This window comes from Burkholderia lata, from assembly GCF_902499025.1.
GTDB classification, from domain to species: Bacteria; Pseudomonadota; Gammaproteobacteria; order Burkholderiales; family Burkholderiaceae; genus Burkholderia; species Burkholderia lata_C.
This window is the reverse complement of the sequence record NZ_CABVPW010000013.1, coordinates 1-55795: the sequence shown is the minus strand read 5'-3', so window position 1 is coordinate 55795 and position 55795 is coordinate 1. Positions and strand designations below refer to the sequence as shown.

The following is a 55795-nucleotide window of genomic DNA, read 5'->3' as shown; positions in this document are numbered from 1 at the left end:
GAGCGGGTACACGTAGTCGTCGCCGATCGGGAACGGGCGCAGCGTGCCGTTGCCGAAGCCGGGCGCGAGCGTGTCGAGGATCTGCGCGACCGCGGCGCCGCCGAGCTGCAGCGAATCGACGCCCACGAACGTGTGCTGGCCGCGATAGAACGCGAAGATGTCGAACGGCACGCTGCGGTCGATCGTCGAGATGAAGATCTGCCGCGCACCGATCGCCATCGACGCGTTCGCCGCTTCGAAGTACGGGCTGCCGACCGTGTTGTAGACGATGTCCGCGCCGCGGCCGCCGGTCGCCGCGCGCACCGCGTCGGCCACCGGTTCTTTCGACGCATCGATCATGTGCACGTCGCCCGATGCATGGCCGCGATAGCCGCCGGCGCTGCGCTCGACGCCGATCACGGTCGCGCCGTGCGCGGTCGCGAGCTGGATCGCGGCCTGGCCGACCTTGCCGTTCGCGCCGAACACGAGCACGACGTCGCCGGCCGTCGGCATGCCGGCGCGGCGCAAGCCCTCGTAGGCGGTGACGAACGGCACGCCGACGCCGGCCGCTTCGTCGAGCGTCAGCACGGCGGGCTTGCGGCGCACCAGCGGCGCGTCGAGCACGAGCCACTCCGCATGCGAGCCGTCGCGATGCACGCCGAGATCGCCACCCGAGCCCCACACCGGCGCGCCGATCCAGCCGTCCGGACCGCTGCGCACGATCCCGGCCCAGTCGCGCCCGGGCGTGCGCGGCCACACCGCGTGCGGCATGCGGCCGAGCGCGGCCTTCACGTCGCTCGGGTTCACGCCGGCCGCGCGCACCTCGATCAGCATCTGGCCGTCGGCCGGTACGGGCGTGTCGATTTCCCTGACGCGCGCGTCGAGCGACTCGATGTCGGCGGCGGGGGCGTCGAAGCGGATGCTGCGCATGATGATCTCCGTGGCGGTTGGCTGCCATGCGGCCGCGTGGGGCGGGGCGTGCAGCGGGTGAAAAGGATGAATGCAGTCTAGTCGGCCCGGTTTGACGCGGAAACGTGCAAAGGCGGATGATTGTTTTGCGATGGGCGCATAGCCAAATCCAAAGGCCCCCGAATGGACGACTTCCTTTCCCCGCATCTGGCGCTGTTCGTCGACGTGGTCGACCAGCAGAGCTTCTCGGCGGCCGCGCGCCGGCTGGGTGTCGCCGCGTCGTCGGTCACGCGGCGCATCGACCGGCTCGAGACGCAGCTCGGCATTCGTCTCCTGCATCGCACCACGCATGCGCTGCGGCCGACCGAGGCCGGGCAGCTGCTGTACGGGCGCGCGACGCGGATGCTGGCCGAGCTGCGCGGCCTGCAGGAAGACCTGCACAGCCAGCACGACGAGCCGAGCGGGCTGCTGCGGGTCGACTGTCCGGCACCGTTCGGCCGGCGGCACCTGATGGGCGCGCTGGCCGCGTTCATGCAGCGTCATCCGGCGCTGCAGGTCGACCTGGTGCTGACCGACAGCATGGTCGACCTGCAAGGCGCGCGGCTCGGTTCCGACGTCGATCTCGCGGTGCGCATCGGCCCGCTCGAGGACACGCGCTTCGTCGCGACCGTGCTGGCGCCACAGCGGCGCGTGCTGTGTGCGAGCGCGGCGTATCTCGCGCGGCGCGGCGAGCCCGAATCGCCCGACGCGCTCGCCGGACACGACTGCCTTGCCTGGCACGGTGCGCCGCCGCCGGGCGCGTGGCGCTTCGGCGAGCGCCGCCACGTGCCCGCGCAGCCGCGGTTTCGCAGCAATCATTCGGAAGCGTTGCTCGAGGCCGCGATCGACGGGCTCGGCCTCGCGCACCTGCCGACCTGGCTCGCGGGGGACGCGCTGCGCGACGGACGCTTGCGGGCGGTGCTGCCGCAGTTCGCGGCGGCGCCCGAGCAGGCGACGATCCACGTGTTGCGCCAGCAGGCGCGCGGCACCGCACGCGCGTCGCGGCTCGTCGCGTTCCTCGCGACCTGGTTCGCGCAGCCGGCGTGGGATGCCGCGTGGGCGTGACGGCGCTCAGGTGCCGTGCCGAAAGAAAAAACGGGCCTCGCATGCGAGGCCCGTCAAAGGTCGGAGAAGCCGGTACGCCGGCCGGCCGCCGCAGGCTGCGCGGCACCGGCCGGGTGCGCACCGTTACTGCGTGACTACCTTGCGCGGCTTGAAGATGCCCTGGTATTGCAGCGCCGGGCGTTCCTTCGTCACCGGCTCGATGCCGCCGAAGGTCGGCGTCTGGCGCAGCTTCATGGCAGCCGGCGAAGCGACCGAGCCGATCGACGTCGAGCGTGACGCCGGCGCGAGGTTGTTCGCGACGAGCAATGCGGCTTCGCTCTTCAGGTTCGCCAGCAGCACCGGATCGGTCGAGCCGTTGACCTGCGTGAGCAGCCCGCTCCAGGCCGCGTCGCTGTAGTTCACGACGTAGTAGTCGAGCCCGCTCGGGTCCGCGACCACGCCCGTGCAGCCGTCGATCCGCGTTTGCGTCTGCGTATCCTTCAGCGCGAGCGTCGTGCGTTTCGCGAGACCCTGGCCGTACGCGAGCGTGATCGGCACCGTCCACTGCAGGCCCGGATACGCGTTCTTGTTCGGGAACGGCTGCTGCTTCAGCGTGATGACCGTCTGGTTCTTCGTCAGGTCGCACTGCGTGTCGAGCGAGATCAGCGGCACGCCGGTCTGGCGGACGTAGCTGTCGCCGATCGCGCCGATCGCCTGGCCGCTTTCCTTCGACAGCGCATCCCACAGGCGCTTCGGCGTGCCGTTGCCGAACGAGTAGTCGACCAGGTACTGCTGAAGACCCTTGCGCAGCGTCTGTTCGCCGAGATAGTTCTCGAGCGTCTTCAGCACGTGGCCGCCCTTGTCGTACGTGAACGCGCTGGCGCTCAGCACGAAGTCGTTCGACGCCCAGCCGTTGAAGTTCGGCGCGACCGGGAACGCGTTCGGGCCGATGTCACGGTTGATCACGCGGTACTTGTTCTTCACCTGGTCGAGCCAGCTGAACTCGTTGGGGAAGAACTGGATCGTGGTCTTCGTCTCGAAGAACGTCGCGAACGACTCGTTGAGCCACACGTTGTCCCACCAGTCGGTCGTGACGAGATCGCCGAACCACTGGTGCGCGACTTCGTGCGTCAGCACCTCGTTACCGTAGTGCGACATCGGCTGGCCCGGCTGGGGCAGGATGTCGTCGGCGAACTCGAGGATCGACCCCCAGTTCTCCATCCCGCCGAAGTTCAGGTCTTTCTGCGCCTTGAACGCGTCGTTCGCGGCCACCGTATCGAACTTCGTGAGCGGCAGCGGGATGCCCGTGTAGCGGTAGTAGAAGTCGAGCGCCTGCTTGGTGCGGTCCATTGCCGGCTTCGCCCAGTCGCTCATGCCCGGCGGCGTGAACACGCGCAGGTGCAGGCCGCCCTTGCCGCCCGGCAGCGGGCTGGTGAAGTCGTCCTCGAAGGTGTCGAACAGGCCGCCGCCGAAGAACAGCAGGTACGACGGCATCGGCGGGGTCTTGTCGAACTGCACGAGCTTGTAGCCGCCGCCGACGTTGGTCGACGGCTTCTCGGCCGCATTCGACACGACACGCCAGCTCTGCGGCACTTCGGCCGTCACTTCATAGGTCGGGCGGAACGCCGGCTCGTCCCAGCCGGGGAACCATTGACGCGACAGGTTGGTTTCGCCTTGCGTGAGGATCGCGCCGCTCGTCTTGCCGTCGGTGTCCTTCAGGTCGACGCGGAAGATGCCTTCCGCGGCCGAGCAGCCCGGATACGGATCGTCGCCGCAGCTGCCGCCCGTCTTCGCGACCGGATCGTCATACGACTTGAAGTTGATGATGCCCGTCCACTCCATGTGCAACGAGTAGTTGCCCGGCGAGATCGAGCCGCTCACGGGGCGCAGCTGGTAGTAGTCGCCCTTGTCCTGCGGCGTCGCGATCAGCTGGATATTGCCCGGCTGCAGCGTGATGCGGCCGTTCGTGAACTTGATCCGGTGGCCGGCGATCACGATGTTGTTGACCGGCTTCAGCACCTTGATCTCGACGTCGGCGCGGCCGTCGAACGCGTTCAGCGCGTCGTTCGGGCGGAACCACAGCCGGTAGTTCACGGGCACCACGGTGTCCGGCAGCTCGACAGGCGATACGCTCTTGTCGACGTTGGATGCGCTTGGCGGCGCGGTGACGGTGGGCGACGAGCCCGAGTGCGGCGCGCCGGCGGAGCTGAGCGCGGAAGCCGAGCCCGCACCGCCGTCGTCGCCGCCGCACCCGGCGAGCGCGAGTGCGGCGACGAGCGGCAGATAACGCATCTTGCGAATATTGATCGACATGACTGAAACCTCGATTGTTGAAAGAATCGTTCAGTGCTGCGAAAGCGCCGGCAAAAACATTCCCCTCGCCGTTAATCAACAGCGATGAAAATGCCAATGACGGATTATTCGAAAAGACGGCGGCCGACTACGTGAAGGTAATCATGGTTTACTGCCCCCTCTGGATTTCCGGATGTCGGTTAACTTGCCGGTTCAAAATGGCCGGCGCGTGTTGTACTGAATTGATTTCGCGCGCACGACACGGAGCCGCACGCCCAGTGCGGGCGCGCTTTTCCCTTGAACAGACGACCTACGTGGCTGGCCGGGCCTGGTCGCAGGATGGCAGGAAGGCGTGTCGCCATTCCGTAAAATCACCGTCATGCGGCTTCAAGGTTTGTCGGCTTGCTCGAAGGATGCGTAAATATACTTGATGGTTTTGGGTAAAGGAAACGAAAAATTTAGAAATTGCATCTATTGAATTCACGGTGCTTGATTGAATGCTGGAAAGCATTAATGCGCTTTCCGTTTGACTGGTATTTTCGTAGTTTTAATCTATTAACGATCTCGCGTGGCTGCGAAAACTACGAAACCCGGCGCATGGGGCGCTCGGTACAATGCAGTGACGATCCGCTTACCGATTGCCGCGAGGAGGCCCTCCCATGCCACGAGCCCTGTTCCGTAGCGCGCCGCTGCGCACCGTGCTGATGCTGTTCGCCGCCGTGCTCCTGCTCGGCGGTTGCGCGGGGCTGACGCGCGACCCGGTGCGCGTGACGGTCGCCGGGCTCGACCCGCTCGTCGGGCAAGGCCTCGAAATGCGTTTCAGCCTGAAGCTGCGCGTGCAGAACCCGAACGACGCACCGATCGAATACGACGGCATCTCGGTCGCGCTCGACCTGAACGGCACGCCGTTCGCGAGCGGCGTCAGCGATCGCTCGGGCACCGTGCCGCGCTTCGGCGAGGCCGTGCTCGACGTGCCGGTTTCCGTGTCGGCCTTCGCCGCCGCGCGGCAGGCGTGGAACCTGCCCGGCGCGGCCGCGAACGGCGAGCTGCCGTATGCGCTGCGCGGCCGGCTCGCGGGCGGCGTGATCGGTACCGTGCACTTCAACGACGCGGGCACGCTGCGTCTGCCTGCGATGCCGGGGTGGGGCGGCTGAACCCGGCGAGCGCGACGGCGCGCGGCGCGAGCCGGCCCCCGCGCTTTGCCGCGCGGGCAAAGCGCGGTATGGTGTGAGTCGCGCGGCGCCCGCAATACAGTCGCGCCGCCCGTTGAAGCCAACCGTAACCGAGTACGCGTGACCGATTTCCCTGTTTTCCACTGGACCGACGCCGACGGCGCCGATCATGCCGTGCGCTGGCGCTCCGAAGCCGGCGTGCAACCGCCGAAGCGCGCGGTGCCCGCCGACGACCGCCTCACTGCCGACGCGGCGTACCGCCTTGCATGCGAGGGCACCGCGCTCGTCTGGCAGGGCGACTTCCAGAATGCGCGCCAGCTCGTGCAGGCGATGGCGCGCCGTGTCGAGCGCAAGCCGAAGAAGGCGAAAGCCGCGGCCGGCGTCGACGCCTTCAACCTGCATCGTCTCGCGCAGTCGCAGCGTGCCCGCACGCTCGGCATGCTGCTGATCCCGCTCGATGCCGACTACACGATCCCGCTGCGCCGCGCGCCCGACGTGCGTGCCGCATGCGAAGAGGCGTACGGGCCCGGCGGCGCACCGTCGGTCGTGTCGTTGCGGGAACTGCTCGGTCTCGTCGGCGCGCACGAATGGCGCAAGAAGGGCGTGCCGATCCCGGCACTCGGCGGCGCGCCGATCCATCCGTACTACGGTGTGTTCTCGCCGGTGCGCGGCGAATACGTCGAACTCGTCGCGCGCGCGCCGCTGCCGGCGACGTCGCTCGCGTTCGACATCGGCACCGGCACCGGCGTGCTGGCGGCCGTGCTTGCGTCGCGCGGCGTCGAGCGTGTCGTCGCGACCGACCAGGATCCGCGGGCGCTTGCCTGTGCGCGCGAGAACGTCGAGCGGCTGGGCCACGCGGATCGCGTCGAAGTCGTCGAAGCGGATCTGTTCCCGGCCGGCCGTGCGCCGCTCGTGGTCTGCAACCCGCCGTGGGTGCCGGCCCGGCCGAGCGCGCCGATCGAATACGCGGTCTACGATCCGGACAGCCGCATGCTGCGCGGTTTCCTCGCGGGGCTCGCCGCGCACCTCGAGCCGGGCGGCGAGGGCTGGCTGATCCTGTCCGATTTCGCCGAGCATCTCGGCCTGCGGCCGCGCGACACGCTGCTGCAATGGATCGACGAAGCGGGTCTCGTCGTGCTCGGTCGCGACGACATCCGCCCCGCGCACCCGAAGGCGATGGACGCCGACGATCCGCTGCACGCGGCACGCCAGGCCGAGGTCACGTCGCTCTGGCGGCTCGGCGCACGCGCCTGACCGCGCATTTTCGGTAAACTGTCGCCATTCCTCACGAATTCCCGTCGCCGGGCCGTGGTCGACCGACCGTGGCCCGGCGCCGTTTCACGATGTCGAACAAGACCCACGAAATCCGCCCGGAGCAGTCCGTCGAGCTGCTGAAGGAACTGCACATCCTCACCCGCGACGGGAAGCTGAACCAGGACAGCCGCCGCAAGCTGAAGCAGGTCTATCACCTGTTCCAGTTCATCGAGCCGCTGCTCGCCGTCGTGCAGGCCGACCGTGGCAGCGTGACGCTCGTCGATCACGGCGCCGGCAAGTCGTATCTCGGCTTCATCCTGTACGACCTGTTCTTCAAGCAGCAGCCGGGGCACGGCACGCCGGCGTTCGCGTCGCACGTGTACGGAATCGAGACCCGCGAGGAGCTGGTCACGCGTTCGGCCGAGCTCGCCGCGCGGCTCGGGTTCGGCGGCATGTCGTTCCTGAACCTGTCGGTTGCCGATTCGATCACGTCGCCGAAATTGCCTGAAACGGTCGACGTCGTCACCGCGCTGCACGCGTGCGACACGGCGACCGACGACGCGATCCGCTTCGCGCTCGCGAAGCGCGCACAGCACATCGTGCTGGTGCCGTGCTGCCAGGCCGAAGTCGCGGGCGTGCTGCGCAGGAACAAGGGCAAGTCGCTCGCGAATGCGCTGACGGAAGTGTGGCGGCATCCGCTGCATACGCGCGAATTCGGCAGCCAGATCACCAACGTGCTGCGCTGCCTGCAGCTCGAAGCGCACGGCTACCAGGTCAGCGTGACCGAGCTGGTCGGCTGGGAGCATTCGATGAAGAACGAGCTGATCATCGCGCAATACAAGAACCTGCCGCGCCGGCGGCCCGGCGAGCGGTTGAACGAGATCCTCGGGATGTTCGGGCTTGCCGAGCTGAACGCGCGATTCTTCGTGCCGGAAGCCGCGGCGGCGGGCGGCGAGGTCGCGGAGTCTACCGAAGGCTGACTGGCTGACGGCACGCCGCACGTTACACGCCGCACGTTGCACGCCGCGTCAGACGTCGTCGCCCGGCCGGCGCATCCATTCGCGCCAGCCTTCGTGGCCGAGGCGGCGCAGCGTTTCCTGATTCCTTTCGTAGATCGCGGATGCGTCCGGGAACGCGTCGACCGCGCGCGCGATGCTGTCCTCGCGCAGCAGGTGCAGGATCGGATACGGCGCGCGGTTCGTGTAGTTCTCGATGTCGTCGGGCTCGCTGCCTTCGAACCGGTACTGCGGATGGAAGCTCGCGATCTGCAGCACGCCGTCGAGCCGCAGTTGCCGCACCAGCCGGTCGGCAAAGAACAGCGCATCGTTGTAGTCGATGAAATCGGCGAACGCATGCGGGAAGATCACGAGCGTCGTGTCGACCTGCTGCGGGTCTGCCGCCTCGAGCGCGCGCAGCTCGGTTTCGAGCTCGGCGAGCGCGTCTTCCAGCGTCGTCGCTTCGCTGATCGCGTAGCGCACCTGCTCCTTCACATAGACGCTTTTCGCGAACGGGCACAGATTGAGCCCGATCACCGCGCGCGCGAGCCAGTGCCGCGTGGCGGCGAGGATGTCGTCGTGCGATTCGGGGCGGGTGTCGGTCATCGTGAAACCAGTCGAGCGGAAGGGCGGCGAGGGCCGCATTGTAGCGGGCGCGCCGTCACGCGCATGCGGCTTCGATCAACTGCGTGACGAGTGCGGGCGCGACGCCGATCGGCGTTTCGCCGTGCCGATAGGTCTGGCTTGCTGCGTAGATGCCTTCGATCACCAGCGCGAGCGAGTGGGCGAGCGCCTGCGGCTGCCGCGCGCCGGCGTCTTCGCACAGTGCGACGAGCCGCTTCATCAGCTGTTCCTTGTTCTGCGCGACGCGCTCGCGCGCCGGGTGCGACGCATCCGGGAATTCGGCCGCGACGTTGACGAACGGGCAGCCGCGGTAGTCCTTCTGCGTCGCGCGCTCGGCGAGATCGACGAAATACTGGATCAGTTGCGCTTTCGGCTGGCCCGGGTGCTTCGCGACGCTCGTGTTGAAGCGGTCGAAGAAACACGCATCCATCCGCTCCAGGTACGCGAGGATCAGCTCGTCCTTCGACGAGAACTGGCGATACAGGCTCATCTTGTTGACGCCCGCCCGCTCCACGACCGCCTCGACCCCAACCGTCCGAACGCCTTCCTTGTAAAACAGCTCCTCGGCGGCGCGTAGCAGGTGCTCCTGCGCGGTGGCGCCGTCGATCGGCCGGCGCGTGCGGCGCGCCAGCGGTTTGGCGATCTCGATGCCCGACATGATGACCCTCGACTGCATATTGAATTGCTTGACATGTTACCGATTGGTCACTACGATCGCAACACACTTGTGACCGGTCGGTAACAATGCCGATCGGATCGACAGACAAATGCCAAGCGTCGGCCCGGGTCAGCCGATGCAACGTGCGGCGGAGGTGGCCTGGCAGGGCGGGCGGAGCGGGTGCGGAGGCACCGGAGCCGCCAACTGGAGAACGCGAAGATGAACTGGGCGGTGACACGAATCGGCGGGCGCTTCCACTACGGATGGCTCGCGGCGGCGGTGGTATTCCTGATCCTGCTGGCGGCGGCCGGCACGCGCGCGACGCCGAGCGTGCTGATGGTGCCGCTCGAGCACGAACTCGGCTGGAGCCGCGCGACGATTTCGCTGGCGATTTCGGTGAACATCGCGCTGTACGGGTTGACGGGCCCGTTCGCGGCCGCCGCGATGCAGCGCTTCGGGCTGCGCCCGACCATCCTGACCGCGCTGACGGTGATGAGCGCGGGCGTCGCGCTGTCGTCGATGATGTCGCACAGCTGGCAGATGGTGCTGATCTGGGGCGTGATGGTCGGCTGTTCGTCGGGCGTCGTCGCGTTGACGCTGTCCGCGACCTTCGTCACGCGCTGGTTCCATGCGCGGCGCGGCCTCGTGATGGGCGTGCTGACCGCGAGCACGGCCACCGGCCAGCTCGTGTTCCTGCCGATGCTCGCGGCGATCGCGCAGCACCACGGCTGGCGGCCGGTCGTGCTGGTCGTCGCGGTGGCTGCCGCGATCGTGATTCCGCTCGTGGCGTTCCTGCTGCCCGAACGGCCGGCCGACCTGAAGCTGCGCCCGTATGGCGAACCGGCCGATGCGCCGCCCGCGCCCGACACGACGAAGGAGAACCCGCTCGCGGTCGCGTTCCGCACGCTGCTGACGGCCAGCCGCTCGCGCGATTTCTGGCTGCTGTTCTTCAGCTTCTTCATCTGCGGCGCGAGCACCAACGGCTACGTCGGCACGCACCTGATCGCGATGTGCAGCGACTACGGGATGACGGAAGTGCAGGGCGCGTCGCTGCTCGCGGCGATGGGCGTGTTCGACCTGTTCGGCACGACGCTGTCGGGCTGGCTGTCCGACCGCTACGACAATCGCGTGCTGCTGTTCTGGTACTACGGGCTGCGCGGGCTGTCGCTGATCTACCTGCCGCACGCGTTCGGGATCGATTTCTTCGGGCTGCCGCTGTTCGCGATGTTCTACGGGCTCGACTGGATCGCGACCGTGCCGCCGACCGTGCGGCTTGCGACCGACGTGTTCGGCAAGGCAGCGGCGCCAGTCGTGTTCGGCTGGATCGTCGCCGGCCACCAGCTCGGCGCGGCGTTCGCGGCACTCGGCGCGGGGCTGCTGCGCGCGAGCCTCGGCACCTACACGATCGCGTCGATGATCTCGGGCGGGCTGTGCATCGTCGGCGCGCTGATCGTGCTGCGGATCAACCGCGGCCCGTCGCGTGCAGCCGCGCAGGCGGCCTGACCGCGGCAATTCGATGGCCCGGCCCGCCGCGCGGCGGATGGCCGGGCAACGCACGCAAGGAGATTTGCATAGCGCGGGGGGATCGGGCGCGCATCGGCTCAAGCGGGTATGCTTGCGGTTCGCCAGGCGTTCGCGCCCCTTCATCGATGTCAGCGAGGAACCGCATGTCCGTCAAACCTGCTCCCACCACTGTTTCGATTCACGATCTGATCGCGGGCCGCTGGAGCCCGCGCGCGTATTCGGATGAACCCGTCAGCGCCGGCGATCTGCACGCAGTGCTCGAAGCGGCCCGCTGGGCGCCGTCCGCGTACAACGCGCAGCCGTGGCGCTTCATCGTATTCGACCGCACGCAGGATGAAGACGCATTCAAGCGCGCGTTTGCGACGCTGGTGCCGTTCAACCAGGGCTGGAACGCGCCGGCGCCCGTGCTGATCGCGGTGACCGCGCACACGCTCACGCCGAAGGGTGAACCGGCGCCGACCGCGCTGTACGACGCGGGCGCCGCCGCGATGTCGCTGGTGCTGGAGGCGCACGCGCTGGGCCTGGCCGCCCACCAGATGAGCGGCTTCGATGCGAAGGCGTTTCGCGACACGTTCGCGATTCCGGCCGACGTCGCGATTCCTGCGATCATCTCGCTCGGTCACTACGGCAACGTCGACAAGCTCGATCCGGTGCTGCGCGATCGCGAGAAGGCGCCGCGCACGCGCCATGCGCTCGGCGAGGTCGTCTATGCGGGCGCGTGGAGGAAGGGCTTCGACTCGGCCGCCTGACCTGACTGGCGGACGGGCTGCGTCGCGCATCCCGCCCGCATCTCCCCCCGGCGCGCCAGGCCGCGCGCCGTCGCCGCCGAGGCCCGTTGCGCGGTACCGGTGGCTGGCCCCGGTTGTGATCCCGCGGGCTTCATGTTAAAAAGCCCGTCCTTTCCGTTTTCGCGCCGGCCCTGCTGCGGCAACTTCCCATGACTTACTGCGCGATCGATTTCGGCACGTCCAATTCCGCCGTGGCGCTGCCCGACGGCGACGGCATGCGCCTCGCGCCCGTCGAGGGCGACCACCTGACGCTGCCCACCGCGATCTTCTTCAACAACGACGAAGAGACGGTCGAATACGGCCGTGCGGCGCTGGCTTCCTACATCGACGGTTTCGACGGCCGGCTGATGCGCTCGATGAAGAGCATCCTCGGCTCGCCGCTCGCGGAAACGACGACCGATCTCGGCGACGGCAGCGCGATCGCGTACACCGAAATCATCGCGCGCTTCCTGACGCACCTGAAGCGCAAGGCCGAAATTCGCGCGGGTGCGCCGATCGGCCGTGCGGTGCTCGGCCGGCCGGTGTTCTTCGTTGACGACGATCCGCGCGCCGACCGTCTCGCACAGGACCAGCTCGAGGCCGCCGCGCGGTCGGTCGGTTTCACCGACGTCCAATTCCAGTACGAACCGATCGCGGCCGCGTTCGACTACGAATCGCGCCAGCAGGCGGAGCGCCTCGTGCTCGTCGCCGACATCGGCGGCGGTACGTCCGACTTCTCGCTGGTACGTGTCGGGCCCGAACGAATGGCGCGGCTCGAGCGCAAGGACGACGTGCTGGCTCACCACGGCGTGCACGTCGCGGGCACCGACTACGACCGGCGTGTCGAGCTGGCAGCGATCCTGCCTGCATTCGGCTACCGTTCGCTCGACCCCGAAGGGCGCGAACTGCCGAACAAGATCTACTTCGATCTCGCCACCTGGCATCTGATCAACACGGTCTACACGCCGAAGCGGCTGGGCGAGCTGAAGCTGATGAAACACCTGTACCGGGAGGTGCAGCAGTACGACCGGCTCACGAGCGTGGTCGAGCAGCGGCTCGGGCATGCGCTGATGGCGCGCGCGGAAGAAGCGAAGATCGGTGTTGCGGCGGGCGGGGAGACGATGATCGACCTGAACGACGTGGAAGAGGATCTGCAGATCGCGTTCGATGCCGACCGCCTCGTCGACGCGAGCCACGACGACACCGCACGCATCGTCGACGCCGCGCGCGAGACGGTGCGGCTCGCAGGTGTTGCGCCGCGCGATGTCGGCGCGCTGTATTTCACCGGTGGCTCGACCGGCCTTGCGTTCCTGTCGGGCGCGCTCGCGGGGGCGTTCCCGGATGCGCAGCCGGTATTCGGCGACCGCCTCGCGAGTGTTGCGACGGGCCTCGGTATTCACGCGCAGCGATTGTTCGGCTGAATGCGGGCGGCTGAAAAGCCGCGATGCCGGGCGACCGGCGCCGAAAAACAAAAAGCCCCGCCGAAGCGGGGCTTTTTTACACGAATTATCGCGCCAAGCTTAGACCGGACGGATGTTCGCAGCTTGCAGACCCTTCGGGCCCGTCTTCACTTCGAATTCAACCTTCTGGTTTTCTTGCAGCGTCTTGAAGCCTTCGACGCGGATTTCCGAGAAGTGCGCGAACAGATCGTCGCCGCCGCCTTCCGGGGTGATGAAGCCGAAGCCCTTTGCGTCATTGAACCACTTGACGGTACCGGTTGCCATGTTACTTGTTCCTAAAAAGATAAAACGGGGCCGAGGCCCATGGTGTGCGGAAAATCAAGGAAGGGGTAATAGGACCAACCGGAGTACCGTTGATGGGCGAACTACGAAAGAACCAATTCACTCGCCACTTGAAATCCTGCGAAGTCCTTTATACGGCTTATCAACCGCGTGGTCAACCGTATTTCCATTCACTCAGGGTTATTGCGTAGATCAGGTTTACAAAGCTTGCAAACGATGCGAATTTTTTGTAGGGGCCGATCGATTTTGGCGCCACGTTTCAGGTGCAACCGTTAAACTACGCGCCGCGTGGACGGGTTGCCCTGATCGGGTGACTCGCCCCCCCAAAATTGCGTGCGCGGTGCTGTCCGAGCCGATCCCGGACCGCGGGCCGACCATGCTTTTTGAGACACAGGAGAGGATGTGAAGAGTTCTATTCAACGGAACATCGGCCCGTTTGCATTGATGCTGACGGGGCTGGGTTCGATTATCGGCTCGGGCTGGTTGTTCGGCGCCTGGAAGGCCGCGAAGATTGCTGGTCCGGCGGCGATCTGCGCATGGATCATCGGCGCTGTCGTGATTCTTGCAATTGCACTGACTTACGCGGAACTGGGCGCGATGTTCCCCGAGTCGGGCGGCATGGTGCGCTACGCGCGCTACTCGCACGGTTCGCTGGTCGGTTTCATCAGCGCATGGGCGAACTGGATCGCGATCGTATCGGTGATTCCGATCGAGGCTGAAGCGTCGATCCAGTACATGAGTACGTGGCCGTATCCATGGGCGCACGCGCTATTCGTGAACGGCGAGTTGACGGTACCCGGCCTGCTGCTGTCCGCGGTGCTGGTCGTCATCTACTTCCTGCTGAACTACTGGGGCGTGAAGGCGTTTGCCCGTGCGAACACCACGATCACGATCTTCAAGTTCCTGATCCCCGGCCTCACGATCCTCGGCCTGATGCTGACGAGCTACCATCCGGAAAACCTCGGCACCGCATCCAATGCAAGCTTTGCGCCGTACGGCTGGTCGGCGGTGCTGACCGCGGTTGCGACGAGCGGCATCGTGTTCGCGTTCAACGGCTTCCAGAGCCCGGTGAACCTCGCGGGCGAAGCGCGCAACCCGTCGCGCAGCGTGCCGTTCGCGGTGATCACGTCGATCCTGATCGCGCTCGTGATCTACGTGCTGCTGCAGATGGCGTACATCGGCTCGGTGAATCCGGCCGACGTCGCGCAGGGCTGGTCGCACTTCAACTTCAAGTCGCCGTTCGCCGAACTGGCGATCGCGCTGAACCTGAACTGGCTCGCGATCCTGCTGTACGTCGACGCGTTCGTCAGCCCGAGCGGTACCGGCACGACGTACATGGCGACCACCACCCGCATGATCTACGCGATGGAGCGCAACAACACGATGCCGAAGATGTTCGGCAACGTGCACCCGCTCTACGGCGTGCCGCGTCAGGCGATGTGGTTCAACCTGCTGGTCTCGTTCATCTTCCTGTTCTTCTTCCGCGGCTGGAGCTCGCTCGCGGCAGTGATCTCGGTTGCGACGGTGATCTCGTACCTGACCGGCCCGATCAGCCTGATGGCGCTGCGCCGTGCGGCGACCGACATCGAGCGTCCGCTGTCGATTCCGCTGATGAAGCTGATCGCGCCGTTCGCATTCGTCTGCGCATCGCTGATCCTGTACTGGGCGAAGTGGCCGCTGACGGGCGAGATCATCCTGCTGATGATCGTTGCGCTGCCGGTGTACTTCTACTTCCAGGCGAAGTCGGGCTGGACCGGCTGGGGTGACGACCTGAAGGCCGCATGGTGGCTGGTCGCGTACCTGCCGACGATGGCCGTGCTGTCGCTGATCGGCAGCAAGGAGTTCGGCGGTCACGGCGTGCTGCCGTACGGCTGGGACATGCTGGTCGTCGCGGCAATCGCGCTGGTGTTCTACTTCTGGGGCGTGAATACCGGCTACCGGACCAAGTATCTCGACGAGCGTGAATCGCACGACGAGATCCTCGAAGGGATCGGTGCCTGACGCGTGACCTGCCGCCGGATTCGGCGGCGGCAGCAAGAGCGTAAAAAAGCCCGCCCGAGCATCGCTCGGGCGGGCTTTTTGTTGGCGGTCTGCGGCCGTCGCGTGACGCTCAGGCGGCGTTGCTGGCGAACACGTAGTTCGTCATCGCGAGCACGCGCTGGTACGTGCCGAGCGACTGGATGCCGAGCTGGTAGTCGTCGTCCGCCGCGCCGAGCGCCGTGAACACCGGCAGCAGGTGCTCGTCGGTCGGATGCATCAGCGCTGCATGCGGCGCCTGCCGGCGGTAGTCGAGCAGCGCGTCGACGTCGCGCGCGGCCAGTTTCGCCTCGAACCAGTCGGTGAATTCCGCGACGCGCGGGTCCGCATCCTCCGGTGCCGCACCGAAATCGGCGGCGCGCAGGTTGTGCGTGATCTGGCCGGAGCCGATCACCATCACCCCTTCGCCGCGCAGCGGTCGGAGCGCGCGGCCAAGTGCGAAGTGGTGCGCGGCGTCCGCGCGCGGCTGGATCGACAGTTGCGCCACCGGCACGTCGGCTTCCGGGAACATCAGCAGCATCGGTACCCACGCGCCGTGGTCGAGGCCGTGTTCGGTCGTCGCGGTCTCGATGCCGGCCGCATTCAGCAGCCCCGCCGCGCGCTCGGCGACGTCGGGCGCGCCTGGCGCCGGGTAGCGGATGTCGTACAGCGCCTGCGGAAAGCCGTAGAAATCGTGGATCGTTTCCGGATGCGCGGCGATGCTGGCGACGGGCCGCTGCGTGCCCCAGTGCGCGGACAGCATCAGCACGGCGCGCGGGCGCGGCAATTCGGCAGCGAGGTGCGTGAATGCACCGGAAGGCAGCGTCGGGTCGATCGGCAGCGTCGGGGCGCCGTGGGACAGGTAGAGCGAAGGCAAGCGGTTCATGGCGGTGGCCTGCAAAGGGATTTGCCTGTGACTATAGGCGCGCACCGAGTATTGATAAATCCGCGTTGTGGAATTTGATTGACTCTTATTTGTTGATAATCCGGGCGGCGTCGCGCGTTCCACGGCAGGTGGGTGCTGTATTCGTGAAATCGAACGATTTTCCGAGTAAATCGGCGAAGATGCGCGAAGAACGGAGCTGCGGGCGTGCGCTTACTGCGCGTGCCGGATGCCGGCCCACGGCGTCGTCAGCGGTGCGCTGAGCGCGAACAGGTCGAGCACGCGCGTGACGGTCTGGTCGACCAGTTCCTCGATCGTTTTCGGCATCGCGTAGAACGCGGGCAACGGCGGGAAGACGATGCCGCCCATTTCGGTGACGGCCGTCATGTTGCGCAGATGCGCGAGGTTGAACGGGGTTTCGCGCACCATCAGCACGAGGCGGCGGCGTTCCTTCAACGTGACGTCGGCTGCACGCGTGATCAGGTTGTCGGACAGCCCGTGTGCGACGCTCGCGAGCGTCTTCATCGAGCAGGGCGCGATCACCATCCCGTCGGTCGCGAACGACCCCGATGCGATCGTCGCGCCGACGTCGCGCACCGAATGCACGACGTCCGCACGGCTTTCGACGTCGGCCTTCGACAACTTCAGTTCGTGCTGGATGTTGAGCCAGCCGGCGTTCGAAATCAGCAGGTGCGTTTCGACGTCGCCGGCGGCGCGCAGCAGGTCGAGCAGCCGTACGCCGTAGATCGCGCCGGTGGCGCCGGTGATCGCAACGATCAGCCGGCGTGGCGGCGCGCTGGGAGATGCCATCGAAAGGGGGCGGGGCGTATTACGCGGCGGCGAACAGTTGCTGCAGTTCGCCCGACTGGTACATCTCCATCATGATGTCCGAGCCGCCGATGAATTCGCCCTTCACGTACAGCTGCGGGATGGTCGGCCAGTTCGAGAATTCCTTGATGCCCTGGCGGATCTCGTCGTCTTCGAGCACGTTGACCGTCTTGAACTGGTCGACGCCGCAGGCCTTCAGCACCTGGATGGCGCGGCCCGAGAAGCCGCACATCGGGAATTGCGCGTTGCCCTTCATGAAGAGCACGACCTGGTTTTCGTCGACGATTTGCTTGATACGTTGTTGGGTGTCCATGACTGACCTTGCGTTAGCGGGGCGTTAGATCGAAATGATAGCGGATTTCAACCGGGTGGGCCGGGCATCAGCCCGGCAGGCGGCCGCCTGTCGTGCGTTCGATCGCAGCCAGATCGGCGAGCGATTCGACTGCGACGAAGCCGTGCGATGCAAGCACCGCGCGCACGGCCTCGGCCTGGTCGTAGCCGTGCTCGATCCAGAGCGTGCCGCCCGGTTTCAGGTAGGTGCCGGCGCCGGCGACGATCGTGCGGATCGCGCTGAGGCCGTCGGCATCGTCGGTAAGCGCGCCGCGCGGCTCGAAACGCAGGTCGCCCTGCTCGAGGTGCGGATCGTGCTGTGCGATGTACGGCGGGTTGCTGACGATCGTGTCGAATGCGAGCGCCGGATCGAGCGCCGCGTACCAGTCGCTCTGCAGCCAGTGCAGCGGGCCGCCGGGGCGGCCCGCGTCGAGCAGCTTACCGGCGTTGCGTTGCGCGACCTCGAGCGCGGCCGGCGAACGGTCGAGCGCCCACACGCGCGCATCGGGACGCTCGGCGGCGATCGATACGGCGATCGCGCCGCTGCCCGTGCCGAGATCGAGTACGGCCGGATGCGGCAGCCCGTCGATCGCATCGAGTGCGGCTTCGACGAGCAGTTCGGTTTCAGGGCGCGGGATCAGCACGTCGGGCGTCACGTCGAACGGCCGGCCGAAGAATTCACGCATTCCGACGAGCTGCGCGACGGGCTCGCCGGCCACGCGGCGTGCCTCGAGCGCGCGGTAGCGTTCGACCGCGGCCGCGTCGAGCGGCGCGTCGCCGCGCGTGATCAGTTGCGTGCGGGTCCAGCCGAGTGCATGCGCGAGCAGCACGCGTGCATCGACCGCGTCGAGCGGCGACGCGCGCAGCAGTTCGTCGGCGGTGGTGTCGGGCATCGCGGCCTCAGTCGGCATCGCCGAGCGACGCGAGCAGTTCGGCCTGATGCTCGCTGACCAGCGCGTTGATCAGTTCGTCGAGGTCGCCGTCCATGAGCGCCTCGAGCCGGTACAGCGTCAGGTTGATCCGGTGGTCGGTCATCCGGCCTTGCGGGAAGTTGTACGTGCGGATCCGTTCCGACCGGTCGCCGGAGCCGATCAGGCTCTTGCGCGTGGCTGCTTCCTTCGCGTGCTGCTCGTGATACTGCTTGTCCTTGATGCGCGCGGCGAGCACCTTCAGCGCGCGATCCTTGTTCTTGTGCTGCGAACGGTCGTCCTGGCACTCGACGACGATCCCGGTCGGGATGTGCGTGACGCGCACCGCCGAATCGGTCTTGTTGATGTGCTGGCCGCCCGCGCCGGACGCGCGGAACGTGTCGATCCGCAGGTCGGCCGGATTGATCTCGACCTCGCCGATTTCGTCGGCTTCCGGCATTACCGCGACCGTGCACGCGGACGTGTGGATGCGCCCTTGCGTTTCGGTGGCCGGCACGCGCTGCACGCGATGGCCGCCCGATTCGAACTTCAGGCGTGAATACGCGCCCTGGCCCGCGATCCGCACGATCACTTCCTTGTAGCCGCCGAGATCCGACGCGCTCTCCGACATCATTTCGACCTGCCAGCGCTGGCGTTCCGCGAAGCGCAGGTACATGCGCAGCAGGTCGCCCGCGAACAGCGCCGATTCGTCGCCGCCCGTGCCCGCACGGATTTCGAGGAAGATGTTGCGGTCGTCGTTCGGATCCTTCGGCAGCAGCATCTTCTGCAGCTCGGTCTCGAGGCGGCCCATGCTCTCGCGTGCGCTGCGGATTTCGTCTTCCGCGAAATCGCGCATCGACAGATCGCCGAGCAGTTCCTGCGCGGCCGTCTCGTCGCTGCGCGACTGGCGCCACAGCGCGTACTGTTCGACCACCGGGCCGAGTTCCGCATGTTCACGCGTCAGCTTGCGGTACTGGTCGAGGTCGGCCGTGACGTTTTCGCGGCTCAGCAGGTCGTTCAGTTCGGCCAGCCGTGTGGACAGCTGGTCGAGCTTGCGTTGCATGCTCGTCTTCATGGTGTGGAGCGGCGCTCCCGGGCAAGGGGTATTCGGAAAGGATAGGCCGGCGGGCGGCCGGCGGCAGGGCGATCGGCCGGCGCTAGTGGCCGGACTGGTCGTTCGAGCGCGGTGCGTGCTGGTAGAAGCCGCGCATCAGGTCGATCAGCGAATCGCGATCGGCGCCGTTCACGCGGTTGAGCGCGCTCGTCGGGCCGTGGATCAGCTTGTTGGTCAGCGCCTGCGACAGCGCTTCGAGCACGGCGGCCGGATCGTCGCCGCGCGCGAGCAGCTTCTGCGCCTTGTCGACTTCGGCACGGCGCAGTGCGTCGGCCTGCGTATGCATGTGACGGATCACCGGCACGACGCTGCGCGTGTCGAGCCATTGCATGAAATTCTGCACGCGCGTCTCGATGATCGTTTCGGCCTGCGCGACCGCTGCCTGGCGCGATGCATTGCCTTCGCGCACGATCGCGCCGAGATCGTCGACGGTGTAGAGGAACACGTCCTTCAGCTTGCCGACTTCGGGCTCGATGTCGCGCGGCACCGCGAGGTCGACCATGAAGATCGGCCGGTGGCGGCGTGCCTTCACCGCGCGCTCGACTGCGCCGAGGCCGATGATCGGCAGCGTCGACGCCGTGCACGATACGATGATGTCGAATTCGTGCATGCGGGTCGGCAGATCGGCGAGCGGCATCGCACGGCCGTTGAAGCGTTCGGCGAGCCGCTGGCCGCGTTCGGCCGTGCGGTTCGCGACGACGAGTTCGCGCGGGCCTTGCGCGGCGAAGTGCGTCGCGCACAGTTCGATCATCTCGCCGGCGCCAATGAACAGCACGCGCTGATCGGACACCTTTTCGAAGATCCGTTGCGCGAGGCGCACCGCGGCTGCGGCCATCGACACCGACTGCGTGCCGATTTCGGTGGTGCCGCGCACTTCCTTCGCCACCGCGAACGTGCGCTGGAACAGCTGGTTCAGATAGGTGCCGAGCGCGCCGGCTTCCGTCGCGGTGCGGACGGCGTCCTTCATCTGGCCCAGAATCTGTGTTTCGCCCAGCACCATCGAATCCAGGCCGGATGCGACGCGAAATGCGTGCCGGACCGCTTCCGACTGCGGCAGCGCATAGACGTGCGGCGCGAGCTCGTCGACCGGGATCCGGTGATACTCCGACAGCCAGCGGACCGCGCCTTCGCGTGCCGCACGATCGTCCGTCGCGCAATACAGTTCGGTGCGGTTGCAGGTGGAGAGAATTGCCGCTTCGGGCGAATTGGGTGCCTGGGGGCCGAGAAACAGGTTCTTGAACGTGACGAGAGCCGGCTTGATCTGCTCGAGCGGAAACGCCACGCGTTCGCGCAAGGCGACAGGCGCAGTGTGGTGATTGATTCCGATCGTGAGGAGTTGCATATCGAGGGCTATCGTTTAGCCCCATATTATAGCGTTTCAGCGATTTCCTCACTCGCCGCATACCGGGCATCAGCGTGGCGGGGCCGGGAATTTGGGGGCTCGATCGGTACGCGGTCGAGCTGATAGCCGTAGCCGTAGAGCGGCAGCAGCCGGTAGCCGCGCTCCGGAAGCAGCCGCAGTTTGCTGCGCAGCCGGGACGCATGGGTATCGAGCGTGCGCGACTTCATGTCGCGGCGGCGCGCCCACACCGTTTCGAGGATATGGGCGCGTGACACCGGCCGCGACAGGTTCGTGAACAGCAGCTGCGCGAACCGGAACTCCTTCGGCGTGAGTGAAACGATTGCGTCGCCGAAGCGAACGAGGCAATGCGTGGCGTCGAAAGCGTATTCGCCATACATTTCGCGCGAGCGGGTAGGCGGCCGGCGTACGCCGGCGCGCCGGCTCAGCGCGTTGACGCGCGCGAGCAGCTCGGGCCCGCTCACGGGGCGCACGAGGCAATCGTCGGCGCCCGCGTGCAGGCACGATACGATTTCGCTTTCGCGCGGCAACTGCATCACGGCGATGGCCGGCAGCCCCGGCAGGACCGTCTGCGCGCGCGGAATGACTTCCTCGGCCGGCTGGTCGCCGGCCCAGTGGCCGGTGATCAGCATGTCGCAGGTGTTGTCGGTGGCGAGCCACTCGAAGAACGCCGCGCTGGACGGAAACGCGTGGCACACATGACCACCCACAAAGAGCAGGTGGTTCAGGAGCGCGGCATGGCGCGCCTCCGGATCGATCAGAGCGATTCGCATGAGGATTTCTTCAATACGGCAGCCGGTGCGCGCTTGCCATAACGTCGAGTCGGCCCCTACACTCGAATGTTCGCGGCACCCGGCTGGTCTCGGGTTCGATGGATGAATCGATGCTAGCCGCTGGTAACGTTCACGCCTATGGGACGAATCTGAATTTATAGAAGGCGTCGAATGAACTGGTTTGGAATCCTTGTCCTGGGAGCGGCCGTCGGGCTGTTCGGCCGATGGCTGCATCCGATGCGGCGCACGGGCCGGCCGGCGTGGTGGATCGCGGTGCTCGCCGGCATCGTCGGCGCGGGCGCGGCCCGCATGGCCGGCAATCTCTCGGGACTGTTTTACGATGGCGAGACGCTCGAATGGCCGGTCTGCACCGGCGTCGCGTTCCTCGTCGTAGCCGTGACGGTCGCGCTGTCGGCCCGTCGCTGAATGCTCTCAGGTGAAATCATGAATGCCCGTCTTCCCGAAGTCTCGCCGGTGCCGGCCCGCCTCGCGCTGCTGCGTGGCGCCATGGCCCGCGAGGACCTGGCCGCCTATCTCGTGCCGTCCGCCGATCCCCATCTGTCCGAGTACCTGCCGGAGCGCTGGCAGGCCCGCCGCTGGCTGTCCGGCTTCACGGGTTCGGTCGGCACGCTGGTCGTGACCGCGGATTTCGCGGGGTTGTGGGTCGACAGCCGTTACTGGGTGCAGGCCGATGCCGAACTGGCCGGCACGGGCGTGCAGCTGATGAAGATGACGGGCGGACAGCAGAGTGCGCCGCACGTCGACTGGCTTGCGCAGAACGTGGCCGCGGGTGCGACGGTCGGCGTCGACGGTGCCGTGCTCGGCGTCGCGGCCGCACGCGGGCTGACGGGCGCGCTGAACGCGCGCGGCATCGCGCTGCGCACCGACCTCGACCTGCTCGACGCGATCTGGCCCGAGCGGCCGGGGCTGCCCGGCGATGCCGTGTTCGAGCACGCGGCGCCGCAGGCCGACACGACGCGCGCGAGCAAGCTGGCCGAAGTGCGCCGCGCGATGCGGGCGCAGGGCGCGCAGTGGCATTTCGTGTCGACGCTCGACGACCTCGCATGGCTGTTCAACCTGCGCGGCGCCGACGTCAACTTCAATCCCGTATTCGTTGCACACGCAATGATCGGCGCCGATCGCGCGACGCTGTTCGTCGCCGACGGCAAGGTGTCGCCGGCGCTGGCCGCGTCGCTCGCGCAGGACGGTGTCGACGTTCGCGCCTACGACGCCGCGCGCGCCGCGCTCGCGGCGCTGCCCGACGGCGCGACGCTGCTGATCGACCCGCGCCGCGTGACGTTCGGCACGCTCGAGGCCGTGCCGGCCGGCGTGAAGCTCGTCGAGGCCGTGAATCCGTCGACGTTCGCAAAGTCGCGCAAGACGTCCGCCGAGATCGAGCACGTGCGCGTGACGATGGAACACGACGGCGCCGCGCTCGCGGAGTTCTTCACGTGGTTCGAGCAAGCCGTGAACCGCGAGACGATCACCGAGCTGACGATCGAGGAAAAACTCACGGCCGCGCGCGCCCGGCGCCCCGGCTACGTGTCGGCGAGCTTCGCGACGATCGCGGGCTTCAACGCGAACGGCGCGATGCCGCACTACCACGCGACGCGCGAGTCGCACGCGACGATCGCCGGCGACGGCCTGCTGTTGATCGATTCGGGCGGCCAGTACACGACGGGCACGACCGACATCACGCGCGTCGTGCCGGTCGGCACGGTCAGCGACCTGCAGCGGCGCGACTTCACGATCGTGCTGAAGTCGATGATGGCGCTGTCGCGCGCCCGCTTCCCGCGCGGCATCCGCTCGCCGATGCTCGACGCGATCGCGCGCGCACCGATGTGGGCGGCCGGGCTCGACTACGGCCACGGCACGGGGCATGGCGTCGGCTACTTCCTGAACGTGCACGAGGGCCCGCAGGTGATCTCGCACTACGCGCCGGCCGAGCCGCACACGGCAATGGAAGAGGGCATGATCACGTCGATCGAGCCGGGCGTGTACCGTCCCGGCCAGTGGGGCATCCGGATCGAGAACCTGGTCGTGAACCGCGCGGCCGGGCAGACGGAATTCGGCGATTTCCTCGCATTCGAGACACTGACGCTGTGCCCGATCGATACGCGCTGCGTGCTGATCGAGATGCTCCACGACGACGAGCGCGCGTGGCTGAACACGTATCACGCGACGGTGCGCGAGCGCGTCGGCCGGCACCTGAGCGGCGATGCGAAGGCGTGGCTCGACGCGCGTACGCAGCCGATCTGAAACGACATGCGATAACGGCCGGACAACGGCCGAACGACAAAACCGAGGGCAGGCAATGGCGGACACCGCAGTGATCGTGGTCGACATGCAGCGCGGGCTGGTAGAGCGGGCGCAGCCCGCTTACCGGCTCGATGACGTGGTAGCGGGCATCAACCGGCTGACGGCGGCGGCGCGCGCGGCGAACGCGCCCGTGTGCTTCGTGCAGCACGACGGCGATGCGGACGACGACATCGTGCCCGGCACGCCGGGCTGGGAGCTGCATGCGGGGCTGGTCGTCGGGACCGACGACTGGCGCGTGCGCAAGCAGGTGAGCGACGCGTTCCACGACACGCCGCTCGCGGCGCAGCTCGACCGCAACGGCATCCGTTCGGTGCTGATCTGCGGCTATGCGACCGAGTTCTGCGTCGATTCGGCCGCACGCCGCGCGGCGCTGCTCGGCTACCGGACGACCGTCGTATCCGACCTGCACACGACGAACGAGCGTCCGCACCTGTCGGCCGCGCAGATCGTCGCGCACCATCACTTCGTATGGCAAAACAATACGCTGTCGGGCAACCCGGTGACGCCGCGCCCGCTCGCAGACGTTCTTTCGACGGAGTTCGCATGACGATCAAGGCCGTAGTGTTCGATTTCGGCGGCGTGCTGATCGACTGGAGCCCCGAGTACCTTTACCGGGAGCTGATTCCCGACGACGCGGAGCGTCGCTGGTTCCTCACGCACGTGTGCGCGATGGACTGGGTGATCCGCCAGGACGGCGGGCAGACGATCGAAGAGGGGACGGCCGAGCGCGTCGCGAAGTTTCCGGAGCACGAGGCGCTGATCCGTGCGTTCTACGCGCGCTGGCACGAGATGATCGGCGGCGTGCTCGACGAAGGCGCCGCACTCGTCGACCGGCTCGACGCGCAGGGGATGCCGCTGTTCGGGCTGACGAACTGGTCCGCGCAGACATTCCCGTATGCGTGGGACAACTTCCCGGTGCTGCGGCGGTTCAAGGAGATCGTCGTGTCGGGCCGTGTGAAGCTCGTGAAGCCCGATCCGGCGATCTACCGCGAGATGCATGCGCGGATCGAGCCGCACCTGCCGGGCATCGCGCCGCACGAACTCGTGTTCATCGACGACAACGCGAAGAATGCCGCGGCTGCGACGGCGCTCGGCTGGCACGGCATTCATCACACGAGTGCGGCGGCGACCGAGGCGCGGCTGCGCGAATTGGGCGCGCTCGCGTAAGCGGCGGGCGAGCAGCCAGCCATCAGATAAAAAAAGCGGGCCAGCGGCCCGCTTTTTTTGTTGTGCCGCTCCTGAAGCGGCCGCCCTCGGTGTCCGGCCCCGCGTTGCCGCGGTGCCGGGCACCCGTGCCGTGCCGGTCAGCGGCTGATCGGCTTGTAGCGCAGGCGCTTCGGCTTCGCGGCTTCCTCGCCGAGGCGAGCACGCTTGTCGGCCTCGTACTCCTGGTAGTTGCCGTCGAAGAACGTGACCTGCGAATCGCCTTCGAACGCGAGGATGTGCGTCGCGATCCGGTCGAGGAACCAGCGATCGTGCGAGATCACCATCACCGAGCCCGCGAATTCGAGCAGCGCGTCTTCCAGCGCGCGCAGCGTTTCGACGTCGAGGTCGTTCGACGGTTCGTCGAGCAGCAGCACGTTGCCGCCCGAAATCAGCGTCTTCGCGAGGTGCAGGCGGCCGCGTTCACCGCCGGACAGGTTGCCGACGATCTTCTGCTGGTCGCCGCCCTTGAAGTTGAAGCGGCCGATGTACGCGCGCGACGGCGTTTCGTACTTGCCCACCGTCAGCACGTCGGCGCCGCCCGAGATTTCCTCGAACACCGTCTTCGTGCCGTCGAGCGCGTCGCGGCTCTGGTCGACGTACGCGAGCTTCACGGTCGGCCCCATCACGACTTCGCCCGAATCCGGCTGCTCCTTGCCCGTCAGCATCCGGAACAGCGTCGACTTGCCGGCACCGTTCGGGCCGATGATGCCGACGATCGCGCCAGCCGGGATCTTCAGGTTCAGGTTGTCGATCAGCAGGCGGTCGCCGAACGCCTTGCTGACGTTCTTGAACTCGATCACTTCGTTGCCGAGGCGGTCGCCGACCGGGATGAAGATTTCCTGCGTCTCGTTGCGCTTCTGGTATTCCTGGCTGTTCAGCTCCTCGAAGCGCGCGATACGGGCCTTCGACTTCGCCTGGCGGCCCTTCGGGTTCTGGCGCACCCACTCCAGTTCCTTCTTGATCGCCTTCTGGCGCGCCGACTCCGACGCTTCTTCCTGCTTCAGGCGGTCTTCCTTCTGGTCGAGCCAGCTGCTGTAGTTGCCCTTCCACGGAATGCCGTGGCCGCGGTCGAGTTCGAGAATCCACTCGGCCGCGTTGTCGAGGAAGTAGCGATCGTGGGTGACCGCGACGACGGTGCCCGGGAAGCGCACCAGGAACTGCTCGAGCCAGTCGACCGATTCCGCGTCGAGGTGGTTGGTCGGTTCGTCGAGCAGCAGCATGTCGGGTTTTTCGAGCAGCAGCTTGCATAGCGCGACGCGGCGCTTTTCACCACCCGACAGGTGTTCGATCTTGGCGTCCCACGACGGCAGGCGCAGTGCGTCGGCGGCCACTTCGAGCTGCTGCTCGGGGCTGCCGCCGTCGCTCGACGCGAGGATCGCCTCGTACTTCGCCTGTTCGGCGGCGAGCGCGTCGAAGTCGGCGTCCGGCTCCGCGTACGCCGCGTAGATTTCCTCGAGCTTCTTGTTCGCCTGGAACAGGTCGCCGAGGCCGTCCTCGACGGCTTCGCGCACCGTCTTCGTCGGGTCGAGCTGCGGTTCCTGCGGCAGGTAGCCGATGTTCAGGTTCGGCATCGGCGTCGCCTCGCCTTCGATGTCCTTGTCGACGCCCGCCATGATGCGGATCAGCGTCGACTTGCCCGAGCCGTTCAGGCCGAGCACGCCGATCTTCGCGCCGGGAAAGAACGACAGCGAGATGTCCTTCAGGATCTGGCGCTTGGGCGGCACGATCTTGCCGACCCGGTTCATCGTGAAAACGTATTGGGCCATTTCGGTGTGAAAGTCAGAAGTGGTTGAGACTGCCGCGCAGCGCGCGGGCGTGGCGGCGTCGGGTGATTCGGTACGGAGCGTGCCGCGCAGGGCGCGGCGGCGTCGCCGCGTGTCGGCGACGCGAGCGGCTATTGTACTTCGCCGCCGAGTGTCGCTGACAGCGGCGGGCGGCCGCCGCTGTCCGGATTGGCCATTTGGCCGAGGCTACAGCCACGCGGCGACGCCGCCGTGCCCCGAGCACGTGCCGCGCCGGTGACGGCTGAAGCTGTACGTGCCGTCGCGGCAGCGCGCGCTCGCGCCTTCGGGTACGCGGCCCGATTTCGAATGCGCGGGTGCGTGCACGGTTTCGCCGTCGCGGTTGCGATACGTGTCGTGGCGGTCGAGATCGCCCTCGTTGCCGTAGCCGGGCGATGCGCGGTAGGCGTGCGCGGAAGGCGGTAACGCGGCACACGCGACAAAGAGCGCGGCGGACAAGGTCGCGATGCGTGTCGCGCGGCGGAGCAGGGCAGGCATGGTCTCTCTCGGTCTGTTGTTATCGGTTTCGGGCCGCATGTTAGCCGATCGGCAGAGGAACTGCGCCGTGAGGGGGAGTGACGTTACGCCGCGCCGGACATCGATGCCGCACCGTCGGCCTGCGCGGCGTCGAGGATCCAGCGGCGGAATGCGGCAACCTTCGGCCGTTCCGCGTGATGCGGCGGATAGACGAGGTAGTACGCGAAATCGTCGAGCCACGCGACGTCGGCGAGCTGCACGAGCCGGCCGCTCGCCAGCTCGCCGCGCACCATCGCGGCCGGCAGCAGCCCGGCACCCTGGCCGGCGACGATCGCCTGCAGCAACAGGCCCGAATCGTCGAACGCGGGGCCGCGCGGCGGGCCGAAATCGTCGATCCGCTGTGCGCCGAACCAGATGTGCCAGCCCTTGCGCTCGGCGTCGTGCAGCTGCGGCCAGCCGACGAGATCGGCGGGCGTCGCCGGCATGCCGAGCCGCGCGACGAGATCGGGCGACGCGAGCGCGACGATCTCCACCGTCAGCAGGCGCTCGCTGCACAGCCCGATGTAGCGCCCGAGACCATGACGGATCGCGACGTCGACGCCGTCGCGCGAGAAATCCGCCAGTGCGTGGCTCGTGACGACCTGCAGGTCGACGTCCGGGCAAGCCTCCCGGAACTGCGCGAGGCGCGGGACGAGCCACGCGGATGCGAAGAACGGCGTGACGCTCACCGTCAGCACGCCGCTGTCGGCGGCGCCCGACACGCGCTGCGACGCATCGGCGATCTGCCGGAACGCGTTGCGCACCGGCGGCAGGTAGTCGCGGCCGGCGGCCGTGAGCAGGATGCCGCGGTTGACGCGCTCGAACAGCTGTACGCCGAGATGCGTCTCGAGCGTGCGGATCATCTGGCTTACCGCGCCGGGCGTGACCGACAGCTCCTCGGCGGCCGCCTTCACCGACAGGTGGCGGGCGGCCGCTTCGAATGCGCGCAGCGCGTTGAGAGGTGGCAAGCGGGAACGATTCATTTAGTTTTTCTAAATCGAAAGTCCGACGAAATATCGTTTGAGACGATGCATACGCACGAGTACCGTTGACGCATCGGATCGCATGCTTCGCGACTGCCTGCCGGCAGCCGATGCGATCAACATAGTTCAACTATATCCATGAGGCAATCCTGTCGCCGCCCGGCGGCCGGTGGAACCTGAGAGGAGCATCGTCATGAACCGCCCGGGCGCATCGCGCCTTTTTTACGGCTGGTACGTGGTTGCGGCCGCGTTCGCCGTTACGTTCGTCGGTTTCGGCAGCGCGTATACGTTCAGCGCGTTCGTCGAGTCGCTGCAGCGGGATTTCTCCGCTTCGCGCGGGCAGATCTCGCTCGTGTTTTCGCTCGCCGGCTTCCTGTATTTCGGTTTCGGCATCGTCAGCGGGCCGCTTGCCGACCGCTTCGGCTCGCGGCGGCTGGCCGTCGCCGGGATGCTGTTGACGAGCATCGGGCTCGCGGCTGCCGGCGCCGCGCATACGCTGGTGCAGGTCTATGTCGCGTATGGGCTCGGTGTCGGGCTCGGCGTCGGCTGCGCGTACGTGCCGGCCGTCGGTGCCGTGCAGCGCTGGTTCGTGCGCCGGCGCGGCTTCGCGTCGGGGCTCGCGGTTGCCGGGATCGGCGTCGGTACGCTGGTGATGCCGCCGCTCGCGTCCGTGTTGATCGCGCAGGTCGGCTGGCGCGGTGCATATTTCACGCTGGCCGTGATCGCGGTCGTGATCGGCGCGGGGATGTCGCTGCTGATCGAGAACGATCCGCGCGGACGGGGGCTGCTGCCGGACGGGGAGGCGGCGCATGAGCCCGTGGAAGGCGGCGGCGCGAAAGTCACCGGGCGTGAGGCGGGCGCTTCGGCGTCCGCTGCAGCGTTGCGCCGCAAGCCGGCTGCCACTTCGATGTCTGCAGGCGCGACGGTGCGCGAAGCCGTCACGTCGCGTCCGTTCGCGAGCCTCTACGCGGCATGCCTCTTCTGCTCGTTCGGCGTGTTCGTCCCGTTCGTTCATCTCGTGCCGTACGCGCTCGATCACGGCGTTTCGTCATCGACGGCCGTGCTGCTGCTCGGCGCGATCGGCGTCGGCAGCACGGCCGGCCGCTTCTTCCTCGGCGGCCTCGCCGACCGCTTGGGCCGCCGCACATCGCTGCTCGCGATGTTTGCGGGCATGGCCGTCGCGCTCGTCGCGTGGGCCGGTGCCGGCACCGTCGCGACGCTTGCCGCGTTCGCACTCGTGTTCGGCGTGTTCTACGGCGGCTGGGTCGCCGTGTTGCCGGCGGTCGTGATGGACTACTTCGGCGGCCGCAACGTGAGCGGGATCATCGGCGTGCTTTATACGAGCGTCGCATTCGGCACGCTGATCGGGCCGACCGTGGCCGGCTTCATCTACGACGCGGGCGGCGGCTATCTCGTGCCGATCCTGGCCAGCGCCGCCGCGAATGCGATCGCCTTTGCGATCGTCGCGACGACGGGGCGTGCGTCGACGGCCGCCCGTGCGGCGCGCGGATAGGCGTGCTTCGCACGGCGCGCCGTCGCGAATTCCGGTAGGGTGGCCGGATCGTGAACCGAAGGCATCCAGCCGGGAGGCCCCATGACATTCGACGAAGTCCGGCAGATCGCACTGGCGTGGCGCGGCGTCGAGGAAGGTACGTCGTACGGCACGCCCGCACTCAAGGTGAAGGGCAAGATGCTCGCGCGGCTGCGCGAGGACGGAGACACGCTCGTCGTGAAAGGTGTCGGCCCCGACGAGCGCGCGTGGCTGATCGAATCGGAACCCGACGTGTATTACGTGACGGATCACTACGTCGGCTGGCCGATCGTGCTGGTGCGACTGTCGGCGGCCCATCCTGACGCCGTGAAAAACCTGCTTCTGCGAGAATGGCAGGCCGTCGTCCCCGCCAAATGGCGCGACGAGATGGCGCACGGCACGCGCTGACGCGTCGGTTGCGTCTGGCTGACCGCGTGTCGCCGGGTGCTTTCGGAGCGCTCGCGAGCCGCCGCGAACGGGTACAAGCGTTGCATCGATCGACGTCGATGCAACAAGTGGTTCCATCGAAATTCTTCAATTGGTTCTTAGTGAAGAACCGTTTGATGCTTACACTCCTTCGCTTCGAAGGCAGCTGACGAAAGCCGACGGAAAGGGCGCACGCGATGCGCCGGCGCCCTGCGCGCCGCATCGCACTCGCAGCTTCGCAGACTGCGTCGCGCACCATTCCGGAACGGCCCCCGATCCGGCTGAGCGCCTGCATCCCGTGCAGGTGCCGCATCCGGCCCGGCTCAAGAACCACAATCCCCCGTGCTGCCTTCACGCGATACCCGGCCATACCGGAACCGTTTTTTGGAGAGAGACAGATGAGTGGAAGCAACACAGGCCTCGGTACCGGCCTGAAGCAGCGGCACGTGACGATGATGTCGATTGCCGGCGTGATCGGCGCGGGCCTGTTCGTCGGCTCCGGCCACGCCATCGCGGAAGCCGGCCCGGCGTCGATCCTCGCGTATGCGATCGCGGGTGTGCTGGTCGTGCTGGTGATGCGCATGCTCGGCGAGATGGCCGTCGCGCATCCGGACAGCGGTTCGTTCTCCACCTATGCCGATCGCGCGATCGGCCACTGGGCCGGTTTCTCGATCGGCTGGCTGTACTGGTGGTTCTGGGTGCTCGTGATCCCGATCGAGGCGACCGCCGCCGCGACCATCCTCAATGCATGGTTCCCCTCCGTCGCGACCTGGATCTTCGCGCTCGGCATCACGCTGGTGCTGACGGTGACCAACCTCTTCTCGGTCAAGAACTACGGCGAATTCGAATTCTGGTTCGCGCTGATCAAGGTCGTCGCGATCGTCGTGTTCCTGTGCATCGGCGGCGCGGCGATCGTCGGCATCATTCCTGCCCCCGCCGTGTCGGGCGTGTCGAACCTGTTTGTGCACGACGGCTTCATGCCGCACGGTGCGAGCGCGGTGCTCGCGGCGATGCTGACGACGATGTTCTCGTTCCTCGGCACCGAGATCGTGACGATCGCGGCCGCCGAATCGGACAACCCGCAACGCCAGATCGTGCGCGCGACCAACTCGGTGATCTGGCGTATCACGCTGTTCTATCTCGGCTCGATTTTCGTCGTTGCAGCCATCGTGCCGTGGAACGATCCGCTGCTGCCGACGCACGGCTCGTATCAGCGCGCGATGGAGCTGATCGGCGTCCCGAACGCGAAGGCGATCATCGACGTGATCGTGCTCGTGTCGGTGGCGAGTTGCCTGAATTCGGCGCTGTACACCGCGTCGCGGATGCTGTTCTCGCTGTCCAAGCGCAAGGATGCGCCGGCATTCCTGCACCGCACCGATTCGACCGGCACGCCGCGCGCGGCCGTGCTCGCGTCGACCGCGTTCGGCTTCCTGACCGTGATCGCGAACTACCTGATGCCGGAACAGGTGTTCGGCTTCCTGCTCGCGACGTCGGGCGCGATTGCGCTGCTCGTGTATCTCGTGATCGCGATCTCGCAACTGCGGATGCGCAAGACACTCGAATCGAGCGGTGCGGACCTGACTTTGCGGATGTGGCTGTTCCCGTGGCTCACGTGGGCGGTGATCCTGTTCATCTGCGGCACGCTGACCGTGATGCTCGTGAGCGAGGATCACCGGATGGAAGTGGGGGCGACGGCTGTGTTGGCGTTGATCGTGTTGGCGGCATCGTGGCTCAATTCAAACGGCCAGACGAGTTCGACGAAGAAAACCGGACGCGTGCCGCAGTCGCGGTGACGTGATGGCCTGACGGATCGACAAAAAGCCCGCGCAATGCGGGCTTTTTTGTTGAGCATGGGGGGCTGCAGTTGGCCAATCGTGGTGCTCGTCTGTCAGGTTTTTCGAATGTATGGTCTGCAATTTGTAATATTCATGCCATTTCCCTAACATACGTTTTCCGCACCGCGCTTCTGGCTGGGGTGCGGACCGGCGCGTCGGTGTATCGACGTCGCTGGCGATTCGATTCCTGACTGACCTCCGCGATTCCAACGGGGTCGCGGCCTGACATAACGATTTAAACCAACAGGACGAAGCGCATCATGAAAACACTGAGAGTGCTGGGTATCGGGGTAGGGCTGGCATCGCTGCTGGTCTCGGGGCTTGGTCGTGCGGATGAGCAAGGCTACGTACTCGGCGGAGCAGTCTGGAAGCAGCCGCGCATTCCGGTCTGCTGGATCAATCCGACGGCGTCGGATGCCAGCGAGCGGACATGGGTTCAGCGGGCGGTCGAGCGGACGTGGGCGCGCAATTCGCAAGCGTATTTCACGGGCTGGGGGCAATGCCCGTCGGCCAATGCAGGGGACGCGATTCGCATCCGGATCGCCGACGTCGGGCCGTATGCCAGTGCGCTGGGTAAATTCGTTGTCAACTCGGAAACGGGCATGGCGCTGAACTTCACATTCCAGAACTGGAGTCCCGCATGTCGGGCATCCGATACGTCGCGCAGGCAGTGCATCGAATCGATCGCGGTACACGAATTCGGCCACGCCCTCGGGTTTGCGCACGAGCAGAATCGTCCAGATACCCCCACGGCCACCTGCAAGGACAGTCCGCAGGGCTCAAACGGCGACATCATGATCGGCGCGTGGGATCTGAACTCAGTGATGAACTACTGCAATCCGACCTATAACGGCGCAGGTGCCCTGAGCAGTACGGATCTTCAGACCGTGCAGACGTTCTACAAGGCGCCGTTGCGGGATGACAATTTCGCGTTCGATGCCGAGTTCTACCTGTCGCATTATCCGGATCTGCGGAACGCGTTCGGTGCAGATCATCAGGCCGCGCTCAATCACTGGAAGACCAGCGGTATCGCGGAAGGGCGGCGGGCCTCCCGCGAGTTTGACGTGACCTACTACCTGAGCCGGTATCCCGATCTTTACCAGGCGTTCCGCAACGACTACGCGGCTGCGCTCAATCACTGGATCACATACGGGATCCGGGAAGGGCGTCAGGGCTCGAGGGAAGTCGACGTTCAGTATTACCTTGCGAAGTACGAGGATCTGCGCGGCGCCTTCGGGAACGACTACCGTGCCGCGCTGGGCCACTGGGTCCGGAACGGGTTCACCGAGCAGCGACAGGCATCGGCAGAATTCAGCCTGACGAACTACTTCAACCGGTATCCGGACGTGCGCGACGCATTCAAGTACACGAACTCGTTCAACACCTTTGCGAATGACGGGGCGCTCGGGTTCAATCACTGGATCGAACACGGCATCACGGAAGGGCGCAACGGTAGGTGACTCCGGCTGGTGCAACGGCTTGAGCGCCGTGCAGCAATCGGAAAAAAGCCCGCATTCAGCGGGCTTTTTTATTACGGGCAGTGCGGCAACAACGCTCAGACGTTGAACAGGAAGTTCATCACGTCGCCGTCGTGCACGACATATTCCTTCCCTTCCGCGCGCATCTTGCCGGCTTCCTTCGCACCTTGCTCGCCCTTGTACGAGACGAAGTCGTCGAACGCGATCGTCTGTGCACGGATGAAGCCGCGCTCGAAGTCGGTGTGGATCACGCCGGCCGCCTGCGGGGCCGTGTCGCCGATATGGATCGTCCACGCGCGCACTTCCTTCACGCCCGCGGTGAAGTAGGTCTGCAGGCCGAGCAGCTTGAAGCCCGCGCGGATCACGCGGTCGAGGCCCGGCTCTTCCATGCCCATGTCGGCGAGGAACGCTTCCTTGTCCGCGTCGTCGAGATCGGCGATTTCCGCCTCGATCGCCGCACACACGGCCACGACCGGCGCATTCTCGCTTTCCGCGTACTTGCGGACCGCGTCGAGGTGCGGGTTGTTCTCGAAACCGTCGTCCTTCACGTTGGCCACGTACATCGTCGGCTTCGCGGTAATCAGGCAGAACGGCTTGAGCAGCGCCTCTTCGTCGTCCGACAGCGCGAGGCCGCGCACGGCCTTGCCCTGGTCGAGCTGCGCGCGCACCTTCTCGAGCACGGCGACGAGCTTGCCCGCTTCCTTGTCGTTGCCCGACTTCGCGGCCTTCGAATAGCGCGCGAGCGCCTTTTCGACGGTGCCGAGGTCGGCGAGCGCGAGTTCGGTGTTGATCACTTCGATGTCGTCGATCGGGCTGACCTTGCCGGCGACGTGGATGACGTTCTCGTCCTCGAAGCAGCGCACGACGTGCGTGATCGCATCGGTTTCGCGGATGTTCGCGAGGAACTGGTTGCCGAGGCCCTCACCCTTGCTCGCGCCCGCGACGAGGCCCGCGATGTCGACGAATTCGACGACGGCCGGCACGATACGCTCGGGCTTGACGATCTCGGAGAGCGCCTTCAGGCGCGTATCGGGCACTTCGACGATGCCGACGTTCGGCTCGATCGTGCAGAACGGGTAGTTCTCGGCGGCGATGCCGGCCTTGGTCAGCGCATTGAACAGGGTGGACTTGCCGACGTTGGGCAAGCCGACGATGCCGCATTTGAGACTCATGGAATCCTTCGGACGGGTAAGGCGGCGCGGCCGGACAGGGCACGGCGGCGCGGGAAAAAAGGGCGGCCGGCGCTTGGGGCGCGGCGGGCCGACGGTCAAAAGCGCTATTGTACCGTGCCGACGCCCCCGATTCCGGGCTGGACGCCGAACGGCCGATGCGGCGGGCCGCCGCGCTGCCGCATCGGCCTGCAATTCTGCTGATTTCCCGCAAAGTCCGGCCGCGTAAGGGTTTGGCCCCGCGGCTATAATGCCCGCCATGACTGCCCACCATACCTTCGACGTCGCCGTGGTCGGCGGCGGGCTCGTCGGCAAGACGGCCGCGCTCGCGCTGACCCAGTCCGGCTACAAGACAGCCTTGCTCGCCCGGCCGGCCACGCCGCGCCCCGCCGATCTCGCATTCGACACGCGCGTCTACGCACTGTCCTCCAGTTCGCAGGCCTTGCTCGAGCGGCTGCGGGTCTGGCAGGCGCTCGATCACAGCCGGCTCGCACCGGTCTTCGACATGCGCGTGTACGGCGATGCGCACGCAGAACTGCATTTCTCCGCGTACCAGGCTTCCGTGCCGCAGCTCGCGTGGATCGCCGAGTCGTCGCTGGTCGAGGCGTCGCTCGACGCCGCGCTGCGGTTCCAGCCGAACCTCACGTGGTTCGATGCGCGCGCGCAGGGCTTCGACGTACGCGACGATGCGGCCGTGCTCACGCTGTCGTCGGGGCAGGTGCTGGAAGCGGACCTCATCGTCGGCGCCGATGGCGCGCATTCGTGGGTGCGCTCGCAAATGGGGGCCAAAATCGAACGGCGCGACTACCGGCAGACGGGCGTTGTCGCGAACTTCAAGGCGTCGCTGCCGCACTGCGAGACGGCCTACCAGTGGTTCCACGAAGGCGAGATCGTTGCGCTGCTGCCGCTGCCGGACGGCCATGTGTCGCTCGTCTGGTCCGCGCATACCGCGCATGCGGACGAATTGCTCGCCCTCGATTCGGCGCAGCTCGCGGCCGAGGTCGAGCGCGTATCCCATGGCCAGGTCGGCACGCTCGACTGCGTGACGCCGGCCGCCGGCTTCCCGCTCGCGCTGCAGACGGTCGACAAGCTGATTGCGCCGCGCGTCGCGCTCGTCGGCGATGCCGCGCACCTGATCCACCCGCTCGCGGGGCAGGGGATGAACCTCGGGCTGCGCGACGTGGCGGCGCTTGCCGACGCGATCGCGGGCAAGGAAAGCTTCCGCAACCTCGGCGATACGGTGCTGCTGCGTCGCTACGAGCGTTCGCGCCGCGAGGACATCCGCGCGCTGATGGTCGCGACCGACGGACTGCAGCGGCTGTTCGCGGTGCCGGGCTCGCTCGCGAAGGCCGTGCGCAACGCGGGCATGGCCTTCGTCGGCGCGCAGCCGCTGGTCAAGCGCTGGCTCGTGTCGGCCGCGCTCGGCTGATCGATCGAACCTTCGGCCGCTTCGCCGGTCGGACACGGTTCCGTTACGGCGTACACTGTGCCGTGCACACCGATTGAGCTGAAGGAAGATTTCGATGAAAAAAACGATCCGCATCGCGTCGCTGGCGCTGGCCGTCACGATGGCGACGCTTGGCTGCACCGCGCAGGCCGACCAGACCACCGACAAGCTGAAAGCCACGCTGCAGGCCCGCCTCGGCAGCGACGCGCCGATCAAGAGTGTGTCGAAAGCGCCGGTCGCGGGCCTTTACGAAGTGAACCTCGGCACGCAGATCATCTATAGCGATGCGGCGGGCGACTACGTGCTGCTCGGCGATCTTGTCGACACCAAGACGCACAAGAACCTGACCGACGCACGCCTGTCCGAAATCAACAAGATCGACTTCGCGAGCCTGCCGTTCGCGAATGCGATCAAGGTCGTCAAGGGCAACGGCACCCGCAAGATCGCGGTGTTCTCCGATCCGAACTGCCCGTACTGCAAGAAGCTCGAGACGACGCTGCAGTCGGTCGACAACGTGACCGTCTACACGTTCCTGTACCCGGTGCTGTCGCCGGATTCGACCGTGAAGTCGAAGGCGATCTGGTGCGCGACCGACCGCGCGAAAACGTGGGAGGGCTGGATGCTTGACCACCGCGCACCGTCCGGCGCCGGTACCTGCGATACCACCGCGCTCGACAAGAACCTCGCGCTCGGCCGCGGGATGAACGTCACGGGCACGCCGACGATCTTCCTGCCGGACGGCCGCCGCCTGCCGGGCGCCGTGTCGGCCGACCAGCTCAACCAGGCGCTCGCCTCGAGCAAGTAACCGACCACACGCCGGGCCGCATGGCCCGGCCAGCGAGGGGCGCCCGCATCTGCCGGCGCCTCTCTTCGTTTCCGCCGCCGTATTCGACCGACCGATTGCCACGATGACCCAGCCGATCCGCTATTCGATTGCCCCGAAAGATCTTGCCGCGCACCTGTTCGAAGTGTCGGTGACGGTCACCGATCCCGACCCCGAAGGCCAGCGCTTTTCGCTGCCGGTGTGGATTCCGGGCAGCTACCTCGTACGCGAGTTCGCGCGCAACATCGTGACGCTCGGCGCATTCAACGACGCGGGCCGCAAGGTGCGGATCGCGAAGACCGACAAGCATACGTGGCAGGCCGCGCCCGTGAACGGCGCGCTGACGCTGCGCTACGACGTGTATGCGTGGGACCTGTCGGTGCGCTCCGCGTATCTCGACGAATCGGGCGGCTTCTTCAACGCGACGGCCGTGTTCCTGAGCGTCGCCGGCCGCGAGGACGCGCCGTGTGAAGTCGACATCGCAAAGCCGGCCGGTGCGGCGTTCCGCGCATGGCGCGTCGGCACCGCGTTGCCCGAGGCGCGCGGCACGAAGCGCTACGGGTTCGGCGCTTACCGCGCGTCGAACTACGACGAACTCTCCGACCATCCGGTGACGATCGGCGAATTCGCGCTCGCGACGTTCGATGCGCACGGCGTGCCGCACGACATCGTGATCGCGGGACGCGTGACGCAGCTCGACATGGAGCGCCTGCGCACCGACCTGAAGCGCGTGTGCGAAGCGCAGATCGCGCTGTTCGAGCCGAAATCGAAGAAAGCGCCGATGGACCGCTACGTGTTCATGACGCTGGCGGTCAGCGACGGCTACGGCGGTCTCGAGCATCGCGCGTCGACCGCGCTGATCTGCAATCGCACCGACCTGCCGGTGAAGGGGCGGCCCGAAACGACTGAAGGCTATCGCACGTATCTCGGTCTCTGCAGCCACGAGTACTTCCATACGTGGAACGTGAAGCGCATCAAGCCGGCGGCGTTCGTGCCGTACGACCTGTCGAAGGAAAACTACACGTCGCTGCTGTGGCTGTTCGAAGGCTTCACGTCGTATTACGACGACCTGATGCTGGTGCGCAGCGGGCTGATGTCGCAGGACGAATATTTCGCGGCGCTCGGCCGCACGGTTGGCGGCGTGCTGCGCGGTACGGGCCGGCTCAAGCAAAGCGTCGCGGAGAGCTCGTTCGACGCGTGGATCAAGTACTACCGCCAGGACGAGAACGCGACCAACGCGATCGTCAGCTACTACACGAAGGGTTCGCTCGTCGCGCTTGCCTTCGATCTCGCAATCCGCGCACAGACGCGCAACAGGAAGTCGCTCGACGACGTGATGCGCCTGCTGTGGCAACGATACGGCCGCGATTTCTACCGCGGCAAGCAGGCGGGCGTCGAAGAGAACGAAGTCGAGACGCTGATCGAAGAGGCGACGGGTGTCGCGCTTGGCCGCCTGTTCGCCGATGCCGTGCACGGCACGCGCGACCTGCCGCTCGCCGAACTGCTCGCACCGTTCGGCGTGACGCTCGCGCCCGATGTCGCGAACGGCGCGGCCGTGAAGCCGACGATCGGCGCGCGCTTGCGTGGCGGCGCGGACTGCACGTTCGCGGCTGTCTACGAAGGCGGTGCCGCCCATCGCGCGGGGCTGTCGGCCGGCGACACGCTGATCGCGGTCGACGGGCTGCGCGTCACGGGTACCAACCTCGACGTACTGCTCGCGCGCTACCGGCCGGGTGACAAGGTCGAGGTTCACGCATTCCGCCGCGACGAGCTGCGCACCGCGAAACTGAAGCTGGACGGCCCGGAAGTCACGCGCTACCGGCTGACGGCGGCGGCGAAGCCGGCGGCCGTATCGAAGGCCCGGGAAGCCTGGCTGAAGGGTTGAACGGTCCGAAGCGGGTATCGGGGCGCGATCGAGGATTGTTCTGCTGCTGCAACAATCCGTCGCCCTGAACCCGCTTTTTCGCGGTCATGCGGCCACGCACAATGGCGTCACTCGCGCTACCGAAGCGCAACCCTACTGGAGCCTGACATGACGACCATTCTGCAAATCAATTCCGCCGCGCGTTCGCAAGGTGCGCAATCCACGCTGCTGGCCAACGAACTGACGGCAAAGCTGCAACAATCGAACCCCGGCGCGAAGGTCGTGGTTCGTGACCTGCTGGCCGATGCGCTGCCGCACCTCGACGAATCGGTGCTCGGCGCGTTCTTTACGCCGGCTGACAAGCGCACCGCGGAACAGAATGCGATCGTCGCGAAGAGCGATGCACTGATCGCCGAGCTGCAAGCCGCCGACATCATCGTGATCGGCGCGCCGATGTACAACTTCGGCATCTCGTCGCAACTGAAGACGTACTTCGACTGGATCGCACGTGCAGGCGTCACGTTCCGCTACACCGAGAACGGTCCGGAAGGCCTGATCAAGGGCAAGAAGGTTCACGTGGTGACGGCCCGTGGCGGCAAGTACGCCGGTACGCCGAACGACAGCCAGACCCCGTACCTGCGCACGTTCCTCGGCTTCGTCGGCATGACCGACGTGAGCTTCATCTTCGCGGAAGGCCTGAACCTCGGCCCGGATGCGCAAAGCGCCGCGCTGGCCAGCGCACGCGAAGCGATCGCCGCCGCGTAAGGTCGATGCGGGTGCGACGCACCCGCTGCATCGCCTGATAAAAAAACGCCGCGTCCCGAAAGGGGCGCGGCGTTTTTGCATGCCGGCCGGCGAAAGCATCGCCGGCGGGGCGAGGCCGTTATGCGAGCGTTTCGGCCACTTCCGGCAGCCGCCAGTCGATCGGTTCGCGGCGCGCATCGACCAGGTAGTCGTTCGCGAGCGCGAAATGACGGCAGCCGAGGAAGCCGCGGTGCGCGGACAGCGGCGACGGATGCGGCGCCTCGAGCACGCAATGCGCGCTTGCGTCGAACAGCGCGCGCTTTGCCTGCGCGTGTGCCCCCCACAGCATGAAGACGAGCCCCCGATGGCGGCCGGCGAGCTCGCGGATCAGCGTGTCCGTGCACTGCTCCCAGCCGCGCTTCGCATGGCTCGCGGCGGCGCCGCGCTCGACCGTCAGCACCGTGTTGAGCAACAGCACGCCCTGGCGCGCCCAGGTGTCGAGGCAGCCGTGGCGCGGCGTGTCATGGCCGAAGTTGGCGGCGATTTCCTTGAAGATGTTGCGCAGCGACGGCGGCGTGCGCACGGCGGGCGGCACCGAGAACGCGAGCCCGTGCGCCTGCGGCGTGCCGCGATCGTCGCCGTGGTATGGATCCTGGCCGAGGATCACGACCTTCACATCGTCCGGGCTCGTCAGGCGCAGCGCGCGGAACACGTCGGTCGGATAGACCGTCTTGCCGGCCGCACGCTCGTCGTCGACGAAATGGCACAGCGGCGCGTACGCGTCGCTGTCGGTAAAGGGTTTCAGCACGTCGCGCCAGACCGCCGGCAGCGCGTCGAATTGCGCGGCGAGGTGCGGAACGTCGGCGGCAACCGGCTGCGGTGCCGTCGGGGTCGCAGCCGGCGCAGCGGCTTTCTTGGCGGGTTTGCGTCCGGCCGCGGGCGCTTCGGGCGCCGGGGACGGAATATCGGCCGGTGCCGTTTCCGGCACGGGATCGTCGAACAGCGACGCCTGTTGCGGCGCGCGGGAAGTCTTGCGGGTTGCCATGCGTGATGCGGGTTATTGCGCGCGCAGCCGGTAGCCGCGCTGCGCCTTGCTGATGTTGTCGGGAGCGAGGCCCGGCAGCGCTTGCTGCAGTTCGGCGGCGAGCGTTGCGAGCGCCGCTTCCGGGCCGTCGATCAGTTCGAGTTCGATTTCGCTGATCGGTTCGCGGCGCGTTTCATGTTCCGCCTGGACGACGATCTCGCCGAGGTCCACCGCGGCTTCGACGGTTGCGCCGCCTATTACGATGCGCCACAGCGTACGCGAAAAATCCGTTCGGAACAGTGCGGACAGCGTGCCGGCCGCGTCATTCAGCGCGGCGGCGGCTTCCGGCACGTCGCAGGCCGCGACGAGCGCATCGATCTCGAGCGCGTCGCCGGCGACCGGCAGTTCCCATTCGTGGCGGCGATGCAGGCCGCCTTCCGCGCTGCCGACCGTCTTGAACGTCTGCAGCCAGCCTTGTGGCGCGCGGCGCACGCGCACCGCGCTCTTCGAGCGGGCCAGCGCGAGATCGGGCGTGTCGTAATAGACGTTCGCGAGTGTGATGTCGTGACCGGGTTCGCCGGTCAGCGTCTCGAAGAAGCGTCGCGCGGCGTCGGCCTGGCCGGCCGGCAGCGCGAGCTTGATTTCCTTTTCGATCGCCATCAGAAGAACATCCGTGCGAGCTCTTCGCCCGGCTGGTCGGCACGCATGAACGCTTCGCCGACGAGGAACGTGTTCACGTTCGCCGCACGCATCGTGTCGACGTCGGTGCGCGACAGGATGCCCGATTCGGTCACGACGATGCGGTCCGACGGAATCATGTCGAGCATGTCGAGCGTGGTCTGGATCGACGTCTCGAACGTGCGCAGGTTGCGGTTGTTGATGCCGAGCAGCGGCGTCTTGAGCGTCAGCGCCTGTTCCATCTCGTTGCGGTCGTGTACTTCGACCAGCACCGCGAGGCCGAGCGAGTGCGCATACGCTTCGAGATCCTGCATCAGCGGCGTGTCGAGCGCGGCGGCGATCAGCAGGATCGCGTCGGCGCCCATCGCGCGCGCTTCCATGATCTGGTACGCGTCGACGATGAAGTCCTTGCGCAGCACCGGCAGCTCGCAGGCCGCGCGCGCTTCCTCGAGATAGCGGACGCTGCCCTGGAAGAACTGCTCGTCGGTCAGCACCGACAGGCACGCGGCGCCGTGCGCCGCATACGAGCGCGCGATGTCGGCCGGCACGAAATGCTCGCGCAGCACGCCCTTCGACGGGCTGGCCTTCTTGATTTCGGAAATCACGGCCGCGTGGCCGGCCGCGTGCTTCGCACGCAGTGCGCCGACGAAGTCGCGCAGGTCGCGCGCCGATGCGTCCAGCTTCAGTGCCTCGAGCGGCGCGCTGCGCATGGCCGCCGCGACTTCTTCGCGCTTGACGGCGATGATTCGGTCGAGAATGTCGCTCATGTGGATTCCTGCTTGATTCGTAAGGGGAGTCAGCGCTTGAACTGCTGCGTGAAGCGCACGAGTTCGTCGACTTTCGCGCGGGCCTTGCCGCTCGCGATCGCTTCGCGGGCGAGCTGGATGCCGTCAGCGATCGATTCGGCGACGTTCGCCGCATAGAGCGCGGTGCCCGCGTTCAGCGTGACGATCTCGCGCGCGACGCCCGGCTGGTTGTCCAGCGCGCCGAGCAGCATCGTGCGCGATTCGTCGGCATTTTCCACCTTCAGCGTGCGGTTCGACACCATCTGCAGGCCGAAGTCCTCCGGATGGATCTCGTATTCGTGCACCTGGCCGTCGCGCAGCTCGCCGACGAGCGTCGCCGCGCCGAGCGACACCTCGTCCATCCCGTCCTTGCCGTACACGACGAGCACGTGCTGCGCGCCGAGACGCTGCATCACGCGTACCTGGATGCCGACGAGGTCGGCGTGGAACACGCCCATCAGCTGGTTCGGCGCGCCGGCCGGATTGGTCAGCGGGCCGAGGATGTTGAAGATCGTGCGCACGCCGAGCTCGCGGCGCACGGCCGCGATGTTCTTCATCGCCGGGTGATGGTTCGGCGCGAACATGAAGCCCATGCCCGTTTCGGCGATCGACGCGGCAACCTGGTCGGACTGCAGGTCGATGTTCACGCCGAGCGCCTCGAGCACGTCGGCGCTGCCGGACTTGCTCGATACGCCGCGGTTGCCGTGCTTCGCGACTTTCGCGCCGGCCGCGGCCGTGACGAACATCGACGCGGTCGAGATGTTGAACGTGTGCGAGCCGTCGCCGCCGGTGCCGACGATGTCGACGAAGTTCGAGTTGTCCTGCACCTCGACGTGGTTCGCGAATTCGCGCATCACGGTCGCGGCGGCGGCGATCTCGCCGATCGTCTCCTTCTTCACGCGCAGCCCGGTGATGATCGCGGCCGCCATCACGGGCGACATGTCGCCGCGCATGATGAGGCGCATCAGGTGCAGCATCTCGTCGTGGAAGATTTCGCGGTGTTCGATCGTGCGCTGCAGCGCTTCCTGCGGGGTAATCGTCATCGTGAGGCTCCCGTCAGGCGGCTTGCGTGGCCGCGGCGCGGGCCTGCTTCAGGAAATTCTCGAGCAGCGCATGGCCGTGCTCGGACAGGATCGATTCCGGGTGGAATTGCACGCCTTCGATCGGCAGCGTCTTGTGGCGCACCCCCATGATTTCGCCGTCGTCGGTCCAGGCGGACACCTCGAGGCAGTCGGGCAGCGATTCGCGTTCGATCGCGAGCGAGTGATAGCGCGTGACGTCGAAGTGCTTCGGCAGGTCGGCGAACACGCCGCGGCAGTCGGTTTCGATCTTGCTCACCTTGCCGTGCATGATGGTCTTCGCGCGCACGACGCGGCCGCCGAAGGCCTCGCCGATCGCCTGATGGCCGAGGCAGACGCCGAGGATCGGCTTCTTGCCCGCGAATTCTTTCAGCACGTCGAGCGTGATGCCCGCGTGCTGCGGGTTGCTCGGGCCGGGCGACAGGCAGATCGCGTCGGGATTCAGGCTCGCGATTTCGTCGAGCGTGATTTCGTCGTTGCGGTAGGTGCGCACGTCCTCGCCGAGTTCGCCGAAGTACTGGACCAGGTTGTAGGCAAACGAGTCGTAGTTGTCGATCATGAGCAGCATGGTCAGTCTCCGGTCAGAAGTCGCTATCGAGGCCGTCCTGGACCTGTTCGGCCGCGCGCAGTACCGCGCGCGCCTTGTTCTCGGTCTCTTGCCATTCGGATTCGGGCACCGAATCCGCGACGACGCCGGCCGCCGCTTGCACATACAGGTTGCCGTTGTGGATCAGGCCCGTGCGGATCGCGATCGCGAGATCCATCTCGCCCGAGAACGACAGGTAGCCGACGGCGCCGCCGTACAACCCGCGCTTGACCGGCTCGAGTTCGTCGATCAGTTCCATCGCACGGACCTTCGGCGCGCCGGACAGCGTGCCGGCCGGGAACGTCGCGCGCAGCACGTCGTAGTTCGTCATGCCGGGCTTCAGCTTGCCTTCGACCGAGCTGACGATGTGCTGCACGTGCGAGTATTTCTCGATGACCATCTGGTCGGTCACGTGCACCGAGCCGATTTCCGCGATGCGGCCGACGTCGTTGCGCGCGAGGTCGATCAGCATCACGTGCTCGGCGATCTCCTTCGGATCGTTGAGCAGTTCGGTCGCGAGTTCCGCGTCGCGCTCGGGCGTGTTGCCGCGCGGGCGCGTGCCGGCGAGCGGGCGGATCGTGACGATCTGGTCTTCGCCGCGCTTTTCCTGGCGCACGAGGATTTCCGGCGATGCGCCGACCACGTGGAAATCGCCGAAGTTGTAGTAGTACATGTACGGCGACGGGTTCAGCGAACGCAGCGCGCGATACAGCGACAGCGGATTGTCGCGATACGGTTTCGTCAGACGCTGGCCGACCTGGATCTGCATCAGCTCGCCGGCCGCGATGTATTCCTTCGCCTGGCGCACGGCGGCCAGGTAGTCGTCCTTCTTGAACTCGCGGAACGTCTCGGTGCGCACGCTCGCCGACGTGACGGGCGGCTGCACGGTCGTGCGCAGGCGCTGCTTCAGTTCGCGCAGGCGCTGTTTCGCCTTCGTATAGGCCTCGGCCTGGCTCGGGTCCGCGTAGATGATCAGGTACAGCTTGCCGGCGAGGTTGTCGATGACCGCGACTTCCTCGGTCAGCAGCAACTGGATGTCGGGCAGGCCGAGATCGTCGCGCGGTGCGGTATTCGCGAGCTTCTTCTCGATGTAGCGCACCGCGTCGTAGCCGAAGTAGCCGGCGAGACCGCCGCAGAAGCGCGGCAGGCCCGGGCGCTGCGCGACCTTGAAGCGCGCCTGGAACGATTCGATGAACTGGAACGGGTCGCCGTCATGCGTCTCGACGACCTGGCCGTCGCGCACGACTTCCGACACGCCGTTGCGGGTACGCACGAGCGTACGGGCGGGCAGGCCGATGAACGAATAGCGGCCGAAGCGTTCGCCGCCGACCACCGATTCGAGCAGGAACGAGTTGGCGCCCGAGCGTTCGGGCTGGGCCAGCTTCAGGTAGAGGGACAGCGGCGTTTCGAGATCGGCGAGGGCTTCCGCGATCAGCGGGATGCGGTTGTAGCCTTCGTTCGCGAGCGATTGAAATTCGAGTTCGGTCATGTTCCGGTCCTGTTCGGGACGAGCGGCGCGTGCGCCAGGGATCACTTGACGCTGCGCGGGTTGCCGTCGGCGAAAGGGCGGTCGATCGAGAAGTGCCTGTTGCCGGCCGGCATTCCGGGCGTGAACGTCGCGAGCCTGCGGCCGAGCCTGAACGCAAGCGTTCGGACGCGGTAGAACTCGAGGTGGTGCGACGATCGGCGCGCGGATGCGCAGCGAGATAAAAAACGGCGCTGAAGACGTGCTTCAGCGTACCTCATCGAAGAGGTTAGCGCGACCAGCGACGCCAGGGCCAGGCTCCCCGGTCGATGCTGCTCAGACTCCGTTTTTTATTCAGAAACATGCAGATGGAAGAAATGATCAGATGGTTGGCCGGCCGGCGTTGTGCGCGGAGATCGCGCGAGCTGCGACCAGCAACGAATCGACTATACCATCCGAATTTATCGTTTGTATAGCTTTGCCATGGTTGTAGCCGTACGGCACCGTCAGCGTCGCCATCCCGGCCGCGCGGCCGGCCAGCGCATCGTTTTCCGAGTCGCCGATCGCGACTGCCGCATCCGGTGCGACGCCGAGCGCGTCGCAGGCCGTCAGCATCGGCAGCGGATCGGGCTTCTTGCGCGCGACGCTGTCGCCGCCGAGCACGATGCCGAAGCAATCGGCCAGCCCGTATTGCTCGAGCAGCTCGATCGCGAAGCGATGCGGCTTGTTCGTCACGCACGCGAGCCGGATACCGGCTGTACGCAGCGCATCGAGACCGGCGGCCACGTCCGGATAGAGGCGTGCGTGGCGGCCGTTGATTTTCGCGTATTCGGTCTGGTAGATCGCCAGCGCATCGTCGAAGCGCGCGTGCGCTTCGTCGGCCGGGAAGCGCGGCTCCAGCACGCTCTGGATCAGGTGTTCGGAGCCCTTGCCGACGTAGCCGATCACCTCGTCGCGCGACGTGGCCGGCGCGCCGAGCTGCGCGAGCATCCCGTTCAGGCCGGCCGTGAAGTCGTCGGCCGTATCGACCATCGTGCCGTCGAGATCGATCAGCGCCGCATCGATGCGCGGCGCGGCGAAGCGGATCGGGGCGGCGTCCGTTGCAGCCCCGGCCGGCGCATGGCCGGCGAGCGACGAGTCGGCCACGGCGTCAGCTCCGCTCGACGGTAGCGAGCGCGGCCCGCATCTCGTCGATCACCTTGCGGTAGTCGGGCTTGCCGAAGATCGCCGAACCCGCGACGAAGGTGTCGGCACCGGCCGCCGCGATTTCCGCGATGTTGTCGGTTTTCACGCCGCCGTCGACTTCGAGCAGGATCTCGCGGCCGGTGCGCTCGGTGTACGCGTCGATGCGTGCGCGTGCTTCGCGCAGCTTGTTCAGCGTTTCCGGAATGAACGACTGGCCGCCGAAGCCCGGGTTGACCGACATCAGCAGCACGAAGTCGAGACGATCCATCACATGGTCGAGGTAGTTCAGCGGCGTAGCCGGGTTGAACACGAGACCGGCCTTGCAGCCGTGGTCGCGGATCAGCGACAGCGTGCGGTCGATGTGATCGGAGCCTTCCGGGTGGAAGCTGATCAGGTTTGCACCGGCTTTCGCAAAATCGGGCACGATCCGGTCGACCGGGCGCACCATCAGATGCACGTCGATCGGCACCTGCACGTGCGGGCGGATCGCTTCGCACACGAGCGGGCCGATGGTCAGGTTCGGCACGTAATGGTTGTCCATCACGTCGAAGTGGATCCAGTCGGCGCCGGCGGCGACCACGTTGCGGACTTCTTCGCCGAGCCGTGCAAAATCGGCCGACAGGATGCTGGGAGCGATGCGGAATTGGGTCATGGCAGGGGAGCGGGGACGTTGCGGCGCAAAACCGTCATTCTACCGTCCGGCGACCCGGTGCGCGGCAGCGGGCCGTGCGGTCGAGGCCGGATTGCGCATAGAATGCCGAACCAATGCGGCGCGCCCGCGGCCCCGTTGCCCATGCCGGCACGGACAGTCATCTTCCAGCGGAAACACCATGAGTCAGTATCAATTCACCGTTTCGGTGAAAACCAGCTACTTGCCGGAACAATCCGACCCCGATCGCCGTCAATACGCATTCGCGTACACGCTGACGATTCGCAACACGGGACAGGTCGCGGCGCAGCTGATCGCGCGTCACTGGATCATCACGGACAGCGAGAACCACGTGCAGGAAGTGAAGGGGCTCGGCGTCGTCGGGCACCAGCCGCTGCTGCAGCCGGGCGAGCACTTCGAGTACACGAGCTGGGCCGTGATCGCGACGCCGGTCGGCACGATGCGTGGCGCGTACTTCTGCGTGGCGGAGGACGGCGAGCGTTTCGAGGCGCCGGTTGACGAGTTCGCACTGCACATGCCGCGCACGCTGCATTGAGTGTGCGGAGCGCGTCAGTGCGTTAGCGCGGCTGGCGGTCGTTGTTGCCGCGGGCGTGCTTCTTCCTGCCCGACGACGTCCACACGACGATGAAGATCAGCAGGGCAAGCGCTACGAAGGCTTCGAGCGCGAAGATGAGCATCGGATATTGGTCGAGAAAATCTGACATGGCGGTTTCCATCAAGAACGGACATTGTATGTGGTTTGGGCCCCGGTTGGCCGGGTGGGTTGCGGCGGCCGCGGCGGCGGCGTTGCTTGCCGCGTGCGGCAGCGCGCCGACGCGGACGTCGTCGCTGAAGCCGCCGACCGGCGCGGCGATCGTGCCGGGGCAGGTCGCCGCGAAGCGGCTCACGCCGGTTGCTTGGCAGCAGGTGCCGGGCTGGCAGGACGATTCGCTGATCGGCGCGACGGCCGCGCTGCGGCAGAACTGCGTGCGGCTCGCTCGCCAGCCGGCCTGGGCACGCGCCTGCGCGGCCGCCGACCGGCTCGACGAGCTTGACGTCAGCAGTGCACGCACGTTCTTCGAAACGTATTTCACGCCGTTCCAGCTTGCGAATACCGACGGTACGCTCGACGGGCTCGTGACCGGCTATTACGAGCCGCTGCTGCATGGTTCGCGCGTGCGGCGCGGCCCGTATCAGTACGCGCTCTACCGCTGGCCGGCCGGTTATCGCGCGGGCGCCGCGCTGCCGGTACGTTCGCAGCTCGAACGCGCCGGCATCCTGAATGGGAACGAACTCGTGTGGGTCGACGACCCGATCGAAGCGTTCTTCCTGCAGGTGCAGGGCTCGGGGCGCGTGTTGCTCGACGACGGTTCGGTGATGCGGGTCGGCTTCGGCGGGACCAACAACCAGCCGTACCGCTCGATCGGCAAGTGGCTGCTCGATCGCGGCGAACTGACGCCCGCTCAGGCGACGATGCAGGGCATCAAGGCGTGGGCGAAGGCGAACCCGAACCGTGTCGACGCGTTGCTCGACACGAACCCGCGGTTCGTGTTCTTCCGCGACATGCCGACCAAGGAAGATGCGCCGCATGGTGGCGCGGACGGCCCGATCGGCGCGCTGGGCGTGCCGCTGACGCCGGAGCGTTCGATCGCCGTCGATCCGTCGTCGATCCCGCTCGGCACCCCGGTATTCCTGCAGACCACGCGCCCGCTGTCGAATACGCCGATGAACCGGCTCGTGTTCGCGCAGGATACGGGCTCCGCGATCAAGGGCGGCGTGCGCGCCGACTATTTCTGGGGGCTCGGCGACGACGCTGGCGATCAGGCCGGTCGGATGAAGCAGGTCGGCCGGATGTGGCTGCTGTTCCCGAATTCGTGATGTGCGGCGGCGCGGGGTGACCTGGGCGCCGCTGATGCGTCAGACGCGGCATTCGTTGGAGTGAAGGTGTGCGTGGGAGCGTCGGTCTGATCGCGACGGGCCAGTGCGACGCCGGTTTTCGTGATGCGCCTGTTGTGTCGGCGGGTGCCCCAACTGCGTTTCTGAATGAAACAGCCCGATCGGCGTTTGCCGATCGGGCTGTTTCATTTGCAGTCACGGATTCACCGCGCGTCGTGCGTGCGCAGCGATTGCCGTCAGCCCTTGCGCTTGTCGACGACGCGTCGCGCCTTGCCGACCGATCGCTCGATCCCGTTCACGGGCAGCACGTTGATCACGGCCGTCACGCCGATCAGCGACTTGATGTCGTAGGCGAGCGCCTGTTTTGCCGCATGGATTGCCGCCGTATCCGGCGCGGTTTCCGGGCAGGGTTCGACGTTGAGCGTCAGCACGTCGAGCGGGCCTTCCTTCGTCAGCACGATCTGATAGTGCGGTGCGAGCGCGCGCTGCTTGAGCAATTGCTCCTCGATTTGCGTCGGGAACACGTTGACGCCGCGCACGATCATCATGTCGTCCGAACGGCCCGTGATCTTCTCCATCCGGCGCATCGTGCGGGCAGTGCCGGGCAACAGCCGCGTGAGGTCGCGGGTCCGGTAGCGGACGATCGGCAGCGCCTCCTTCGTCAGCGACGTGAACACGAGCTCGCCGAGTTCGCCGTCCGGAAGCACTTCGCCGGTTTCGGGATCGATGATTTCCGGATAGAAGTGGTCTTCCCAGATGGTCGGGCCGTCCTTGGTCTCGACGCATTCAGACGCAACGCCGGGGCCCATCACTTCGGACAGCCCGTAAATGTCGACCGCGTCGATGCCCATCCGCTGCTCGATCGCGACGCGCATGTCGTTGGTCCAGGGTTCCGCGCCGAAGATGCCGATGCGCAGCGAACTCTGCACGGGATCGAGGCCCTGGCGCTCGATTTCGTCGGCGATCGACAGCATGTAGCTCGGCGTCACCATGATGATGTCGGGCCGGAAATCCTGGATCAGCTGTACCTGCTTCTCGGTCTGGCCGCCACCGAACGGGATCACGGTCAGCCCCGCGCGTTCGGCGCCGTAGTGCGCGCCGAGCCCGCCCGTGAACAAGCCATAGCCGTAGCTCACGTGCACCTTGTCGCCGCGGCGCGCACCGGCGGCGCGGATCGAGCGCGCGACGAGATTCGCCCATGTGTCGATGTCGCCGGCCGTATAGCCGACGACCGTCGGCTTGCCGGTCGTGCCCGACGACGCATGAATGCGCGAGATCTGGTCCTGCGGCACCGCGAACATCCCGAACGGGTAACTGTCGCGCAGGTCGCTCTTCGTCGTGAACGGGAAGCGCGACAGGTCGGCGAGCGTCTTCAGGTCGTCCGGGTGGACACCCGCGTCGTCGAACTTGCGACGATAGACGGGGGAGTGGTCATACGCATGCCGGAGCGACCACTTGAGGCGCTCGAGCTGCAGCGCGGTCAGCTCGTCGCGTGAGGCGGTCTCGATCGGCTCGAGCGGTAGCGGGGTAGTCATGCCTGTCTCCAGTGTTTGTTATGTGCGAGCCGTCGACGTCAGCGGTCTTCCGGAATGACCGTGCCCTTGATCTGGGCGGATTTGCCGCGAAACATCGCGACGGTTTCGCCGGTCTGGTTCGTGACGCGGATGTCGTAGATGCCTTGGCGGCCGGCGCGCGCCTGCTCGATCGCCTCGGCCGTCAGCACATCGTCGCCGTGCACGGGGCGCAGGAATTCGATCGAGCAGCCGGCCGCGACCGTGTTCAGGTTGTACGAGTTGCACGCGAACGCGAACGTCGAATCGGCCAGCGTGAAGATGATCCCGCCATGGCAGGTCTGATGCCCGTTCAGGAATTCGGGCCGCACGCGCATCTGCAGGCGCGCGTAGCCGGCGCGTACTTCGGCGATTTCCATGCCGAACGCGCGGCTGCATGCGTCGGCGTCGTACATGGCCCGCGCAGCGGCACGGGCAAGCGAATCGGGGTCGAGCGTGGCAGTGGCGTTCGTCATGTCAACGCCCCTCGAAGCGCGGCGCGCGCTTCTCGATGAATGCCGTCACGCCTTCCGCATAGTCGTGCGACTGGCCAAGCTTGCGCTGCAGGTCGCGTTCCAGGTCGAGTTGCTGGTCGAGCGTGTTTGTGACACTGTCGCGCATCGATTGCTTGATCGATGCGATCGCGAGCGTCGGCTGCTGTGCGAGCTGGGTGGCGAGCTGGCGGGCTGACGCGACGAGGGTGTCGTCGTCGACCGCGCGCCAGATCAAGCCCCATTGTTCGGCCTGTTCGGCGCCAAGCTTGTCGCCGGTCAGTGCGAGCCCCAGCGCGCGCGCCATGCCGACGCGTTGCGGCAGGAACCACGTACCGCCCGAATCGGGTACGAGCCCGATCTTGACGAAGGCCTGGATGAAACTGCTCGAGCGGGCGGCGAACACGAGATCGCATGCGAGCGCGAGGTTCGCGCCGGCGCCGGCCGCGGTGCCGTTGACGGCAGCGATCACCGGAATCGGCAGACGCTGCAGGCGGCGGATCAGCGGATTGAAGTGCTCGTCGATCAGCGTGCCGAGGTCGGTGGACGCGCCCGGCGTGAAGTCGAGATCGGCCAGGTCCTGGCCCGCGCAGAAGCCGCGCCCCGCACCTGTCAGGATCAGCGCGCGTGCGCCGGCCGCCTCGACATCATCGAGCGCCGACTGCAGTTCGCGATGCATCGCCCGCGTGAAGCTGTTCAGCTTGTCTGGGCGGTTGAGGGTAATCGTGGCCACGTTCGAGGCCTGATCGATATCCAGCTGAATCGCCTGATAGGACATGCAGTGTCTCCTTCATGACTTCGTTATAGGCGCGCGGTGCGTGGGTTACACGCGTTCGATCGCGAGTGCGATGCCCTGGCCGACGCCGATGCACATCGTACAGAGCGCAAAGCGGCCGCCCGTACGCTCGAGTTGGTGGAGCGCCGTGGTCACGAGCCGGGCGCCCGATGCACCGAGCGGATGGCCCAGTGCAATCGCGCCGCCGTTCGGGTTCACGCGCGGATCGTCGTCGGCGACGCCGAGCATGCGCAGTACCGCGAGGCCTTGCGACGCAAACGCCTCGTTCAGTTCGATCACGTCGAACTGGTCGATGGTCATGCCGAGTTGGCGCAGCAGCTTCTGCGTGGCCGGCGCGGGGCCGATGCCCATCACACGCGGCGCGACGCCGGCTGTCGCCATGCCGATGACGCGCGCGCGGCGGCGCAGGCCGTACTGGTCGGCTGCCTGTGCATTGGCGAGCAGCAGCGCGCATGCACCGTCGTTGACGCCCGATGCGTTGCCGGCCGTCACCGAGCCGTCCGGGCGCACGACGCCTTTCAGCTTTGCGAGCGCTTCGAGCGACGTCTCGCGAGGATGTTCGTCGCGCGATACGACCACCGGATCGCCTTTCTTCTGCGGGATCGTGACCGCGACGATTTCGTCGGCGAGCGTGCCGTCCTGCTGCGCGCGCGCGGCCTTCTGCTGGCTGCGCAGTGCGAACAGATCCTGGTCGGCGCGGCTGATGTTGTAGTCGACCGCGACGTTTTCGGCCGTCTCGGGCATCGAATCGACACCGTACAACTGTTTCATCAGCGGATTGATGAAGCGCCAGCCGATCGTCGTGTCGAAAATGTCAGCCTGGCGTGCGAACGCGCTCGTGGCTTTGCCCATCACGAACGGCGCACGCGTCATGCTCTCGACGCCGCCTGCGATCATCAGGCGTGCCTCGCCCGCTTTGATCGCGCGTGCGGCCGTGCCGACCGCATCCATTCCGGAGCCGCACAGCCGGTTCAGCGTCGTGCCGGGCACGTCGGTCGGCAGGCCCGCGAGTAGCGCCGACATGCGCGCGACGTTGCGGTTGTCCTCGCCGGCCTGGTTCGCGCAGCCGTAGATCACGTCGTCGATCGCCGTCCAGTCGACGTTGCGGTTGCGCTCGATGAGCGCCTTGAGCGGTACCGCACCGAGGTCGTCGGCGCGAACATCTTTCAGGGCGCCGCCGTAGCGGCCGATGGGGGTGCGAATCGCGTCGCAGATGTAGGCGTCTGTCATGGGCGTATCGATGAGCAACGAACCCGCCGGGTGGCGGATTCGTTCATGGTAGAGAACGTGGCGGCGTTTGCACGTCGGCCATTCGGGTTATGCCGGTTGGCTGGCTTCCGCAGGTGCCGCTTTCGGCGCAACATGGACGCGGCTTTGCACCACGCGGAACCGGTTGGCGACGAACGCCGGGTCGGCCAGCGCCGCGTTGGCTGCCGGGTTCGCGCCCGTGCCGTGGAAATCCGAGAACGCTGCCGACTGGTTCACGAACACGCCGCCCGTCAGGTTGATCGACAGTGCGACACCGCCGCGCACCGCCGCGTCGTGGGCGGCGTCGACGATCGCATCGTCGGTGCTGTAGACGGAAAGGGTCAGCGCGCCATGTTCCGCCGCGATTTCCCCGGCCAGATCGAGCGACTGCGCGGTCGAGTCGGTCGCGATCACGAACGAGATCGGGCCGAACCACTCCTGCGTGAATTTCTTGCGATCGGTCACGTCGAGTTGAAGCACGAGCGGCGTGCGCACGCGGGCATCGGGGAACGCAGGGTGCTGGAGGGTCAGGCTGTCGGCGAGCACGCGGCCGAGCTGGCGGGCGTCATCGATGCGTGCGGTCACGCCTTCGTTCTGGATTGCGCCGATCAGCTCGACCGAGCGTGCCGGGTCGCCGGTGAGTTTTTGGACGGCAACGGCGATCGCCTGTGCGACTTCGTCGAAGCTCGCATGGCCGTCTGCTGTCCGGATGCCGTCGCGCGGCACGTAGATGTTCTGCGGTGCCGTGCACATCTGGCCGGAGTACAGCGCCAGCGAGAACGCGATGTTCTTGGCGGCGGCCTTCAGGTCGTCGGTCGAGTCGATCACGATCTGGTTGACGCCGGCCTTCTCGGTATAGACCTGTGCCTGGTGGGCATGGCGTTCGAGCCACGTGCCGTTCTGCGTGCTGCCGGTGAAGTCGATCAGCTTGATCTCGGGGCGCAGCGCGAGATCCTGAACGAGCGCGCCGTCATTGGGCTCGGTCGCGAGGAGCGTGACGACGTTCGGATCGAAACCGGCTTCGCGCAGCACGTCGCGAGCGATCCGGACGGTGATGGCGAGGGGCAGGATCGCGCCCGGGTGCGGCTTGACGATCACGGTGTTGCCGGTTGCCAGATCGGCGAACAGGCCCGGGTAGCCGTTCCAGGTCGGGAAGGTGCAGCAGCCGAGTACGAGTCCGGTGCCGCGCGGGACGATCGTGTAGCGCTTGTGCATCGCGAGCGGCGGGTTCTTGCCTTGCGGCTTTTCCCAGTGAGCATCGGCCGGGATGCGGCGCAGTTCGTCCCATGCATAGGCGACTGCCTCGAGCGCGCGATCTTGCGCGTGCGGGCCGCCGGCCTGGAACGCCATCATGAATGCCTGCCCCGTGGTGTGCATCACGCTATAGGCAATCTCGAAGCTTGCGCGATTCAGGCGCGCGAGGATTTCGAGGCTGACGCCGACCCAGGCGCTCGGGCCGGCTTCGCGCCACGCGCGTTGCGCGGCGGCAGCGGCAGTGATCAGTTCGTCGGGCGTCGACTTCGGATACCGGATGCCCAGTGCAATGCCGTACGGCGACCGCTCTGCGCCGACCGTTTCGCCGGACGCCGGCTGATCGAGCGCGAACGTCTTGTCGAGCTGCGACTTGAACGCGGCTTCGCCATCTGCGTTCGCGCTTTCCCCGTACACTTTGGGGCTCGGCATTTCGGCGAACGGGCTCCAGTACCCGCGGCTCTCGATGGCGGCGAGTGCGTGCTTCAGCGTGTCTTCGTGCTTCGTGAACAGTGCATGGGTCATGGCGGCAGCCTGATGGACGTTGAGAGGGGTTGGATCGATTAATTAACCGACCGGTTGGTCGGAGAATGGTAGCATCAAACTATTCGCATGTGCGAGGCGTTTCTCATTTCATTGATCGAGGAGAAATAGATGGCTTACGAGAACATCCTGGTGGAGACCCGGGGGCGTGTCGGGCTGGTTACGCTGAACCGTCCGAAGGCGCTGAATGCGCTGAACGATGCGCTGATGGATGAGCTGGGCGATGCACTGAAGGCGTTCGATGCGGACGATGGCATCGGCGCGATCGTCGTGACCGGGAGCGAGAAGGCGTTCGCGGCCGGCGCGGACATCGGCATGATGGCGACATACTCCTATATGGATGTTTACCGGGGCGACTACATCACGCGCAACTGGGAGACGGTCCGCGAGATCCGCAAGCCGATCATTGCAGCGGTTGCGGGCTTTGCGCTGGGCGGTGGCTGCGAGCTGGCCATGATGTGCGACATCATCTTTGCAGCGGATACGGCCAAGTTCGGCCAGCCCGAAATCAAGCTGGGTGTGATGCCGGGTGCGGGCGGCACGCAGCGTTTGCCGCGCGCGGTGTCGAAGGCGAAGGCGATGGACATGTGCCTGACCGCCCGTTTCATGGATGCCGCCGAAGCGGAGCGCGCGGGGCTCGTGTCGCGCGTGTTGCCGGCCGCCACGCTGCTCGACGAGGCGCTTGCCGCCGCGGCAACGATCGCCGAGTTTTCTCTGCCGGCGGTCATGATGGTCAAGGAGTCGGTGAACCGTGCGTACGAAACGACGCTGGCGGAAGGTGTCCACTTCGAGCGCCGGCTGTTCCATTCGCTGTTCGCGACCGAAGATCAGAAGGAAGGGATGGCGGCCTTCGTCGAAAAACGGAAGCCGGTGTTCAAGCACCGCTGATCGGGCTGCCTGGGTAGGTTGGTCGGAGGCTGGTCGGTATCGGCTGTCGGCGTGATTGCCCGGCCCGTCGAGCCCGAAGCCCCCGTGCGCGTCAGCGCACGGGGGCTTTTTCAAAATATTTTCACAAAGGGGCTTGCGCAGATGGGGGCGGGTGCTTAGAATCACGCCTCTTTCGCGCTAACGGAAACGCGGCGCGGAAGAGGGAAGCAGGGCTGGTGGTGTGCTGGAGTCTGGAGCGCGCAGCTGGCCTGGAAGTTGAGCCCCGCAGTCACAACGATGTAGTGAAAAAAGTTGTTGACGATCTGCGAAACACGGTTCATAATCTCGCTTCTCTGCTGCTGAAAACGC

Annotated in this window: 53 protein-coding genes (1 of these 53 cut by a window edge); 23 read left to right on the top strand and 30 right to left on the bottom strand. The window is 66.6% G+C overall.

The features are described from left to right. Positions 1 to 909, bottom strand: partial view of a quinone oxidoreductase family protein gene (locus tag BDI24065_RS15015; RefSeq protein ID WP_175031966.1) — the 5' portion only. 69 nt of this gene lie to the left of the window's left edge; only the first 909 of its 978 coding nucleotides appear in the window; it begins with the start codon at positions 907 to 909; its stop codon lies beyond the left edge, outside the window. 162 nt (positions 910 to 1071) lie between these two features. Here BDI24065_RS15015 and BDI24065_RS15010 point away from each other — a divergent pair, with 162 nt between their 5' ends. Further along, positions 1072 to 1992: a LysR family transcriptional regulator gene (locus tag BDI24065_RS15010; RefSeq protein WP_175031965.1), complete on the top strand. Its 921-nt coding sequence runs from the start codon at positions 1072 to 1074 to the stop codon at positions 1990 to 1992. Between the two features lie 123 nt (positions 1993 to 2115). Here the strand turns inward: BDI24065_RS15010 and BDI24065_RS15005 are convergent, their stop codons facing one another. Continuing rightward, positions 2116 to 4284, bottom strand: coding sequence for a M1 family metallopeptidase (locus BDI24065_RS15005; protein ID WP_175031964.1), 2169 nt, complete (start codon positions 4282 to 4284; stop codon positions 2116 to 2118). 638 nt (positions 4285 to 4922) lie between these two features. On the opposite strand from BDI24065_RS15005, the gene BDI24065_RS15000 reads away from it, so the two are divergent. From BDI24065_RS15000 to BDI24065_RS14990, 3 genes are all read left to right on the top strand, one after another. Continuing rightward, the gene (locus tag BDI24065_RS15000; protein WP_175031963.1) at positions 4923 to 5417 is read left to right on the top strand and encodes an LEA type 2 family protein; all 495 of its coding nucleotides are present in this window, start codon (positions 4923 to 4925) and stop codon (positions 5415 to 5417) included. Between the two features lie 138 nt (positions 5418 to 5555). After that, complete coding sequence (locus BDI24065_RS14995) at positions 5556 to 6689, top strand: N5-glutamine methyltransferase family protein (RefSeq protein ID WP_175031962.1); 1134 nt, start codon at positions 5556 to 5558, stop codon at positions 6687 to 6689. Positions 6690 to 6778: 89 nt separating this feature from the next. Beyond that, positions 6779 to 7669 (top strand): class I SAM-dependent methyltransferase, encoded by an 891-nt coding sequence (locus BDI24065_RS14990; RefSeq protein WP_175031961.1) that lies wholly within the window; start codon positions 6779 to 6781, stop codon positions 7667 to 7669. 48 nt (positions 7670 to 7717) lie between these two features. Here the strand turns inward: BDI24065_RS14990 and BDI24065_RS14985 are convergent, their stop codons facing one another. Continuing rightward, the gene (locus BDI24065_RS14985; protein ID WP_175031960.1) at positions 7718 to 8290 is read right to left on the bottom strand and encodes a DUF1415 domain-containing protein; all 573 of its coding nucleotides are present in this window, start codon (positions 8288 to 8290) and stop codon (positions 7718 to 7720) included. A 55-nt stretch (positions 8291 to 8345) separates the two neighbouring features. Next, positions 8346 to 8966: a TetR/AcrR family transcriptional regulator gene (locus tag BDI24065_RS14980; RefSeq protein WP_175031959.1), complete on the bottom strand. Its 621-nt coding sequence runs from the start codon at positions 8964 to 8966 to the stop codon at positions 8346 to 8348. Between the two features lie 219 nt (positions 8967 to 9185). Between BDI24065_RS14980 and BDI24065_RS14975 the strand changes: the two genes are divergently transcribed. From BDI24065_RS14975 to BDI24065_RS14965, 3 genes are all read left to right on the top strand, one after another. Continuing rightward, positions 9186 to 10469, top strand: coding sequence for an MFS transporter (locus tag BDI24065_RS14975; RefSeq protein ID WP_175031958.1), 1284 nt, complete (start codon positions 9186 to 9188; stop codon positions 10467 to 10469). A gap of 164 nt (positions 10470 to 10633) precedes the next feature. Then, complete coding sequence (locus BDI24065_RS14970; protein WP_175031957.1) at positions 10634 to 11239, top strand: nitroreductase family protein; 606 nt, start codon at positions 10634 to 10636, stop codon at positions 11237 to 11239. A 188-nt stretch (positions 11240 to 11427) separates the two neighbouring features. Continuing rightward, positions 11428 to 12678 carry an Hsp70 family protein gene (locus tag BDI24065_RS14965; RefSeq protein WP_175031956.1) on the top strand — a complete coding sequence of 417 codons (1251 nt, stop codon included), beginning with the start codon at positions 11428 to 11430 and terminating at the stop codon, positions 12676 to 12678. 99 nt (positions 12679 to 12777) lie between these two features. Here the strand turns inward: BDI24065_RS14965 and BDI24065_RS14960 are convergent, their stop codons facing one another. Then, a complete protein-coding gene (locus BDI24065_RS14960; protein ID WP_006477070.1) occupies positions 12778 to 12981 on the bottom strand; it encodes a cold-shock protein in 204 nt (67 codons plus the stop codon). A 420-nt stretch (positions 12982 to 13401) separates the two neighbouring features. Here BDI24065_RS14960 and BDI24065_RS14955 point away from each other — a divergent pair, with 420 nt between their 5' ends. Beyond that, positions 13402 to 15000, top strand: a complete 1599-nt coding sequence (locus BDI24065_RS14955; protein WP_175014709.1) for an APC family permease — start codon at positions 13402 to 13404, stop codon at positions 14998 to 15000. A 109-nt stretch (positions 15001 to 15109) separates the two neighbouring features. On the opposite strand, the gene BDI24065_RS14950 is transcribed toward BDI24065_RS14955, so the two are convergent. The 7 genes from BDI24065_RS14950 to BDI24065_RS14920 form a co-directional block, all read right to left on the bottom strand. Continuing rightward, entirely contained in the window at positions 15110 to 15901 is a 792-nt protein-coding gene (locus tag BDI24065_RS14950; RefSeq protein ID WP_175031955.1) for a DODA-type extradiol aromatic ring-opening family dioxygenase, read from the bottom strand. A gap of 210 nt (positions 15902 to 16111) precedes the next feature. Then, positions 16112 to 16708 (bottom strand): UbiX family flavin prenyltransferase, encoded by a 597-nt coding sequence (locus tag BDI24065_RS14945; RefSeq protein WP_175031954.1) that lies wholly within the window; start codon positions 16706 to 16708, stop codon positions 16112 to 16114. Positions 16709 to 16727: 19 nt separating this feature from the next. Next, on the bottom strand, positions 16728 to 17039 hold the full coding sequence (gene grxD, locus BDI24065_RS14940) for a Grx4 family monothiol glutaredoxin (protein ID WP_021161789.1): 312 nt from the start codon (positions 17037 to 17039) through the stop codon (positions 16728 to 16730). 67 nt (positions 17040 to 17106) lie between these two features. Continuing rightward, complete coding sequence (gene prmC, locus BDI24065_RS14935; protein WP_175031953.1) at positions 17107 to 17949, bottom strand: peptide chain release factor N(5)-glutamine methyltransferase; 843 nt, start codon at positions 17947 to 17949, stop codon at positions 17107 to 17109. 7 nt (positions 17950 to 17956) lie between these two features. Further along, on the bottom strand, positions 17957 to 19039 hold the full coding sequence (gene prfA / locus BDI24065_RS14930) for a peptide chain release factor 1 (protein WP_175031952.1): 1083 nt from the start codon (positions 19037 to 19039) through the stop codon (positions 17957 to 17959). 82 nt (positions 19040 to 19121) lie between these two features. Beyond that, entirely contained in the window at positions 19122 to 20420 is a 1299-nt protein-coding gene (gene hemA, locus BDI24065_RS14925) for a glutamyl-tRNA reductase (RefSeq protein ID WP_175031951.1), read from the bottom strand. 26 nt (positions 20421 to 20446) lie between these two features. After that, positions 20447 to 21211 (bottom strand): response regulator transcription factor, encoded by a 765-nt coding sequence (locus BDI24065_RS14920; RefSeq protein ID WP_175031950.1) that lies wholly within the window; start codon positions 21209 to 21211, stop codon positions 20447 to 20449. Between the two features lie 171 nt (positions 21212 to 21382). Between BDI24065_RS14920 and BDI24065_RS14915 the strand changes: the two genes are divergently transcribed. Genes BDI24065_RS14915 through BDI24065_RS14900 form a run of 4 tightly spaced genes read left to right on the top strand, consistent with a single transcriptional unit; the run spans position 21383 to position 24697 of the window. Further along, complete coding sequence (locus tag BDI24065_RS14915) at positions 21383 to 21637, top strand: hypothetical protein (protein ID WP_011350796.1); 255 nt, start codon at positions 21383 to 21385, stop codon at positions 21635 to 21637. Between the two features lie 18 nt (positions 21638 to 21655). After that, positions 21656 to 23470: an aminopeptidase P family protein gene (locus BDI24065_RS14910; RefSeq protein WP_175031949.1), complete on the top strand. Its 1815-nt coding sequence runs from the start codon at positions 21656 to 21658 to the stop codon at positions 23468 to 23470. A 55-nt stretch (positions 23471 to 23525) separates the two neighbouring features. Continuing rightward, positions 23526 to 24077, top strand: a complete 552-nt coding sequence (locus BDI24065_RS14905; RefSeq protein WP_175031948.1) for a cysteine hydrolase family protein — start codon at positions 23526 to 23528, stop codon at positions 24075 to 24077. Continuing rightward, complete coding sequence (locus BDI24065_RS14900; RefSeq protein ID WP_175031947.1) at positions 24074 to 24697, top strand: HAD family hydrolase; 624 nt, start codon at positions 24074 to 24076, stop codon at positions 24695 to 24697. The genes BDI24065_RS14905 and BDI24065_RS14900 overlap by 4 nt, the downstream gene beginning before the upstream one ends. A gap of 137 nt (positions 24698 to 24834) precedes the next feature. Here BDI24065_RS14900 and ettA read toward each other — a convergent pair whose 3' ends face one another. The 3 genes from ettA to gcvA all read right to left on the bottom strand — a co-directional run bounded on the left by ettA (position 24835) and on the right by gcvA (position 28016). Next, a complete protein-coding gene (gene ettA / locus BDI24065_RS14895) occupies positions 24835 to 26502 on the bottom strand; it encodes an energy-dependent translational throttle protein EttA (RefSeq protein WP_175031946.1) in 1668 nt (555 codons plus the stop codon). A gap of 204 nt (positions 26503 to 26706) precedes the next feature. After that, the gene (locus tag BDI24065_RS14890) at positions 26707 to 27015 is read right to left on the bottom strand and encodes a DUF3761 domain-containing protein (protein ID WP_175031945.1); all 309 of its coding nucleotides are present in this window, start codon (positions 27013 to 27015) and stop codon (positions 26707 to 26709) included. Between the two features lie 83 nt (positions 27016 to 27098). Continuing rightward, positions 27099 to 28016 carry a transcriptional regulator GcvA gene (gcvA, locus tag BDI24065_RS14885; RefSeq protein WP_175031944.1) on the bottom strand — a complete coding sequence of 306 codons (918 nt, stop codon included), beginning with the start codon at positions 28014 to 28016 and terminating at the stop codon, positions 27099 to 27101. A gap of 193 nt (positions 28017 to 28209) precedes the next feature. Between gcvA and BDI24065_RS14880 the strand changes: the two genes are divergently transcribed. The 4 genes from BDI24065_RS14880 (at position 28210) to BDI24065_RS14865 (ending at position 33268) form a co-directional block, all read left to right on the top strand. Further along, positions 28210 to 29529 (top strand): MFS transporter, encoded by a 1320-nt coding sequence (locus BDI24065_RS14880; RefSeq protein ID WP_175031943.1) that lies wholly within the window; start codon positions 28210 to 28212, stop codon positions 29527 to 29529. Between the two features lie 81 nt (positions 29530 to 29610). Then, positions 29611 to 29955 carry an MmcQ/YjbR family DNA-binding protein gene (locus BDI24065_RS14875; protein ID WP_175031942.1) on the top strand — a complete coding sequence of 115 codons (345 nt, stop codon included), beginning with the start codon at positions 29611 to 29613 and terminating at the stop codon, positions 29953 to 29955. Positions 29956 to 30371: 416 nt separating this feature from the next. Further along, positions 30372 to 31766, top strand: coding sequence for a GABA permease (gene gabP, locus BDI24065_RS14870; RefSeq protein ID WP_175031941.1), 1395 nt, complete (start codon positions 30372 to 30374; stop codon positions 31764 to 31766). A 302-nt stretch (positions 31767 to 32068) separates the two neighbouring features. After that, positions 32069 to 33268, top strand: a complete 1200-nt coding sequence (locus tag BDI24065_RS14865) for a M12 family metallopeptidase (RefSeq protein WP_175031940.1) — start codon at positions 32069 to 32071, stop codon at positions 33266 to 33268. A 95-nt stretch (positions 33269 to 33363) separates the two neighbouring features. Here the strand turns inward: BDI24065_RS14865 and ychF are convergent, their stop codons facing one another. Continuing rightward, entirely contained in the window at positions 33364 to 34458 is a 1095-nt protein-coding gene (gene ychF, locus BDI24065_RS14860) for a redox-regulated ATPase YchF (RefSeq protein WP_175031939.1), read from the bottom strand. A gap of 247 nt (positions 34459 to 34705) precedes the next feature. On the opposite strand from ychF, the gene BDI24065_RS14855 reads away from it, so the two are divergent. The 4 genes from BDI24065_RS14855 (at position 34706) to BDI24065_RS14840 (ending at position 39354) form a co-directional block, all read left to right on the top strand. Continuing rightward, positions 34706 to 35884, top strand: a complete 1179-nt coding sequence (locus tag BDI24065_RS14855; RefSeq protein ID WP_175031938.1) for a UbiH/UbiF family hydroxylase — start codon at positions 34706 to 34708, stop codon at positions 35882 to 35884. A gap of 94 nt (positions 35885 to 35978) precedes the next feature. Continuing rightward, positions 35979 to 36707 carry a DsbC family protein gene (locus BDI24065_RS14850; protein WP_175031937.1) on the top strand — a complete coding sequence of 243 codons (729 nt, stop codon included), beginning with the start codon at positions 35979 to 35981 and terminating at the stop codon, positions 36705 to 36707. A gap of 103 nt (positions 36708 to 36810) precedes the next feature. After that, entirely contained in the window at positions 36811 to 38610 is a 1800-nt protein-coding gene (locus tag BDI24065_RS14845; protein ID WP_175031936.1) for a M61 family metallopeptidase, read from the top strand. A gap of 147 nt (positions 38611 to 38757) precedes the next feature. After that, a complete protein-coding gene (locus BDI24065_RS14840; protein WP_175031935.1) occupies positions 38758 to 39354 on the top strand; it encodes an FMN-dependent NADH-azoreductase in 597 nt (198 codons plus the stop codon). Positions 39355 to 39472: 118 nt separating this feature from the next. Here BDI24065_RS14840 and BDI24065_RS14835 read toward each other — a convergent pair whose 3' ends face one another. The 8 genes from BDI24065_RS14835 to rpe form a co-directional block, all read right to left on the bottom strand. Continuing rightward, entirely contained in the window at positions 39473 to 40378 is a 906-nt protein-coding gene (locus BDI24065_RS14835; protein ID WP_175031934.1) for a uracil-DNA glycosylase, read from the bottom strand. A 12-nt stretch (positions 40379 to 40390) separates the two neighbouring features. After that, positions 40391 to 41017 carry a CYTH domain-containing protein gene (locus BDI24065_RS14830; RefSeq protein WP_175031933.1) on the bottom strand — a complete coding sequence of 209 codons (627 nt, stop codon included), beginning with the start codon at positions 41015 to 41017 and terminating at the stop codon, positions 40391 to 40393. Further along, entirely contained in the window at positions 41017 to 41802 is a 786-nt protein-coding gene (trpC, locus tag BDI24065_RS14825; RefSeq protein WP_175031932.1) for an indole-3-glycerol phosphate synthase TrpC, read from the bottom strand. Before trpC ends, BDI24065_RS14830 begins: the two co-directional genes overlap by 1 nt. Positions 41803 to 41831: 29 nt before the next feature. Next, complete coding sequence (gene trpD, locus BDI24065_RS14820) at positions 41832 to 42863, bottom strand: anthranilate phosphoribosyltransferase (protein WP_175031931.1); 1032 nt, start codon at positions 42861 to 42863, stop codon at positions 41832 to 41834. Between the two features lie 13 nt (positions 42864 to 42876). Then, positions 42877 to 43467 carry an aminodeoxychorismate/anthranilate synthase component II gene (locus tag BDI24065_RS14815; RefSeq protein ID WP_175031930.1) on the bottom strand — a complete coding sequence of 197 codons (591 nt, stop codon included), beginning with the start codon at positions 43465 to 43467 and terminating at the stop codon, positions 42877 to 42879. Between the two features lie 13 nt (positions 43468 to 43480). Next, complete coding sequence (trpE, locus tag BDI24065_RS14810) at positions 43481 to 44974, bottom strand: anthranilate synthase component I (protein ID WP_039362349.1); 1494 nt, start codon at positions 44972 to 44974, stop codon at positions 43481 to 43483. 357 nt (positions 44975 to 45331) lie between these two features. Next, entirely contained in the window at positions 45332 to 46096 is a 765-nt protein-coding gene (locus BDI24065_RS14805) for a phosphoglycolate phosphatase (protein ID WP_175031929.1), read from the bottom strand. 4 nt (positions 46097 to 46100) lie between these two features. Next, on the bottom strand, positions 46101 to 46787 hold the full coding sequence (gene rpe, locus BDI24065_RS14800; protein WP_011883156.1) for a ribulose-phosphate 3-epimerase: 687 nt from the start codon (positions 46785 to 46787) through the stop codon (positions 46101 to 46103). Positions 46788 to 46965: 178 nt separating this feature from the next. On the opposite strand from rpe, the gene apaG reads away from it, so the two are divergent. Together apaG and mltA are read left to right on the top strand one after the other, a co-directional pair. Next, positions 46966 to 47340, top strand: a complete 375-nt coding sequence (gene apaG, locus BDI24065_RS14795) for a Co2+/Mg2+ efflux protein ApaG (RefSeq protein WP_011350820.1) — start codon at positions 46966 to 46968, stop codon at positions 47338 to 47340. 89 nt (positions 47341 to 47429) lie between these two features. Continuing rightward, entirely contained in the window at positions 47430 to 48662 is a 1233-nt protein-coding gene (gene mltA, locus BDI24065_RS14790) for a murein transglycosylase A (protein WP_175031928.1), read from the top strand. Between the two features lie 254 nt (positions 48663 to 48916). On the opposite strand, the gene paaK is transcribed toward mltA, so the two are convergent. The 5 genes from paaK to paaN form a co-directional block, all read right to left on the bottom strand. After that, entirely contained in the window at positions 48917 to 50215 is a 1299-nt protein-coding gene (paaK, locus tag BDI24065_RS14785) for a phenylacetate--CoA ligase PaaK (protein ID WP_175031927.1), read from the bottom strand. A gap of 38 nt (positions 50216 to 50253) precedes the next feature. Beyond that, entirely contained in the window at positions 50254 to 50706 is a 453-nt protein-coding gene (gene paaI / locus BDI24065_RS14780; protein ID WP_175031926.1) for a hydroxyphenylacetyl-CoA thioesterase PaaI, read from the bottom strand. 1 nt (position 50707) lies between these two features. Further along, a complete protein-coding gene (gene paaG, locus BDI24065_RS14775) occupies positions 50708 to 51499 on the bottom strand; it encodes a 2-(1,2-epoxy-1,2-dihydrophenyl)acetyl-CoA isomerase PaaG (RefSeq protein ID WP_175031925.1) in 792 nt (263 codons plus the stop codon). A gap of 45 nt (positions 51500 to 51544) precedes the next feature. Continuing rightward, entirely contained in the window at positions 51545 to 52747 is a 1203-nt protein-coding gene (gene pcaF, locus BDI24065_RS14770) for a 3-oxoadipyl-CoA thiolase (protein ID WP_175031924.1), read from the bottom strand. An 87-nt stretch (positions 52748 to 52834) separates the two neighbouring features. Further along, entirely contained in the window at positions 52835 to 54541 is a 1707-nt protein-coding gene (gene paaN / locus BDI24065_RS14765) for a phenylacetic acid degradation protein PaaN (protein WP_175031923.1), read from the bottom strand. A 129-nt stretch (positions 54542 to 54670) separates the two neighbouring features. Between paaN and BDI24065_RS14760 the strand changes: the two genes are divergently transcribed. Continuing rightward, positions 54671 to 55447, top strand: a complete 777-nt coding sequence (locus tag BDI24065_RS14760) for an enoyl-CoA hydratase (RefSeq protein ID WP_175031922.1) — start codon at positions 54671 to 54673, stop codon at positions 55445 to 55447. 161 nt (positions 55448 to 55608) lie between these two features. On the opposite strand, the gene BDI24065_RS14755 is transcribed toward BDI24065_RS14760, so the two are convergent. Then, on the bottom strand, positions 55609 to 55795 hold a 187-nt coding region (locus tag BDI24065_RS14755), incomplete at its 5' end, for a hypothetical protein (RefSeq protein ID WP_217481819.1).

Coding starts and splice junctions, on each gene's coding strand:
- BDI24065_RS15010 (WP_175031965.1), top strand. CDS start 1,072: ATGGACGACTTCCTTTCCCCGCATCTGGCGCTGTTCGTCGACGTGGTC.
- BDI24065_RS15005 (WP_175031964.1), bottom strand. CDS start 4,284: ATGTCGATCAATATTCGCAAGATGCGTTATCTGCCGCTCGTCGCCGCA.
- BDI24065_RS15000 (WP_175031963.1), top strand. CDS start 4,923: ATGCCACGAGCCCTGTTCCGTAGCGCGCCGCTGCGCACCGTGCTGATG.
- BDI24065_RS14990 (WP_175031961.1), top strand. CDS start 6,779: ATGTCGAACAAGACCCACGAAATCCGCCCGGAGCAGTCCGTCGAGCTG.
- BDI24065_RS14985 (WP_175031960.1), bottom strand. CDS start 8,290: ATGACCGACACCCGCCCCGAATCGCACGACGACATCCTCGCCGCCACG.
- BDI24065_RS14980 (WP_175031959.1), bottom strand. CDS start 8,966: ATGTCGGGCATCGAGATCGCCAAACCGCTGGCGCGCCGCACGCGCCGG.
- BDI24065_RS14975 (WP_175031958.1), top strand. CDS start 9,186: ATGAACTGGGCGGTGACACGAATCGGCGGGCGCTTCCACTACGGATGG.
- BDI24065_RS14970 (WP_175031957.1), top strand. CDS start 10,634: ATGTCCGTCAAACCTGCTCCCACCACTGTTTCGATTCACGATCTGATC.
- BDI24065_RS14965 (WP_175031956.1), top strand. CDS start 11,428: ATGACTTACTGCGCGATCGATTTCGGCACGTCCAATTCCGCCGTGGCG.
- BDI24065_RS14960 (WP_006477070.1), bottom strand. CDS start 12,981: ATGGCAACCGGTACCGTCAAGTGGTTCAATGACGCAAAGGGCTTCGGC.
- BDI24065_RS14950 (WP_175031955.1), bottom strand. CDS start 15,901: ATGAACCGCTTGCCTTCGCTCTACCTGTCCCACGGCGCCCCGACGCTG.
- BDI24065_RS14945 (WP_175031954.1), bottom strand. CDS start 16,708: ATGGCATCTCCCAGCGCGCCGCCACGCCGGCTGATCGTTGCGATCACC.
- grxD (WP_021161789.1), bottom strand. CDS start 17,039: ATGGACACCCAACAACGTATCAAGCAAATCGTCGACGAAAACCAGGTC.
- prmC (WP_175031953.1), bottom strand. CDS start 17,949: ATGCCCGACACCACCGCCGACGAACTGCTGCGCGCGTCGCCGCTCGAC.
- prfA (WP_175031952.1), bottom strand. CDS start 19,039: ATGAAGACGAGCATGCAACGCAAGCTCGACCAGCTGTCCACACGGCTG.
- hemA (WP_175031951.1), bottom strand. CDS start 20,420: ATGCAACTCCTCACGATCGGAATCAATCACCACACTGCGCCTGTCGCC.
- BDI24065_RS14920 (WP_175031950.1), bottom strand. CDS start 21,211: ATGCGAATCGCTCTGATCGATCCGGAGGCGCGCCATGCCGCGCTCCTG.
- BDI24065_RS14915 (WP_011350796.1), top strand. CDS start 21,383: ATGAACTGGTTTGGAATCCTTGTCCTGGGAGCGGCCGTCGGGCTGTTC.
- BDI24065_RS14910 (WP_175031949.1), top strand. CDS start 21,656: ATGAATGCCCGTCTTCCCGAAGTCTCGCCGGTGCCGGCCCGCCTCGCG.
- BDI24065_RS14905 (WP_175031948.1), top strand. CDS start 23,526: ATGGCGGACACCGCAGTGATCGTGGTCGACATGCAGCGCGGGCTGGTA.
- BDI24065_RS14900 (WP_175031947.1), top strand. CDS start 24,074: ATGACGATCAAGGCCGTAGTGTTCGATTTCGGCGGCGTGCTGATCGAC.
- ettA (WP_175031946.1), bottom strand. CDS start 26,502: ATGGCCCAATACGTTTTCACGATGAACCGGGTCGGCAAGATCGTGCCG.
- BDI24065_RS14890 (WP_175031945.1), bottom strand. CDS start 27,015: ATGCCTGCCCTGCTCCGCCGCGCGACACGCATCGCGACCTTGTCCGCC.
- gcvA (WP_175031944.1), bottom strand. CDS start 28,016: ATGAATCGTTCCCGCTTGCCACCTCTCAACGCGCTGCGCGCATTCGAA.
- BDI24065_RS14880 (WP_175031943.1), top strand. CDS start 28,210: ATGAACCGCCCGGGCGCATCGCGCCTTTTTTACGGCTGGTACGTGGTT.
- BDI24065_RS14875 (WP_175031942.1), top strand. CDS start 29,611: ATGACATTCGACGAAGTCCGGCAGATCGCACTGGCGTGGCGCGGCGTC.
- gabP (WP_175031941.1), top strand. CDS start 30,372: ATGAGTGGAAGCAACACAGGCCTCGGTACCGGCCTGAAGCAGCGGCAC.
- BDI24065_RS14865 (WP_175031940.1), top strand. CDS start 32,069: ATGAAAACACTGAGAGTGCTGGGTATCGGGGTAGGGCTGGCATCGCTG.
- ychF (WP_175031939.1), bottom strand. CDS start 34,458: ATGAGTCTCAAATGCGGCATCGTCGGCTTGCCCAACGTCGGCAAGTCC.
- BDI24065_RS14855 (WP_175031938.1), top strand. CDS start 34,706: ATGCCCGCCATGACTGCCCACCATACCTTCGACGTCGCCGTGGTCGGC.
- BDI24065_RS14850 (WP_175031937.1), top strand. CDS start 35,979: ATGAAAAAAACGATCCGCATCGCGTCGCTGGCGCTGGCCGTCACGATG.
- BDI24065_RS14845 (WP_175031936.1), top strand. CDS start 36,811: ATGACCCAGCCGATCCGCTATTCGATTGCCCCGAAAGATCTTGCCGCG.
- BDI24065_RS14840 (WP_175031935.1), top strand. CDS start 38,758: ATGACGACCATTCTGCAAATCAATTCCGCCGCGCGTTCGCAAGGTGCG.
- BDI24065_RS14835 (WP_175031934.1), bottom strand. CDS start 40,378: ATGGCAACCCGCAAGACTTCCCGCGCGCCGCAACAGGCGTCGCTGTTC.
- BDI24065_RS14830 (WP_175031933.1), bottom strand. CDS start 41,017: ATGGCGATCGAAAAGGAAATCAAGCTCGCGCTGCCGGCCGGCCAGGCC.
- trpC (WP_175031932.1), bottom strand. CDS start 41,802: ATGAGCGACATTCTCGACCGAATCATCGCCGTCAAGCGCGAAGAAGTC.
- trpD (WP_175031931.1), bottom strand. CDS start 42,863: ATGACGATTACCCCGCAGGAAGCGCTGCAGCGCACGATCGAACACCGC.
- BDI24065_RS14815 (WP_175031930.1), bottom strand. CDS start 43,467: ATGCTGCTCATGATCGACAACTACGACTCGTTTGCCTACAACCTGGTC.
- trpE (WP_039362349.1), bottom strand. CDS start 44,974: ATGACCGAACTCGAATTTCAATCGCTCGCGAACGAAGGCTACAACCGC.
- rpe (WP_011883156.1), bottom strand. CDS start 46,787: ATGACCCAATTCCGCATCGCTCCCAGCATCCTGTCGGCCGATTTTGCA.
- apaG (WP_011350820.1), top strand. CDS start 46,966: ATGAGTCAGTATCAATTCACCGTTTCGGTGAAAACCAGCTACTTGCCG.
- mltA (WP_175031928.1), top strand. CDS start 47,430: ATGAAGATCAGCAGGGCAAGCGCTACGAAGGCTTCGAGCGCGAAGATG.
- paaK (WP_175031927.1), bottom strand. CDS start 50,215: ATGACTACCCCGCTACCGCTCGAGCCGATCGAGACCGCCTCACGCGAC.
- paaI (WP_175031926.1), bottom strand. CDS start 50,706: ATGACGAACGCCACTGCCACGCTCGACCCCGATTCGCTTGCCCGTGCC.
- paaG (WP_175031925.1), bottom strand. CDS start 51,499: ATGTCCTATCAGGCGATTCAGCTGGATATCGATCAGGCCTCGAACGTG.
- pcaF (WP_175031924.1), bottom strand. CDS start 52,747: ATGACAGACGCCTACATCTGCGACGCGATTCGCACCCCCATCGGCCGC.
- paaN (WP_175031923.1), bottom strand. CDS start 54,541: ATGACCCATGCACTGTTCACGAAGCACGAAGACACGCTGAAGCACGCA.
- BDI24065_RS14760 (WP_175031922.1), top strand. CDS start 54,671: ATGGCTTACGAGAACATCCTGGTGGAGACCCGGGGGCGTGTCGGGCTG.